Source organism: Flagellimonas sp. 389 (assembly GCF_018449435.1).
In the GTDB taxonomy this organism is placed as follows: Bacteria; Bacteroidota; Bacteroidia; order Flavobacteriales; family Flavobacteriaceae; genus Flagellimonas.
On record NZ_JAHCMU010000013.1, the window covers coordinates 1 to 57671 of the forward strand.

Genomic DNA, 57671 nt, shown 5'->3' on the forward strand with positions numbered 1-57671 from the left:
ACTATGTCGCCGCTCGCGCTGCAGTTGTCCGATCCGTCCGTTACAACGCTCACGTTGGGCAGCGGTACGTCGCCGATGCACTCCACAACGATGTCCGATGGGTCGCTCGCCGTAGGGTCCGTCGTGTCGTCGACTATGATATTTTGGGTCACGGTGATGCTGTTCCCGGCCTCGTCCGTAACGCTATAGGTCCTTGTAATCGTTCCCGGGTTGCTCCCCGTAAGTCCGCTGTCGCTCACGAAGGCAACCACTATGTCGCCGCTCGCGCTGCAGTTGTCCGATCCGTCCGTTACAACGCTCACGTTGGGCAGCGGTACGTCGCCGATACATTCAACGGTGATGTCCGATGGGTCGCTCGCCGTAGGGTCCTGTGTGTCATTAATTGTTATTGTCTGTTCGACATCGATGCTGTTTCCAGCAGCATCCGTTACACGGTAGGTACGTGTGATCACGTTTCCCACCGTGGAATCGCTTATGAAGGCGACAGTAGGACTTGCAGTACAGTTATCGGACTCGCCCGTAACAAGATCGGTGTCCGGGGTAGGGACGTCCGCAGCACACTCAACCGTTATCGCAGTTGGATTACTTGCCGTTGGGTCGGTCGTGTCATTAACCGTTATCGTCTGTTCAACATCGATGCTGTTGCCTGAAGTGTCGGTAACACGGTAGGTACGTGTTATGATCTCGGGGTTGCTGTTACCGTCGCTAACATCGCTTACGAAGGTGACTGTCGGGCTCGAAGTACAGTTGTCCGCCTCATCCATAACCAAATCAGTGTCCGGAGAAGGGACGTCCGCAGCACACTCAACCACAATCGCAGTTGGATTACTCGCCGTTGGGTCGGTCGTATCAGCTACGGTAATCGTTCTTGTAAAAATAGTGCTAGTATTTCCCGCTCCATCAGTAGCTTGGTATGAAATAACCCTTGTATAATCATTTGGGTTTCCTCCAGAAGTGGTAACATCATTCACAATAGTCACATTTGCTCCACAATTGTCTGAAGCGACTGGAAAAGGAAAAGGTTGTGTTCCACAGAATAGTTGGATTCCATCAGAAGATGGAGCAAAACCAAAATTCACTCCAGACCACTCTATACTACCCCCTATACCGCTAAATGGTGCTACAGAATTCGTTCCTTGAAATACATGATTAAAGGTTCCATTACCATTATCCTCTTCGACATAGGTAAACAAAGATTGATTACTTAGTTGTGTTTCGTCTATTTGGTAGTTTGCATTGGTTATTCTCGCTTCCCAATAATCTACAGTCGACCCAGTACTATTTTGTACTCCAAAACCCCAGGAAAACTGGGCTTCATTAAAAAATGTGGTAGATAAATCAGTACAGCTTGGTAATTCAGGAACATCATCGGCACATTGGTAAGAAACATCCAATGAGCCTACTGGTGTTGTCCATGTTGGCGCTATATTATCTATATCTATAGTAGTAACCGCAGTAACATTAATTACGGGGTCCCCTGTTGTTCCTCCGTATTCCACAACATAGCCTTGTGGCCGGTAGGCTCCACCACCGCCTTGATCTCTTAAATCGTTCCAAGAACCAGGTCCTCCTGTACCTCTAACTACAGATGGGTCTGTTATGTGTGCATAATCTTCATTTCCTGATTGGTTTGGTTCCCCACCATTCCAATATGCAAAGTTAAATGGTGGTGTTGTGCTACCTGATGCAGTACCACTCCAAAATGGGGTTCCAGCTTCTGGTCCGGTAACCCAACGCCAATCCCCTTCAGTAGCCGCATCGCTCGCCCCAATCCATCCAACGCCTTGGGCCTGAGACCCAGAAAAATCCGCTTCTTCTTGTGAGGTCAATGTAGCTAGGTATCCTTGTAGACCATAGTATGTTCGTAATGCAGCAGCATCCCTAGCATCGGTCCATCTTATGCCTACGTCTGACACATACTCATAATAATGTCCTGTTGCTGGTAAAAAATTGGTGTCTCCGACGGTTATTGAAAAACTTCTGCTTCCTGAAGGGTTAGTTCCGCTAGTGGAAAACTGTACTGCGCTTACGGCTGATTCAAAAGCTGTGAGCGTTGCTGGTCCGGTAAGCGTTAATTTGCCTTCAACGGTACTCCATGATGCAATAATACTGGGATGGGTACCGGTAAGTGTCAATAAATCTTCCCCATTAATGTATCCCGAAGAAATTTGCACCGAAACTTCGTCTGCAGTGGTATCATCCGAATCGGTAATACTAATTGTTTCCACAACAGAAATTGGTGTACCTGGACAAAAATCCTGATCTCCCGTAGCATTAATGACCGGAGGGTCATTACTTGCTCCAGGTGCTGTTCCCTGTACTAAAATATTGTCAATCTCGTAAAGCTCGTTGCCCCCAGTATTATACATAGTAATCCTAAATTCCAAAGTATTTCCGGGTAAACCTGAAACACTATATGAAGGCTGTATAGGTTCTGAAGGTGATGTGTCCCCTGAAGTATTTTCAATTTCAACATAGCTTCCTCCATCGATTCGATACTGAATTCTAAAAACATCCTGTCCTGAATCCAATGTTCCCCCAGAACCTGCATCCAAACTGAATGACACGTTTATAAAACCAGATATATTTATTGTACCTGTAGTCCAATAAGCAGTAGTATTGTCAGTATTTTGACCTCTTAAAACTTGAGATCCACCAGAAGTCTGAACGTTAACATCCGTATCGTTAGTCGACCATGAGGCTGTACTAGTTCCGGTACCATTCCCTGTTTGGGTTCCATTGGTATAACTTTCAAAGTCTTCTGACCATATTGTAGTTTGTCCTGAGGCCATCAACCATCCCAGGAACAAAATGAAAAAAAATACATTTTTCTTATTGAGGTTTTCCATGTATTGGGGCAAATTTGAAAATAGACGTATGTAATCGACGTCTTCTAAAACTCAATAAATGTATGTTGGATAGTTTGGGAGAACCAAAAAATGTTGTCTAAGACTGCGTTTGGTCTAGTGAAATTAGAGAATAATGCTGTATGTTTTCGGATTTATCCCAAAAAATGTTAAAAAAAAGACATTTTTATCGATAAGAGCTCTAAAACAGAATTCTCCGAAAGGGCAAGAAATATATCAACCCTTACGAGAAATTGTGAAATTGATTAAAATTGAACTTGAATCCTACTCGAAAATAATAAATTCTGACCTACGATTAAGCTGATGTTTTTCTTTGGAGCAAGGCGTTCCATTTGCGCACTCATTGACCAACTTTGTCTCACCATACCCTTCTCCTTCCAATCTGTCTGCAGAAATTCCTTTTGAAATCATGTAAGCCACGGTAGATTCCGCTCTTTTTTGTGACAACCAAAGGTTATAAGCATCATTCCCCCTGCTGTCCGTATGGGAGTTAACCTTTATTTTAAGGCTTGGATATTTTTCCATCGCCACGATAACTTTCTGAATCTCTATTTCTGCATCTGGGCGAATTGCATATTTATTTAAATCAAAATAAATAGTACTTAATTGCAATAACTTGGCCAAATCATCTCCAAAACCACCTGTTACAATATCACGCTCCAAGTAAAAATCAACAATCCTAGGTTTACCATAGGATTTATTCAAAAATTCTTCTGCTGGAACATAACCATCCCTAGAAGCTCTAACAAAGTTTCCTTTTGCACAATCCAATCCCAAAACATAGTTTCCTTTTGAATCGGTTATGGTCGATGATACTTCATTGTTTTCCTCATCTATAATCTTTACCGTAGCTCCGACGAGAATTTCATTAGATATTCGGTCTCTTACCGTACCGGTTACATCTTGCAAACAGTCAAGTACTAACGGTTCATTTTCTGTAAATTGATAAATATCATCCTCTCCAAGACCTCCTACTCTGTTGGATGAGAAATACCCTTCTTTACTTTGATCATCAATAATAAAGGCGAAATCGTCATACGGGCCATTTATAGATTTACCTACATTTACTACGGGTTCATCAAAATTTCCAAAGGTAATTTTGGTAGCAAAAACATCCAATCCCCCTAGTCCCTGGTGTCCATCTGACGAAAAGTATAGTATTCCATCTTTTGAGATGAATGGAAAAGTCTCCCGAGCTCTGGTATTTATATTCTTTCCTAAATTAACTATTGGGCCATAGGTACCATCACCAATAATCTCAGTCATAAAAATATCCGATTCACCCAATGCCCCTGGCATATCTGAAACAAAATATAATCTTTTTTCATCTGGACTCAATACTGGATGAGCTACTGAATATGAATCATTGTTAAACGGAAGTTCCAAAACATTTGTCCATTCGCCATCAATCAACTCGGCACTATAAATTTTTAAACGGATAACTCCATTCTGGTCTTTGTATTTTTTTCCATCCAAGAAATTATTTCTTGTAAAATACATTGTTGTGCCATCTTTGGAAATTACAGATGTAGACTCATGAAGCCTTGTATTTACATCCCCTTCTAACTTCACAACTGTATTGTTGGAAACACTGTCCGCATTCACTTTGTACAAATCCAAGAAATCCTTGGAATTCCATGTATGTCTATAGCGAGCTAAGTTTCCAGTATCTCTATCTGATGAAAAAATAAGTCCTTGTTCATAGAAAGATGCTGCAAAGTCAGAGTATTTACTATTATATTCAAATGGTTTGACACTGTATCTTCCTGAATTCTTTTCGATTGTAGCGAGATAATCGTCATCAAATACATCTCCATCTTCCGTATCTGATGTCATTTCTTTGAACTGCTGCATCATTTGTGAAGCATCTTCATATTTACCTACAGTCTTTAAACTTTGGGCATACCTGAAGTAATAATCCGGTTCCGTTTTTTTGGGATATGTTTCAATCAATTTTTTGTAGACGTTGGAGGCTTCTTCGTACTTCGCATTGAAATAATATGAATTTCCCAATCGCTTTAACAAATCAATTGAAACAAAACCTTTATCAAGTACTTTTTTATAAATGTCTATGGCCGGACTGAACGAATATTCGTTATACCGCTCATCTGCACGAGCTTTAATTCTTGCCTGCTGTTTATCGGGAGTCTGTTCCTCTTGGGCAAATAATGTATTTGCCGTATATCCTGAAAAAACAATAAGTAATAGAAGTATTCTTTTTAGCATATTATACTTGAATTAAAAGAATCTAGGCGATACAGTTTTTTGAAATGCCTTTAATAACTCCAGTCTCAAAAAAATCTCAAAAGAACCATCATTAAATTGAGTTCCTCCAAGCTCGGTAGTTTCACGGTCATAGGCCAATCCTATCATTACTTGGTCAGTGACCTGAAAACCGGCCAACGCACTTATAGCCGCATCAAATCTATACGCTGCTCCGAAGCTAAATTTCTCAGCATAAAGAAAATTTGCCGAAAGGTCTACTTGTAATGGTGCTCCTCCAACTGCTTTTGTCAATAGTGCAGGTTTAAATTTTAAATCAGAGTTCAAGTCAAAAACGTAACCTGTTATAAAATAAAAGTTGATTCGCTCCGTTGCAAGAAAGCTAACCGACTCTGGATCACTTTCCGCATTATCAAAATATTCCGTTTCTAAAACATTAGGTGCAGATACGCCCGCATAGAATTTATCGCTATGATAGTAAATCCCTAATCCGAAATTGGGAGAAAATTGATTGTCTATGTTATCTTGATTTACAACTTCTTGATCAAAATTTCGAAGGCCATTAAAGTCAAGATTAAGCATATTTCCTCCTGCTTTTAGTCCAAAGGACAATTTTGCATCTAAAGAAACATCTATAGTGTATGAAAGCACAGCATCCAAATAAGTCTCTTGAACTACCCCATCACCAATGTTATCATTGACAATGGAAACGCCATACCCCAATCTACTATTACGAATTGGTGAATGCAGGTTGAACGTAAAGGTTTCAGGTGCGCCATCCAAGCCCACCCATTGGGAACGATATAGGCCTGCAAAACTCAGTTGTCCTCTAGATCCAGCATAAGCAGGATTAACACTTAATGTGTTGAACATATACTGTGTATACTGAGCATCTTGTTGAGCTGTAAGACTCTGAAATGCAATTCCAATAAATACAAACGAAATTAAAAAATGCTTTTTAATCATCCTTCTTTACTATGTTATCTGCTTATATATATATACTCTGAATCTGTAAAACTTCCCTCATCCGTTTCGTAGTCAAATATATAAAAATATATACCTGCGGGGAGATAATCATTTACACTCAAGGTGGACCTTCCTCTTGAGCGACCGTCAAAAACGTTGTTTACATTATCATAATCATTTCCTTCGTAAACTGCTATGCCCCAACGATTAAATATTCTAAGTGTGCTTGATTTAATACTTCTTACGCCGCGTATAAACAGGAAATCATTCTTTAGATCACCGTTTGGTGTCAACATTTGGTTTATAACCACTTCTTCATCTCCTGGTGGTTCTGGATCTTCAATCGGGTCAAGGTAGTTGGGAGTCCCGTCACCGTCCGTATCGTCGTTCGTAGGGTCGCCATCGCCGTCAACGTCCTCGTCCGGCGTGTCTATGCCGTCACCGTCATCGTCGAAGTCGCGGTAGTTCACGTCCTCCGTACCGTCCGTGTCGGGAAGGTCGTTCGCAGGGTCGTCGATCTCGTCGTTAACGTCGTAGCCGTCGTTCACATCGCTCCCCTCGTAACCGTCGTCAAGCCCGTCATTATCGCTGTCTGTCCCTGTGTAGGTCTGATCAGGGATACCATCAAAGTTGAAGTCGTTACCCTCATTGTTGTCGGGGACCAGATCGTTGTCGCTGTCATCGTCAAGATAATCCGGCTCGTCCTCACCGTCCGTGTTCTCGGGCGTAAGACCGTCGATATAGGCACTATTCACACCCTGGTTGGCAGCGTACGTAGCTGCATCGTCATCGTTCGGCGGGATATAACCGTTGGTCGGCTGTGCCTCCACATTGTCCGGGATGCCGTCATCGTCGCTGTCGATGTCCAAGTGGTCGGGACGGCCATCACCGTCACTGTCCAATGGGTTCGTCAAGGGGTCGTTGTCGTTATCCAGGTTAGGGTCCTCAACACTGTCGAGTATCCCGTCGTTGTCGTCGTCAAGATCAACCACATCGGGAATACCATCACCATCGGTATCCGTTCCATCGCCGTTCGGGTCAAGATAATCCGGCGTTCCGTCTCCATCGGTATCGTCGTTCGTAGGGTCGCCATCGCCGTCAACATCCTCGTCCGGCGTATCGATACCATCGCCGTCATCGTCAAAGTCCCGGTAGTTCACGTCCTCCGTACCATCCGTGTCGGGAAGGTCGTTCGCAGGGTCGTCGATCTCGTCGTTCACATCGTAGCTATCATTCACATCGCTGCCCTCGTACCCATCGTCAAGGCCGTCGTTATCCGTGTCAATTCCCGTATAGGTCTGGTCAGGGATTCCGTCGAAGTTGAAGTCGTTCCCCTCATTGTTGTCCATCACCAAATCATTATCGCTATCGTCGTCTAGGTAGTCCGGCTCATCATCACCGTCCGTGTTCTCGGGCGTAAGACCGCCGATGTAGGCACTATTCACACCCTGGTTGGCAGCGTACGTAGCTGCATCGTCATCGTTCGGCGGGATATAACCGTTGGTCGGCTGTGCCTCCACATTGTCCGGGATGCCGTCATCGTCGCTGTCGATGTCCAAGTGGTCGGGACGGCCATCACCGTCACTGTCCAATGGGTTCGTCAAGGGGTCGTTGTCGTTATCCAGGTTAGGGTCCTCAACACTGTCGAGTATCCCGTCGTTGTCGTCGTCAAGATCAACCACATCGGGAACACCATCACCATCGGTATCCGTTCCATCGCCGTTCGGGTCAAGATAATCCGGCGTTCCGTCTCCATCGGTATCGTCGTTCGTAGGGTCGCCATCGCCGTCAACGTCCTCGTCCGGCGTATCGATACCATCGCCGTCATCGTCAAAGTCCCGGTAGTTCACGTCCTCCGTACCATCCGTGTCGGGAAGGTCGTTCGCAGGGTCGTCGATCTCGTCGTTAACGTCGTAGCCGTCGTTCACATTGCTCCCCTCGTAACCGTCGTCAAGCCCGTCATTATCGCTGTCTGTCCCTGTGTAGGTCTGATCAGGGATACCATCAAAGTTGAAGTCGTTACCCTCATTGTTGTCGGGGACCAGATCGTTGTCGCTGTCATCGTCCAGATAGTCCGGCTTGTCCTCACCGTCCGTATTCTCGGGATTTATTCCTTCATCACCGCTTCCTTCATAAGCGTTATCCAAACCATCTTTATCATCGTCTTTTCCGCTTGGAGGAATGTAACCAGCAGTAGACTGTCCTTCAACATTATCTGGAATACCATCATCATCGCTATCGATATCCCTGAAATTTGGTAAAGGGTCATTATCACTATTGATTGGAGTTATTCCTTCTCCACCACCTGGATGGGATTCGTAATGATCATCTAAACCGTTTTTATCCTTGTCCATTCCACAAGGTGCTTGAAAATGGTCAGGGTCTTGTGCTTCCACATTATCAATTATTCCATCATTATCAGAGTCTATATCACGGAAGTCCGGATAATGGTCACCATCAGTATCTATGGGAATTATCCCTTCTCCACCACCAGGGCAGCTCTCATAATGATCATCTAAACCATTTTTATCCTTATCCACTCCGCAAGGTGCTAGATAATCTGTGGTAGTTTGAGCTTCTACATTATCCAGAATTCCGTCATTATCAGAATCTATATCCAAATAATCTGGAACATGGTCATAATCAGTATCAATTGGAACCAATCCTCCACAACTGCCAGGGGTTTCTTCATAAGCATCATCCAGTCCATTACCATCCATGTCTTTTCCTGACTTGGCAATGTAACCATAAGTCGTTTGTGCTTCTACATTATCTAAAATTCCATCATTATCGGAGTCAATGTCCAAATAATCTGGAACCCCGTCCCCATCCGTGTCCGTTGGGTTGGTCCAATAACAATTATCCCCATCTTCATTTTTATCTTCTACAGTGTTGATAATTCCATCACCATCGATATCGATGTCCTTGTCATCTGGAACACCATCGCCATCTGTATCTTTCTTTTTAGATTCTTCGACATTAACATTGTCTGGAATCCCAGTAAACGAAGTGATTGTTATGTAAAGTGTAAGTCCAGTAACTAAAAAAAGACTGTATAAAACCTTTTTCTTAAGATTTAAGAAAGTAATTTTTTCCATAAATGAAAGTTTTGGTCAACTATTCACCATGGCCTGTAGTTCTCGTAAATGTATAAGAAAATGGGGCTTTTCTTACTTGTTCTATTGTGTTCGTGTTTTAAAAAACCTGCGAACGTCATTTGGTGGCATAATTAAAACAATTTCAAAGATTGAGCTATTTTAATCGACAAAAGGTTCATTCTTGGTTATTATTTACCACTTATAATGATACGTTCCTAATCCAAAAAAAGATTATTCAACAACAAAATTTAATTTTTAAACGGAAATGAAAATTACAACGCTTTTTCAATTTCACTACTTCTTTTTTACTCTTTTTATCTTACTGATATTAACAACTCCTTATGATGATGTAAATCCATTTATAAAGAGATAATTACACTATTTTTGCCCAAATTTTTGTAGATGGATTTTGTAAAGGAAATTTCAAGACGTAGGACTTTCGGCATTATTTCTCACCCAGATGCGGGTAAGACAACACTAACTGAAAAACTACTTTTGTTCGGTGGTGCGATTCAAGAAGCTGGAGCTGTAAAAAATAATAAAATAAAAAAATCAGCAACCAGTGATTTTATGGAGATAGAGCGCCAAAGGGGCATTTCCGTGGCCACATCTGTTTTGGCCTTTATTTATAATGATAAGAAAATCAATATATTAGATACTCCTGGGCATAAGGATTTTGCTGAAGATACTTTTCGGACCTTGACCGCTGTCGATAGTGTAATCGTAGTGATCGATGTTGCCAAAGGTGTTGAGGAACAGACCGAAAAATTGGTTGAGGTCTGTAGGATGCGAAACATTCCAATGATAGTTTTCATCAATAAGTTGGATAGGGAAGGAAAAGATGCCTTTGATTTATTGGACGAAGTAGAGCAAAAATTAGGGCTATCCGTAACTCCACTCAGCTTCCCTATCGGTATGGGATATGACTTTAAGGGCATCTACAATATCTATGAAAAAAACATCAACTTGTTCAGTGGCAATAGCAAGAAAAATATAGAAGAAACGATTGCTTTTACCGACATTGAAAGTACCGAACTTGAAAATATTATTGGCGAATCGGCAGCTCAGGAACTTAGAGACAATCTGCAATTAGTGGATGGCGTTTATCCTAAATTTGATAAGGATTCCTATTTAAAAGGAGAACAGCAACCTGTTTTTTTTGGATCTGCCCTCAATAATTTTGGTGTAAGGGAATTACTTGACTGCTTTGTGGAAATTGCGCCTGACCCCAGACCAAAAATGTCCGAAGAGCGCATGGTAAAGGCAGACGAGAAAGATTTTTCTGGTTTTGTTTTTAAAATCCATGCGAATATGGACCCCAAGCATCGTGATAGACTGGCGTTTGTAAAAATAGTATCTGGTACTTTTGAACGCAACAAACCTTATTTGCATGTGAGACATGGCAAAAAATTAAAGTTTTCCAGTCCAAATGCATTTTTCGCAGAGAAGAAAGAAATCGTAGATATTTCCTATCCTGGAGATATTGTTGGCCTGCACGATACGGGAAATTTTAAAATTGGTGACACGCTTACCAGTGGGGAACAATTGAACTACAAGGGCATTCCCAGTTTTTCCCCTGAGCATTTTAGATATATCAATAATGCGGACCCCATGAAAGCCAAGCAGTTGTACAAAGGAATCGACCAACTAATGGACGAAGGTGTGGCCCAGCTTTTTACTTTAGAGTTGAATGGCAGAAAAGTAATCGGTACTGTTGGTGCACTACAATACGAAGTTATTCAATACCGGTTGGAACATGAGTACGGTGCAAAATGCACTTATGAAAATTTTCCTGTACACAAAGCTTGTTGGGTAGAAGCTGAAGACCCTTCAAATGATGAGTTTAAAGAGTTTAAAAGGGTAAAACAGAAGTTTCTGGCCACGGATAAACAAGGCCAATTGGTATTTTTGGCAGACTCGCAATTTTCATTGCAGATGACACAACAAAAATATCCTACGGTGAAGCTTCATTTTACTTCGGAGTTCGCGTAATCGCTCCAATTAATACAGCATTCTTCGTGGTACTGCATAAATATAAGAACGCGCAAGAAACTCTTTTTTTTTGTAAATTACTGTTTAATAACCAATTAATTTACAAATTATGACAACTGAAGTAACTAACAAACCGCCTATATGGTTTTGGGTGGTCGCTGTCATTGCTCTACTCTGGAATTTGATGGGTGTAACCGCTTATATAGGTGATGCATTTACCACTGTTGAACAATTGGAGCAAATGACCCAAGAACAACGCGAACTATTTGAAATGAGACCAGCATGGGTAACCGCAGCGTTTGCAACAGCCGTTTTCGCAGGGGCAATTGGAAGTATTGCACTTTTGATTCGTAAAAAATGGGCAACGCCCTTATTTGTGATTTCCTTACTTGCGGCTATTGCACAGTTTATTTACAATTCTTTTCTAACGAACATGATAGAGGTCATGGGAACCCAGGCAATCGTATTTCCCGTTCTAATTCTGGGGTTTGGCATTTACCTAATCTTTTTTTCAAAAAAAGGACATACCAAGGGCTGGTTACGGTAAGTACAAAGTCACTCGAAAATAAGTTAGCATAATTTTACTTACTTAAAAGTGATAACCAAAATAAAAAACCCTGACAGTATTTGTCAGGGTTTTTGTTTATGCTTCTCCCGTAGGTCCAAAATTTAAAGGAATAGGAGGTTGCTCATAATCCTTTATGGTGCCATGGGCTTTCTCAAATCTAGTCACATTATCGTTTAATGCCTTCAAGAATTTCTTGGCATGCTGTGGCGTTAGTACAATTCTACTTTTAACCTTTGCCTTTGGGGCTCCGGGCATCATACTTATAAAATCCACTACAAATTCCGATACTGAATGGTTGATGATTGCAAGGTTGGAATATATTCCTTCTGCAGTTTTTTCATCCAATTCTATATTTATCTGTTTCTGGTTTTGATTTTTATCAGCCATTATTTTTCCTATAATTTTAAAAAAGAAAACCCTGACGTTGCCGTCAGGGTTTGTTTATTAGAATTTGAATTCTTCCTTTCGGGCCATGATTTCATCGTATTCCTCTTTGGAACCTACAATGATACTATCATAATCCCTCATACCTGTACCGGCAGGAATCTTATGTCCTACAATAACATTTTCCTTCAATCCTTCCAATGTATCCACTTTACCGCTTACCGCAGCTTCGTTCAACACTTTGGTGGTTTCTTGGAAAGATGCTGCCGAGATGAACGATTTCGTCTGCAATGAAGCTCTTGTAATACCTTGTAATATTGGAGTTGCAGTAGCGGCTACCGCATCTCTTGCACTTACCAAGGCTTTATCAGATCTTCTCAATACTGAATTTTCATCTCTCAAGGCACGGGCAGAAATAATCTGTCCTGCTTTAAGGTTTTCAGAATCTCCTGCATCCTCAACTACCTTCATTCCAAAGATTTCATCGTTCTCACGAATAAAGTCATCTTTGTGTACCAATTGATTTTCCAAGAAAGTCGTGTCACCTGAATCTTCAATACGTACTTTACGCATCATCTGTCTTACAACAACTTCAAAGTGCTTATCGTTGATTTTCACACCTTGTAAACGATATACTTCCTGTACTTCGTTCACCAAGTATTGTTGTACGGCCGATGGTCCTTTTATTGCCAAAATATCTTCCGGGGTAATGGAACCATCTGATAAAGGCATACCAGCACGAACGTAATCATTCTCCTGAACCAATATCTGATTGGAAAGTTTCACCAAGTATTTCTTGATTTCACCTAATTTGGATTCGATAATGATTTCACGGTTACCTCTTTTGATCTTACCAAACGAGACAACACCATCAATTTCTGAAACCACAGCTGGGTTAGATGGATTACGTGCTTCGAAAAGCTCTGTTACCCTTGGAAGACCTCCCGTAATATCACCCGCTTTTGCAGATTTACGTGGAATCTTGACCAAAATCTTACCTTCTTTGATTTTATCACCGTCATCTACCATAATGTGGGAACCAACCGGTAAGTTGTAAGAACGTATGGTTTCTCCTTTTCCATCCTTAATTAATAAAGTTGGAATAAGTTTCTTGTTTCTAGATTCAGAGATTACTTTCTCTTGGAAACCAGTTTGCTCATCAATCTCAACCTGATATGTAATTCCTTGTTCGATGTTTTCGTAGGCTATTTGACCCGTGAATTCAGAAACAATTACACCATTATATGGATCCCATTGACAAACAACAGTTCCTTTTTTGATTTTTTCACCGTTCTTAACGAACAATTGCGAACCATAAGGAATGTTATTCGTACTCAAAGTGATACCTGTCGTCGCATCAACAACTTTAATTTCTGAAGTTCTAGAGATAACAATATTGGCTTTTTCACCTTCACTGTTTTCTCCGACAACAGTCCTTAAATCCTCTATTTCCGCAACACCATCAAACTTGGCTTCTAACTTGCTATCTTCGGAAATGTTTCCTGCAATACCTCCAACGTGGAATGTACGCAACGTTAATTGTGTTCCTGGCTCCCCAATGGATTGTGCCGCAACAACACCAACGGCTTCACCTCGCTGAACCATTTTATTGGTAGCTAAGTTTCTTCCGTAACATTTTCCACAGATACCTTTTGGAGCTTCACAAGTTAATGCTGAACGTACTTCTATACTTTCTATAGGGGAAGCTTCAACCCTTTTTACATCAGCTTCGGAAATTTCCTGACCTGCCGACAATACCAATTCCTCCGTTAATGGATTGTATACATCATGAAGCGATACCCTTCCGAGGATTCTTTCACCTAGCGTTTCAACGATTTCTTCGTTCTTTTTCAAGGCTTTGACCTCAATCCCCCTTAACGTACCACAATCTTCAATATTAATGATTACGTCTTGAGATACATCCACCAAACGTCTTGTCAAGTATCCTGCATCGGCAGTTTTTAAAGCGGTATCCGCTAGTCCTTTACGAGCACCATGCGTTGAGATAAAGTATTCCAAAATCGATAGTCCTTCCTTAAAGTTGGAAAGAATCGGGTTTTCGATAATCTCACCACCACCAGCTGTAGATTTTTTAGGCTTGGCCATCAATCCACGCATACCGGTCAACTGACGAATCTGTTCTTTAGAACCCCTTGCACCTGAATCCAACATCATATATACAGAGTTGAATCCTTGCTGGTCTTCACGAATTCGCTTCATGGCCAATTCGGTCAACATGGCATTTGTAGAAGTCCATACATCAATAACCTGGTTATATCGTTCATTGTTGGTGATAAGCCCCATGTTATAGTTTGCCATGATTCCGTCAACTTGATCATTGGCATCATTGATCATGTCATGCTTCTCTGGTGGAATGATAATATCCCCTAAGCTGAAGGACAGACCTCCTTTAAAGGCGAAATCATAACCCATAGATTTTATCTTATCCAAAAACGCAGCAGTAGCAGGTACATCGGTTACGGCAAGAATATCACCAATAATATTTCTAAGCGATTTTTTGTTCAATACTTCATTGATATATCCTGCTTCTTCAGGAACTACACTATTGAACAATACTCTACCAACTGTTGTAGGAATGATTTGGCTTACAAGCTCACCCTCTTCATTGAAATCTTTGGCTCTTACTTTGATTCCTGCATTCAAATCAACTTTTCCTTCATTGAAAGCAATCTCTACTTCTTCAGCAGAATAGAACGTCAACCCTTCTCCTTGAATAGGAAGTTCTGGGGTTGATTTTCTCTCTTTCGTCATGTAGTAAAGACCCAAGACCATATCCTGTGAAGGAACGGTAATTGGCGAGCCATTTGCAGGGTTCAAAATATTTTGGGAAGCCAACATTAACAGTTGTGCTTCTAAAATAGCTTCTGGCCCCAATGGTAAGTGTACCGCCATTTGATCCCCATCGAAATCCGCATTAAATGCAGTACATGCCAATGGGTGCAAACGGATTGCCTTACCTTCTATAAGCTTTGGCTGGAATGCTTGAATACCCAATCTGTGCAATGTAGGAGCACGGTTCAATAATACTGGGTGTCCTTTAAGCACATTTTCAAGAATATCCCAAACTACGGGCTCTTTTTTGTCTATAATCTTTTTAGCGGATTTTACAGTTTTTACAATTCCTCTTTCAATCAGTTTTCTAATGACGAAAGGTTTGTAAAGTTCTGCAGCCATATCTTTTGGAAGCCCACATTCGTAAAGGTTCATCTCTGGACCAACGACGATGACGGAACGAGCGGAGTAGTCCACACGTTTACCCAAAAGGTTTTGGCGGAAACGACCTTGTTTACCCTTCAATGAATCGGAAAGGGATTTTAATGGTCTGTTTGATTCCGTTTTTACCGCTGAAGCTTTTCTTGTGTTATCGAAAAGAGAATCCACAGCTTCTTGAAGCATACGTTTCTCATTTCTCAAGATTACTTCAGGAGCTTTTATTTCCATCAATCGCTTTAGACGATTGTTACGGATAATTACCCTGCGGTATAAATCGTTCAAATCCGAAGTTGCGAAACGACCACCATCCAAAGGTACCAAAGGACGTAACTCTGGCGGAATCACAGGAACTACCTTCATGATCATCCACTCAGGATTGTTCTCTCTATTGCCTTGGGATTCACGCAACGCTTCAACAACTTGAAGTCTTTTTAAGGCTTCTGTTTTACGCTGCTTTGACGTTTCGGTATTGGCTTTATGTCGTAATTGATACGAAAGTTCTTCCAAATCAATTCTTGACAATAAATCAATCAAACATTCTGCACCCATTTTAGCCACAAACTTGTTAGGGTCCGTATCTTCCAAGTATTGATTTTCTACTGGAATGGATTCCAAAATATTCAGGTACTCTTCTTCGGTCAAGAAATCCATTTTATTGATTTCCTCACCTTCAGGGCCTTTGGCGATACCGGGCTGGATAACGACATATCTTTCGTAATAGATAATCATATCCAACTTTTTGGACGGTAGGCCCAACAGGTATCCTATTTTATTTGGAAGCGAACGGAAATACCAGATATGCGCAACAGGAACCACCAAATTGATGTGCCCTACACGGTCTCTACGTACTTTTTTCTCCGTTACCTCTACACCACAACGATCACAAACGATTCCTCGGTAACGGATACGCTTGTACTTTCCACAGGCACATTCGTAATCCTTTACAGGACCAAAAATACGCTCGCAGAACAACCCATCACGCTCAGGCTTGTGCGTTCTGTAGTTAATAGTTTCAGGTTTTAAAACTTCCCCACGGGATTCTGCCAAGATAGACTCGGGAGAAGCCAATCCGATGGAAATTTTATCAAACCTTTTTGGTGCGTTATTATCTTTTATTCTAGCCATAATAGTATGGTGATGATATAATTAAAAAAACTTTTTTCCAATAGTGTTAACTATGTCCTACTCTTCCAGTCTGATATCCAAGCCCAATCCTTTAAGCTCGTGCATCAATACATTGAAAGATTCTGGCAATCCAGGTTCTGGCATGGTCTCACCTTTTACGATTGATTCATAGGTTTTGGCCCTACCGACAACATCATCCGATTTCACAGTCAATATTTCCCGTAGCGTGGATGAAGCTCCGTAGGCTTCAAGTGCCCAAACCTCCATCTCACCAAAACGCTGACCACCAAACTGGGCTTTACCACCCAATGGCTGCTGCGTAATCAATGAGTATGGCCCAATTGATCTAGCGTGCATTTTATCATCTACCATGTGTCCTAATTTCAACATGTAGATAACACCAACTGTTGCTGGCTGATCAAAACGTTTTCCTGTTCCACCATCGTAAAGATATGTGTGTCCAAATCTTGGTACTCCAGCTTCGTCCGTAAATGCATTGATTTGATCCAAGGTAGCACCATCAAAAATTGGGGTTCCGTACTTTCTTCCCAATTTAAGACCTGCCCAACCAAGAACAGTTTCGTAAATCTGACCAATGTTCATACGAGATGGTACACCAAGTGGATTCAATACGATATCCACAGGAGTTCCATCTTCCAAGAACGGCATATCTTCTTGACGAACGATACGAGCAACAATACCTTTGTTACCGTGGCGCCCTGCCATTTTATCACCAACTTTTAACTTACGCTTTTTGGCGATGTATACCTTGGCCAATTTCATGATTCCCGCAGGGAGTTCATCCCCTACTGAAATCGTAAACTTATCTCTTCTAAGATTTCCTTGAATATCGTTCAATTTAATCTTGTAGTTGTGCAACAAATCCGCAACTTGAGTATTGGTTTTGTCATCTGTAGTCCAACTTCCACCAACCAAGTGGGCAAAGTCATCTACAGAATTCAACATCTTAATGGTGTATTTCTTTCCTTTTGGAAGTACTTCTTCACCAAGATCGTTCATTACTCCTTGCGAAGTTTTACCATTGATCAACGCAAAGAGTTTTTCTATCAAAACGTCTTTAAGTTGCTCAAACTTTACTTCGTAGTCCATCTCCAACCTAGAAATAGCTTCTTTATCTTCAGAACGTTTCCTCTTATCTTTTATAGAACGTGAGAATAATTTCTTATCGATAACAACACCTCTTAAGGATGGTGAAGCTTTAAGGGAAGCATCTTTTACGTCCCCCGCTTTGTCACCAAAGATGGCACGCAGCAACTTTTCTTCCGGTGTTGGATCAGATTCTCCTTTTGGTGTAATCTTACCAATAAGGATATCACCAGGTTTTACTTCTGCACCAATACGAATCATACCATATTCGTCCAAGTCCTTAGTGGCTTCTTCAGAAACATTTGGTATATCGTTCGTAAGTTCTTCAGCACCTAACTTGGTATCCCTAACTTCCAATGCATATTCATCGATATGAATGGAGGTAAAGATATCTTCACGTACCACTTTTTCCGAGATTACGATCGCATCCTCAAAGTTGTACCCTTTCCATGGCATAAACGCTACTTGAAGGTTTCTACCAAGAGCAAGTTCTCCCTTTTCGGTCGCATAACCTTCACAAAGTACTTCGCCCTTTTTAACTTTATCTCCTTTTTTAACAATAGGTTTCAGGTTAATGCTGGTACCTTGATTGGTCTTTCTAAATTTGACCAAATTGTATGTTTTTGAATCTTCTTCAAAACTTACCAATCGTTCTTCCTCTGACCTATTGTATTTAATTGTTATTTTCTGAGCATCGACATATTCTACAACACCATCACCTTCTGCATTGATCAATACCCTTGAATCTGTTGCAACCTGTCTTTCCAAACCTGTTCCAACAATAGGGGATTGCGGTTTTAACAATGGAACTGCCTGACGCATCATGTTTGATCCCATCAAAGCCCTGTTTGCATCATCATGCTCCAAGAACGGAATCAAAGAGGCAGAAATTGAAGCAATTTGGTTTGGGGCAACATCCGTGTAATTTACCTCACTTGGGTCAACCACTGGGAAATCACCTTCTTCACGAGCAATAACCTTGTCATCTTTAATCTTCCCGTTTTCATCCATTGGGATATTTGCTTGGGAAATTTTCATTCCTTCCTCTTCCTCTGCACTCAGATATCTAAAGTCGTTGGTGTCCACAACACCATTTTCAACCTTACGGTATGGTGTTTCCAAGAAGCCCATTGGATTTACTTTCGCAAAAACCGAAAGGGAAGAAATCAAACCAATATTCGGTCCTTCAGGAGTTTCAATGGGACATAACCTTCCGTAATGCGTGTAGTGAACATCACGCACCTCGAAACCTGCTCTTTCTCTTGAAAGTCCACCAGGTCCTAGTGCTGACAATCTTCTTTTATGCGTAATCTCTGCCAATGGATTTGTTTGATCCATGAACTGAGACAACTGGTTCGTTCCAAAAAACGAATTGATTACTGAAGACAATGTCTTTGCATTGATCAAATCAATAGGAGTAAATACCTCGTTATCACGAACGTTCATACGCTCACGAATGGTACGTGCCATACGTGCCAAACCAACACCAAATTGAGATGACAACTGCTCACCTACCGTTCTTACACGACGGTTAGAAAGGTGATCAATATCATCAATCTCTGCTTTTGAATTGATCAGCTCAATCAAATATTTAATGATAGTGATGATATCTTCCTTGGTCAAGACCTGCTTGTCCATTCCAATATCCAACTGCAATTTTTTGTTCATCCTATAACGTCCAACTTCACCCAAGTTGTAACGTTGATCAGAGAAAAACAATTTATCTATAATACCACGAGCAGTCTCTTCATCTGGCGGCTCGGCATTACGTAATTGTCTATAAATGTGCTCTACCGCTTCTTTTTCGGAGTTGGTAGGGTCCTTTTGCAATGTATTGTGGATAATGGCATAGTCCGATTGCGCATTATTCTCTTTGTGAAGCAAAATTGTTTTTACATCCGCTTCAATAATTTCTGTGATATGGTCTTTTTCAAGAATGGTGTCACGGTCAAGGATAATTTCATTTCTTTCAATAGAAACTACCTCTCCCGTATCTTCATCAACAAAATCCTCATGCCATGTGTTCAATACCCTTGCTGCCAACTTACGGCCCAAAACTTTTTTAAGTCCAGCGTTGGAAACCTTAACTTCTTCGGAAAGGTCAAATATCTCAAGAATATCTTTATCTCTTTCAAATCCGATAGCCCGGAAAAGTGTGGTTACAGGTAATTTTTTCTTTCTATCAATATAAGCATACATAACGCCATTGATATCAGTTGCAAATTCAATCCAAGAACCTTTGAAAGGTATTACCCTGGCAGAGTATAATTTTGTACCGTTTGCATGGAAGGATTGTCCAAAGAACACACCGGGTGACCTGTGCAATTGAGAAACCACAACTCGCTCAGCTCCATTGATAACAAATGTACCACTTGGAGTCATGTAAGGTATGGTACCTAGATAAACATCCTGAACAATAGTTTCAAAATCTTCGTGTTCTGGATCGGTACAATATAATTTTAAACGTGCTTTAAGAGGCACACTATACGTAAGACCACGTTCAATACATTCTTGAATGGAATATCTTGGTGGGTCTATGAAGTAATCAATGAACTCAAGAACAAATTGGTTTCTTGTGTCTGTGATTGGAAAATTCTCCATGAAGGTATTGTAAAGGCCTTCATTTCCTCTTTCGTCAGATTTTGTTTCAAGTTGAAAAAAGTCTTGAAAAGATTTAATCTGAATGTCCAAGAAATCCGGGTATTCCGGTATGTTCTTAGCGGATGCGAAATTTAATCTTTCAGTATTGTTTGTGAACATCAATGGACAAATTTTGATCGTGAATACTTTATGGGTCTGTGCATGGCTTTATACACTCCTTATTAAAATAGGCTAAGGCCCAACCATTATTATGGAAAGACCTTAACCAAATTTGTATGGTAGAAACTACTATTTAAGCTCAACTTCTGCTCCTGCTTCTTCCAATGATTTTTTGATACCTTCTGCCTCATCTTTGGCAACACCTTCTTTAACAGCTTTTGGTGCGCTGTCAACAATGTCCTTAGCATCTTTCAATCCAAGACCAGTCAATTCCTTAACTAGTTTTACAACTGCCAATTTAGATCCACCGGCTGCTGTAAGGATTACATCAAATTCTGATTTCTCCTCAGCGGCTTCAGCTTCACCACCACCGGCTCCACCAGCAGCAACAGCTACTGCAGCAGCAGCAGGCTCGATACCGTATTCTTCTTTTAATATGTCGGCCAACTCATTTACCTCTTTTACTGTAAGGTTTACCAACTGTTCTGCAAAATCTTTTAAATCTGCCATTTTTCTATCGTTTAATCAAATTTTTAAAAATATACTTAGTTTATTGTGCGCGAATTATTTTTCAGATAATGTTTTAAGGATTCCGGCTAGTTTACCACCACCTGATTTAAGACCAGAAATAACGTTTTTGGCCGGTGATTGCAACAATCCGATGATATCCCCTATTACCTCTTCTTTAGACTTGATGTTTACAAGTGAGTCAAGATTCTCATCACCAACATAAATGGCTTCCGCAATGAAAGCACCTTTTAATAATGGCTTATCTGATTTTTTTCTGAAATTTTTGATAAGTTTTGCCGGAGCATTACCAGTTTCGGACAACATCAAAGATGTATTTCCCTTTAAAACATCTGGCAATTCACCAAACTCCTTATCTGAAGCTTCCATTGCTTTTGCAAGCAAGGTGTTCTTAACAACTGCAAGTTTAATGTTAGCCTTAAAACATGCCCTTCTTAAATTTGAAGTGGCAACGGCATCCAATCCCGATATATCCGCTAAGTAAATATTAGCGCTATCAGCCAACTGTGCAGTCAAATCTTCTATTACGGTTGCTTTTTCTTCTCTTGTCATCGTTATAAATATTGAACTACCAGTTACGAAACTGCTTTTGGATCTAATTGAACACTAGGACTCATAGTGCTTGACAAATAGATACTTTTCATGTAAATACCTTTTGCCGCAGCTGGTTTCATTTTCACCAAAGTATCTAACAACTCTTTGGCATTACCAGCTATTTTGTCTGCCGAGAAAGATGTCTTTCCAATTGCAGCGTGCACAATTCCTGTTTTGTCCACTTTAAAATCAATTTTACCGGCCTTTACTTCGGATACTGCTTTTGCAACATCCATAGTAACCGTACCGGTTTTTGGATTGGGCATTAAACCTCTTGGTCCTAAAACTCTACCTAAGGGCCCTAATTTACCCATAACACTTGGCATAGTGATGATTACATCAACATCTGTCCAACCGCCTTTTATCTTATCCAAGTACTCATCTAACCCTACAAAGTCAGCACCAGCTTCCTTAGCTTCTGCTTCTTTATCTGGAGTCACCAATGCTAAAACTTTTACATCTTTACCTGTACCGTGGGGCAAGGTAACAACGCCACGCACCATTTGATTTGCTTTTCGTGGATCTACACCCAAACGAACCGCAAGGTCTACGGAAGCGTCAAATTTTACATTGGTTATTTCTTTTACCAAAGCTGATGCCTCATCCAAAGAATATAATTTATTCTTATCGATTTTGGAATGAGCTTCTTTTTGCTTTTTAGTCAATCTTGCCATTATAATTGTGCTTTAAGATTTTAAAAAGGTCTTTTACCAGCCACTTTAAGTCCCATAGATCTTGCCGTACCCGCAACCATACTCATTGCAGATTCAACGGTAAATGCATTCAAATCCACCATCTTATCTTCGGCGATTTGCTTTACCTGATCCCATGATACTGAACCGTTTTTAACCCTGTTAGGTTCGCCAGATCCTTTTTTAATCTTAGCTGCTTCCATCAATTGAACTGCCGCCGGTGGTGTTTTTACAACAAACTCGAAAGATTTGTCTTTGTAAACGGTGATAACAACTGGTAATACTTTACCTGGTTTGTCCTGCGTACGTGCATTAAATTGCTTACAGAACTCCATGATGTTAACACCAGCAGCACCTAAGGCGGGTCCAACCGGTGGCGACGGATTCGCAGCACCTCCCCTAACTTGTAATTTAACTACCTTATCTACTTCTTTTGCCATTGTTTTTAATTAAAATGAAAGTGTGTTAATTGGAAGCAACACAACTTTATATATGTAACAGCTCTATTTATTCTTCAGTTTTCAGATATCTGACGTCAGATTTCTGATTATACTTTTTCCACTTGCATGTAACTTAATTCCAATGGTGTTTTTCTACCGAAAATCTTCACCATTACCTCAAGCTTGCGTTTTTCTTCATTGATTTTTTCAACTGTTCCATTGAAACCGTTGAAAGGTCCATCAATAACCTTGATTGTTTCACCTAAAATGAAAGGAATCGCCACATTATCTGTATTAACAGCTAATTCATCAACTTTCCCTAACATTCTATTTACCTCTGTTTTTCTTAAAGGAACTGGGTCGCCCCCTTTGGTTTCTCCAAGAAATCCTATAACATTTGTAATGGAACGAATAATATGCACCATTTCTCCACCCAAATTGGCCTTGATCATTATATAGCCAGGAAAGTAAACGCGCTCTTTATTGATTTTCTTCCCGTTACGAATCTGTACTACTTTTTCAGTTGGCACAAGAACATCTTCCAAGTAATCACCAAAACCGTTACGTTCTACCTCACTTTCAATGTAGCCCTTGATTTTGTTCTCTTGACCACTTACCGCTCTTACTACGTACCACTTTTTTTCTAGAACCTCAGACATCATTATTATTTTTTCTTATTCATAAAAGAGGATAGACCTAAAAGTATAGCAACTGTCAAGGCAATGTACCATATCAACTGCAAAATACCCCAAACTCCTTTTTCAAGATAGCCTTGGTATGTAGAAACCTGAAATAAATTACCTGTTATTGCGTCAGAAAAATAAGAATCCACTCCCCATGTAGCCAATGCAAATACTATAGAGAAAACTGCTACGATTACCATTAAGTTGGATGCTTTTTCTCTATCCAACCATGTAACGTTGCTTTTTAACTCCTCAAATGATTCCTTAATGTAAGTGAACATATTATTTATTTTTCAATGCACGGGCAAAGAGATTTCCTTTACTTCGCCTGTGCTGAGCGCAGGCCTTTCGATAGGCACAAACTCCTCGCCCCAATAGACTTCATTATTTCAAATTGCAATGGCGGAGAAGCTTCCTGCGACTACACTCAGGATATATATAAACTTCTTTCCCTATTGCTTTCTTCTTTAATTCAGCACGGGCGGAGAGGCTCGAACTCCCGACACCTGGTTTTGGAGACCAGTGCTCTACCAACTGAGCTACGCCCGTAATTATGGCGTTTTACCATCCCATACTTGAGGGATGAGCTACACCCGTTTCTATTTACACTGAAAGGTATCCCGATAAATTCAGGACACCCTTTAGTGCAATACTTTATATAAAATGATTAATCTAAAATCTCAGTAACCTGACCAGCACCTACTGTTCTACCACCCTCACGGATAGCGAAACGCAGACCTACGCTCAAAGCGATTGGCTGAATCAAATCTACATTGATAGTCAAGTTATCACCTGGCATTACCATTTCAACACCATCAGGCAAACCAATGTTTCCTGTAACATCAGTAGTTCTAACATAGAACTGTGGACGATAGTTGTTATGGAATGGCGTGTGACGACCACCTTCTTCTTTCTTAAGGATATAGACCTCAGCTTTGAACTTAGCGTGTGGCTTAACAGAACCTGGCTTACAGATTACCATACCTCTTTTAATATCGGTCTTTTCAATACCTCTTAAAAGAATACCTACGTTATCACCAGCTTCACCTCTATCCAATATCTTACGGAACATCTCAACACCAGTAATGGTGGAAGCCAATTTCTCAGCACCCATACCGATGATATCAACAGCATCACCCGTGTTAGCAACACCAGTTTCGATACGTCCTGTAGCAACGGTTCCACGACCAGTAATCGTAAACACATCTTCAACAGGCATTAAGAAATCCTTGTCAACATCTCTCTTAGGAAGCTCGATCCAGTCATCTACAGCTGCCATCAATTCCATTACAGTATCAACCCATTTTTGCTCTCCGTTCAAAGCTCCAAGTGCAGAACCGGAAATTACAGGTCCATTATCACCATCGTACTCGTAGAAAGAAAGTAATTCCCTTACTTCCATTTCAACTAGTTCCAATAGCTCTTCATCGTCAACCATGTCAACTTTGTTCAAGAATACAACGATTCTTGGAATACCAACCTGACGTCCTAATAGGATGTGTTCACGTGTTTGTGGCATTGGCCCATCAGTTGCAGCAACAACCAAAATTGCACCGTCCATTTGAGCAGCACCAGTAACCATGTTCTTCACGTAATCCGCGTGACCTGGACAGTCAACGTGTGCGTAGTGACGGTTTTCAGTTTGGTACTCTACGTGTGATGTGTTAATTGTAATACCTCTTTCCTTTTCTTCAGGAGCATTATCAATAGAATCAAAGCTTCTTAGCTCTGACAACCCTGCATTTGCCAATACGGTAGTAATAGCAGCAGTCAATGTTGTTTTACCATGATCCACGTGTCCAATAGTACCAATATTTAAGTGCGGTTTGGAACGATCAAAAGTTTCCTTTGCCATTTTAAATAATTTTAATCTTAGTTTATATTAGTGTACAAATCGTTTTGAGCCAATGACGAGATTTGAACTCGTGACCTCTTCCTTACCAAGGAAACGCTCTACCCCTGAGCTACACCGGCGTAAAGTGTTGAATCAACTACTTTAAATAGTCCTCCCATAAATTTTGGAAGAGATTCTTGCTTTCGCAAGGATGACTTTAGAGCGGGAGACCGGGTTCGAACCGGCGACATTCAGCTTGGAAGGCTGACGCTCTACCAACTGAGCTACTCCCGCATTTTTTTGGTTTTATCCAAAAACAATCCAATATTTCAAAAAAACTTCTAAATCCTCAATTTTCATTGAAGACTCTTTAGTGGGGAGAGCAGGATTCGAACCTGCGAAGACATAGTCAGCAGATTTACAGTCTGCCCTCGTTGGCCGCTTGAGTATCTCCCCGCCTTATTTTCAATAACTTACGAGCCGATGGAGGGACTCGAACCCACGACCTGCTGATTACAAATCAGCTGCTCTAGCCAGCTGAGCTACATCGGCATTTTACCACCTTTTTAACACAAAAAAAGCCCGCTATTTCTAACGGACTGCAAATGTATATATTTATTTATTTAATCAAAATAATTTTGCAAAAATTTTAATCAAGCTTTTGCCCTTTGTTTCTCTTTCTTTTTCACCAGCTTTCTTTCTAGGGAGTTGCATGCGGAATCAACGGCTTCCTCAAAAGATTTACATTGTTTTTTCACGATCAGCTTATCTCTGGGTACTAATAATTTTATTTCTACGATCTTATTTTCCTTTGCACTTGTATTTTCAACTTTTAAATAAACATCTGAACTAATGACCCTGTCATAAAACGTTTCTAGCTTATCCATTCTTTTTTGAACAAAATCGATGAGCTTTCCATCTGCAACAAAATTAACTGATTGCGCATTAACTTTCATAAAATGTAGTTTTTAGTACTGCCTTTGGCAGCTAGGTTAAACAATGTGGGAAATCCGCTATTTCCCATTTCGGGGGTGTGCTCTTTGGTGAACCTTTTTAAGTTCGGCAATACTGTTATGCGTATACACTTGAGTAGAAGCCAAACTAGAATGCCCCAATAGCTCTTTGACCGAATTTAAATCGGCGCCTCTATTGAGCATGTGTGTAGCGAAAGTGTGCCGTAATATATGTGGACTCTTTTTCACCTTCGTCGACACCAAACTAAAATACTTATTTATGGTGCGATAAACAAGTGTTTCATAAATTTTAAGACCGCTTTTTGTTAAAAAAAGATAAGCTACGTCCTTAATGATTTTCAGTCCTTGCCTCAGTTCTAAATAATCTTGAAGTATTGATTCTGTAGATGGCAACAAGGGGAGAATACGCTCTTTGTTACGTTTTCCCAGCACTTTTATGGTTCCTTTTACATTATTCACATCAACTAGTTTCAGGTTGACCAATTCTGTCCTGCGAATACCGGTAGTATACAAAAGTTCTATAATCAATTTATCACGAAGTCCCTCAAAATCATTTTCAAATGGTATCTCCGATAGTATTTTTTCCATCTCATTTTCTGAAAACGGAACTTCAATTTTTTTCTTTGTCTTGAGCGCTTTATGCTTTGCGAGCGGTGAATCATTGATTTCCCCTATTTTTTGCAAAAACTTGAAGTAAGCTCGCAACGAAGAAATTTTTCTATTGATGCTTCTGGTATTGATTCCTTTATCAACAAGAAAAACGATCCAAGTTCTTATTATGGTATAGTCAACCTCATCTATAGATTCCAGTTCGTACTCCGCCGCACAAAATTCAGCAAAGGTTTTTACATCGTTTTCATAAGCACCTATGGTATGTTGGGAATAGTTTTTCTCCAATCCTAAATATGATACAAAAGCAGTTAAGTGCATATTTCAAAGGTATCTAAATTAAAATATGTGTGGGCAAAAAAAATCCCGCTCTAAAGAATTAGAACGGGATTACTATATTGTGAGAGAGAACTTTATATTTCTTCTTGATCTCTTAAGCCTTGAATATATTCAGCTTTCTGTATTTCAGCTCTGCGCTTTACTGAAGGTTTGGTAAACTGCTGCCTTTTCCTCAACTGGCGCATGGTGCCGGTCTTATCAAACTTGCGCTTGAAACGTTTTAAAGCTCTATCGATGTTTTCTCCTTCTTTTACTGGTATTATTAACATGGGCTACAACCTCCTTTCTTTAAAATTATTTCCCGTAACAAACGGGGCTGCAAATATACAAATGTAATCTATCCAAAAAAGTATTATCGCAAAATATTTTCAACCACTATGGATTTCTTAGATACTAGGCGATCGATATTCTTTTTTATCAATAATTATCTTGGCAATAATTTCTCGCAATATCTCTGAGGTACCTCCTCCTATTGGTCCCAACCGGCTATCTCGCAGCATTCTTGCCATTGGGTAATCTTCTATATATCCATAACCACCCAAAAATTGAAGGCAATTGTAGATGACTTCATCGGCCATTTTGGTAGACTTGAGTTTTGATATGGTCGCTTCACGCACTACATATTCTCCTCTTTCCATTTTTGCCGTGACCGCATAATTGTACTGTTTGCACAAATCCATGTCAGCATGTAAATCCACTAGGCGGTGACGCAATGCTTGGTATTGATCTATGGATTTTCCAAATGCCTCTCTTTCCGACATATATTGAATGGCATAATCCAGGGCAAATTCTGCTCTAGCATGGGCATTGATTCCCATGATCAAACGTTCCAATGCAAAAGCTTCCATAATAAAGGTAAACCCCTTGCCTTCTTCTCCCATAAGGTTTGAAGCTGGCACTTCTACATTATCAAAAGCCAACTCTGCGGTATCCGATGCCCTCCATCCTAGTTTATTCAATTTATTTGCGGAAACGCCTTTGCTATTCCTATCCACGATGAATATGCTTATGCCCTTATTGCCAGCTACTGGGTCGGTCTTAGCCGCCAGGATGATATAATCGCCATAAACACCATTCGTGATAAAAGTTTTTGAACCATTTATAATGTATGTGTCACCTTGGCGAACTGCCGTGGTTCGCATACCTGCAACATCACTTCCACCAAAGGGTTCAGTGACTCCCAAACAACCTATTTTCTCACCATTTACACTGGGAATTAGATATGCTTTCTTTTGAGCTTCATTACCATTTTTGTTTAAATGGGTCATGGCCAAGTACACATGTGCCCAGATAGCTGCAGCGAAGCCACCAGAATTGATTTTCTGCAACTCTTCCAATAATATCACGGTATAGAAGAGGTCAAGTCCCAGACCCTCAGAAGATTCAGGGGTAGCAAGACCAAAATAACCCATGTCTGCAAACTTTTTCCAGATGAAACGGTCAATGGTTCCTGTTTCTTCCCACTTCTCAATATGTGGAACTACTTCTTTTTGCAAAAATTCTTTTAGGCTTTCCCTAAATAATTGATGTTCTTCAGTGAAGTACATACTGTTCATAGCTTTTTTTTAAAGTGACAAATATAGAACTATTCTCTCTAGTTTTTCTGGTGGAAAACCCTCAACATTGATTAGTTCGTCGAAGGTATTAATTCTTCCGTTCATGGTTCGATATTCCACTATGCTGTTAGCTACCTGATAGGGAATATAGACCAAGCTTGATATTTGTTTTGAGGTGGCTGTATTGATGTTAATTTTTTGAATTACCGGAGGATTCAATACTTTATAATGATTCAAAAGTCGATGTACCACTTCGCTATCCAAACCATACACATCGAACAACTGTTCATCGATTAAAAAACCTCCTAATCTATCCCTAAATTTTACGATTCGCGCAGAAAGCTTATCCCCTATTCCATTGATTTTCCTCAAATCTTCGGCAGTAGCACTATTGATGTCCAAAACCTTGGATACGTTGGTTGTTTTAGGAGTATCGTTTTTTCTGGAAGAATATTCAATCCTTTTTTGTTTCCAATTAGGGAACTTGAATAACGGCGACAATACAGTCAACATGGAATCGGATACTTTAGTAATTTGTTGAAATTGCTCAGCAGAATTCATAAACTGATTTGACTTCCTAAAAGCATGCAGCCTATCTATTTCTTCGGTTGACATTCCCAACGTATAGCCTTTGTAATCGGTAATATAGTTTGGATTGAAGGAATAAATGGTCTTGGCTTCTTTTTGAAGCGAAATCTTTTTGAGACTGTCCAATTTGAATTCCATCGCATTATCCACGAGCACATTGGATTTCCTTTGCGATGGATTTGCCTTTACATAGAAATAAACGCCTTGAAGGATAATTATTAGAGTGAGCAAAAAGAAAACCCCACTTCGTTCTTGCTTATTGAACTTGAAATGGGACTTAAACTTTTTCAATACTTTGCTATTCTATTTTTCTGAAGGTTGTTGTTTTTTGAAAAGCTTGTTGGTCTTCAGTTTCTGAAAATAATCGTTCAAGTCTTTCTTAACCTCACCGGACATTATGTAAAGCCCTATAATGTTAGGAAAAGACATAGCCAGTATCATCATATCGGAAAAATCCAATACGGCCCCAAGACTAACGGAAGCACCAACGACTACGAAAATCAAAAAGACCATTTTATAAACAAGCTCGGTCCTTCTGCTCTTTCCGAACAAATAGGTCCACGCTCTCATTCCATAATATGACCAAGAGATCATGGTGGAAAATGCAAATAAGAATACTGCCAATGCCAAAACATAGGGAAACCAAGATATTTGACTTCCAAAAGCATCAGATGTCAATTGCGCACCTGCCATACCTTCGACCTCGTGCATTCCTGTAAAAATAAGAACCAAAGCCGTCAGTGTACATACTACTACAGTATCTATGAATGGCTCCAAAAGGGCCACAAAACCTTCGGATGGCGGATGGTTGGTCTTAGCGGTGCTATGCGCAATCGCTGCAGAACCTACCCCGGCTTCGTTAGAGAATGCAGCTCGTTGAAAACCAATGACCAATACTCCAATAATACCACCTTTAAGTGCAGAAGGACTGAAGGCACCTTCAATAATAGCACCGAATGCGGGACCAATATTTTGAATGTTCATGATAATCACTGCTAAGGCGGCAACAATATAAATAGACGCCATTATAGGCACAACCCTACCTGTTACTTTGGCAATACTGTTTATACCACCAATAATAACAACACCTACCAAAATTGCGGTCACTACTCCAAACCAGAAGCCATTTCCTGCCAATACAGGAAATTGCCCGGCAAGTTGTTCAAAGGATTGGTTGGCCTGGAACATGTTTCCACCGCCAAAGGAAGCACCAACGGCAAGTACGGCGAACAAGCCCGCCAATACTTTACCAAACCCTTTCATATTTCTTTTTTCAAGCCCATAACGTAAATAGTTCATAGGACCTCCAAATACTCTACCATCAGGTAAAATATCCCGGTATTTAACACCGAGCGTACATTCCACAAACTTTGATGACATTCCCAAAAGACCGCAAACGATCATCCAAAAAGTTGCGCCTGCACCACCCAAAGAAACCGCTACGGCAACCCCGGCAATATTACCTAGACCAACGGTACCGGATACCGCCGTTGCCAACGCCTGAAAATGCGTTACTTGTCCTGGTGCATCAGGGTCATCGTACTTGCCTTTTGCCAAGTCGAGAGAATGCTTGAACCCGCGAATATTGATAAAGCCCATCCGTATGGTAAAGAACGTAGCTCCTAAAACCAGCCAAATAACAATAAATGGTATTCCTTTGGTGACGGGGTCCCCATTTGGATGTGTAATTACTCTTGGCTCGTCATAAGTAACCTCTGCAAGAAAATGGGCGCCTTGTTCTATGACATGTTCCTGATTGTTGGAGTTATAAATAACACCACTTTCTTCAGTAAGGTGTTTCAGTGTTCCGTTTGCAATCGATACGACCGTCTCATCTGCTCCGCTATCTTTAGAAATGACCGCAATTTCATCTCCTTTTTTGACTTTGGAACCTTCAGATTTCAGCCACTTTTTTAAGATGTACTTGTTTTCTACATCAGGTGACCAGTTTGGAATTGCAATACGCTCCTTATCGGCATATGCAACCGGGTCATAAATGCCTATTGCCGCAAACGGATCCCAAAACAGAACAGAACCAAGGGCGCTTACCGCAGGCGTCATAAAACCATTGAAAACCTCGGTAATGGATTCGGTTTCTACTTTAAAGACTTTGGTTACAGTATCGCCGTTTGTATCGGTGACCTTTACTGTGTAAGGGATACCTTCTACCAAACCGGTAGCTTTTTCAGCGCTTAACGAAGTACTTTGATTACTCCACTTAAAAGTATAGGGAGCTTTACCACCATCTACCTTCAAGGATATTGCACCATCATTTATACCGTTGGAAGGGTTTAAGGTTTTACCCGTTACCGTAAGCTCTTGCGAAATTCCTGAAACAACTATTAGAAATGTAAAAACCGAAAAGAAAACTTTCATTTATGAGAAGTTAGTTAAATAAAAAAAGAATGTAAGGGCAGCAATATCCTAAAAAAATTTAACGCAATCAAATTAAAAGAACTTTTACTACCCTATTTGAAACATTTCATTCAGTTTTCGAATTTGCTCTGGTCTACCCAAAACAATGACTTTACCCTTGGGCTGTAATTCCAAATCTGCTTCTGGGTTAATGATGTAGTTGCCGTTGGGTTCAATGTATCCTATTATGGTACAACCTGTTTGTCTCCTCAAATCCAAATCACGTATAGATTTGCAATCCACCAATTGGGTAAAATCCTCTATCTCCACCTCTTCCAAATTTGTGGTATGCTCACCCTCCATGGAGAGTTTGTCCATAAATGTGATCAAATCTGGCATCACCACCAATGAGGCCATGTGGTCCCCTCCTATTTTATCTGGCATAATTACCTTGTCGGCACCGGCAAGCTCCAATTTGGACTGTGTAGTCACTTGGGAAGCCCTGCTTATAATAAATAGCTTCTTGTTCAATTGTCGCGCAGAAAGTACAATGAAAAGATTCTCTGCATCATCTGGCAATGCCGTTATGAGATAACGTGCTTTTTCAATACCTGCCTTTATGAGGACATCGTCCTCGTTTGCATCCCCTTCCACAAAAAGCACTTCTTCTTCATGATGCTCAATAACTTCTTTGTCCTTTTCGATAATAACAAATGGTCTTTTATATTCTTTCAATCTTTCGGCAGCTTGCATACCATTTCTTCCATATCCGCAGACTACAATATGATCGGATAAATTGTCTATTCGTTTTTTCACCTTTTTCTTTTTTAAAACCTTAAGCGAATTCCGTTCCAATAAATATTCTGTGATGACCGATAGTGCAAAACCAAAAATGAATACACTGGTCACTATTAAAAATACGGTAAAAATCTTGGCACTTGGATCTAGAGGGCGTACCTCTGAAAACCCTACTGTAGTGACCGTAATAATGGTCATGTAAATAGCTTCTATCCAAGTGAAGTCGGAAAGCGATTTGTACCCAACAATACCAAATGTCAGTACGAGCAACATTAAAAAGAGGGCCAACGCTATTTTGGAACGCAATAGTCTTCGTATCATACTCAAAGGTCAAATACCGAGGTTCTTTTGGTGTAAACCAAATCTTTGATCCGTAACCAAAATGCTATAAATAGGTACAGTGCAAAACCGAAACCCAGCGTTGCAAACGTCAAGTATATAAATGTAGTTCGCACTACCCTTGCCCGTATACCAAGGCGCTCAGCTATACGTCGACAAACTTCAAAACCTCTTTTTTGAAAGTAGTAGAGCGTATCGTAGAATAAACTCATGCCTAAATTTATGTATTTCTGTTCAATAAATTTACGCCCAACGCACATTGCAAGCATTTATTTTTTGAACAATACTCGGTGTACAACTGAATCTTGGATTGGCTTTCCAATGCACTTTTGGTTTTTGAGCCTAGATTCTGAAAGCCTTTGATGATGGTATTTTGTTCACTTTTAACTTTTGAAATAAGTTCATATAAGTCGTCATTACAATCTTTTCCGAGGTATTTTGCATAGCAAAATTTAAGCGGAACGATGGTATTGATGATCAACAAATCGATAAAATTTTTGGACAACCTCTTTTTACTTTTTTTGGAAATCTTGCCAAAGGTAAAATGAGTTTCCCAATAAACACTTGCAGTACTTTGAAAAATAGCATAGATGTCTTGAAGCTCATTTAACTCCATTATTACTGCAAATAGATTTTGCTGTTGCGCATATAGATTAGTCAATTGCGATAATCGGATTGTAGGAAAATTAATGGGGCGAAGACCAAAAAAGTTGGGCTTTTCCAAAACTGGTGAAAGCTCATACTTATGTGCCAGATAGCGGTATTCCTTTTTAAGTCGAAGATAGTAGGCATCAGTATTATTGGTATGCTGCAACAACCCCAAATGTCCAAACAACAAGCTTTCCAACTGTTCTGGATTTGAACTTGTCTTTCGAATTATTGAAAAATCCAGTTTTGAAGCTCTTTCCAAAAACAAATCTCCATTTACTTTAGTTCCAAAATTCTTCATCAATAAGATAAAAAGTACTCCTTCCCAATCATTATTTGTCTTATGGAGCAGATTATTTATCAAACTTGACTTCTGTTCCAAGCGCTCAAAATAAAGTCGGTCCAGCCAGTTGTTGACCAAAAAAGTATCGATTTCCGCAAAATTATGCTCACAGTTTATAAAGTTGGATTTGGAATTATCGAGTAGACTTCGATACCTATCTAAAAGTTGCGATGGAACATATTTTTTCAATTCCAACGTTGGAATTTTGGAACCATCTTTCCTAAAAACAGCAATATCATCGTCCCAAACTACATGAAGTATTACATTATGGTAGTTCGAATCGGTCTCATGATGATGTGCATACCAATCTGAAGATTTAATATGCATTTCCACATTACCGGCCCATAATTGTCCATCAATACAGACTTTAGCATTAAAGAAATCAGGTCCCGAAAACTGATTTAGCATACCAGAATCCTTGATTTCTAAAATTTCGTTATCGGTGGTCAACAATTGTTTACTTTGGAGTTTATTGTTCCTCCAGATATAATAAAGTAGGTCTTCTCTCATTGATTTGGGCATTAGGTTTTACTTGAGAGTGGGGTTTGAACAACCAGTAAAACCGAAATATCTATTTTTGGAATTCACAAAGGCTAAAAAGCAGTATTTGAATCACATACATCAAATATGCAAATTATAACTAATCATCTAAAATTTTATTTTTTTGAGGTATCTGTTATAAATTAATATGCCCAAAGAAAGCTTTTTTTTCGTAGTTTAGTTCTTCCCATACTAACATTTTAGCATTTCGATTACAACCTCTTCATATAGAAATGCACCTAATGTTCAGCTTCAAAAAATGATGCTACAAACAATTATGTAGTCTCAGCTTATAACCAAATAGCCAATAAAGCCGAACAATGAATTTCCCAATCGTTCATTACGTTAAAAGAATATTCTTTATACTCTTTTTACAGTTTTTTGTCTCATGCAGCCCATCGGAAATAGTTGCACAGTCAGAATTAAAAGAAGTCTATTTTCCAAAAAGCGTAAACACCACCTCTAGAACCATATTTTTTCAAAACAAACAGATGTTCAAGTTGAGTGATATAGGTGTGTACGCCAGTAACGAATTCCAGGGAGCACGCTTAAATGGATTTGAAAAATTAAACGATAGTACCGTTACCGTTTCCATTGACCCCGAAAATACCCCAATCAACAATAGTGCATATTATTCTTTCTTGATTTGGTCAAAAGAAAAGCGAGAAATCTATCTAAAGTTTGAATATCCGTCCGAATACAAACATCGATACATTCCAAAAATAAAAACCGTAGAAGGAGGTTGGCAGCAATTGAACAAAAATAACGTTGTAGAGGACGGTAACGGTGCCATAGTAAAACTTAATATCGACAGAACTCCTATTTTAATATCCGCACAGGAATTGGCGACTTCAAAAGATACGGAAAACTGGATCGATAATTTGATAGCTGGAAAGGAAGACTATGCAAGGCTAGAAACAGCAGGGAAATCCAAGTTTCGTAGAAACATTCCTGTTTTGGACATCTACAAAGGGACAAAGGAGGAAAAACCAATAGTTGTCCTCATGACGCGACAGCATCCGCCAGAAGTAACGGGCTTTTTCGCATATCAATTCTTTATGGAGACCGTATTGAATGAATCGGAACTCTCGAACAAATTCTTGGAAAACTATAGGGTATTGGCATTCCCTATTGTAAACCCTGATGGAGTCGACATGGGTAATTGGAGGCATAATGGTGGTGGTATCGACCTCAACAGGGACTGGTCCGTTTACAACCAACCAGAAACCAGAAATGTGGCGGCCTTTATTACTAAAGCAGCAAAAGAAAGTAACGGAAAGATTATGTTGGGATTGGATTTCCACTCCACATACAAGGATGTTTTCTACACGAATAAAACAAGGGCCAAAACCACTATGCCAAATTTTGTAGCGGACTGGTTCAGTGCTTTGGAAAAAAACATACCCAAATACATCGTAAACGAAAAACGAAGTGACAGTAGAACACCTAATTCCAAAGGTTGGTTTTTATATGGTCACGATGCTGTTGGGATTACGTATGAAATAGGGGATTCCACTCCTAAGGAAGAAATAGAACTCGTTGGAACAGTCTCTGCCAAAGAAATGATGCGACTTTTAGTAGAGCGTATCGAATAACGGATCTTCAATCAATTACAATATATATCCACTGAACAACAAACCCATGACTCCAACATCTAACCAAAACCTACATAATAATTATGTTAATCAAAAAATTGTCCTTTCTACTATTAATATTGGTATCGAGCATTATCAGTGCACAGAAAACGGTCACCGGCACCATAACCGATGACTTTGATACGTTACCCGGAGCAACAATCCTAATAAAAGGAACGACCACCGGCGTTGTTTCCGATTTTGACGGTAAATATTCCATAGAAGTACCAAATAATGATGCGGTATTGGTATTCAGTTTCTTGGGATATGTTGATCAAGAAGTAACCGTGGGCGACAAAGTTCTTATAAATGTTACATTAAAGGAAGATGCACAGGTCCTGGATGAAGTTGTCGTTAACGCACTGGGTATCGAAGTTGACAAAAAAACACTTGGTGCAACAGTTTCCCGTGTCAAAGCAGATAATTTAGCGACATCTGGAGAGGTTAATATCATCAATGCTTTACAGGCAAAAGCATCTGGGGTTAGAATCGCGCGCTCCAACGGGGATCCTGGAGCTGGGGCGATTATCCAAATCCGCGGGGCGAATACCATATCCGGTAGCACGCAACCCTTGATCATTTTGGATGGTGTACCTATAAGTAACGACAACCTTTCGGGCAACAGTGACCCAGATGGTGGAACCTCGCAACAATCACGCCTTAATGATATCAATGAAGACGATGTTGAATCTATCGATATTTTAAAAGGTGCTTCCGCGGCCGCAATCTGGGGTTCGGAAGCGGCAAACGGCGTAATCGTAATCACCACCAAAAGAGGTAGGGACACAGGCAAGTTGAACGTGGAATATGAGACAACCATATATGTGGACAAAATAAACAACTTTCATCCTGTTCAGACCAGATATGGGCAGGGCAACAATGGTGTTTATGGCAATAGTCTTGAGAGCAGTCAGGCATGGGGCGATAGAATATCGTCTCGTCCAGGTACTGCTAACATATTTTTTCCAAAAAGCGAAGAAGGTTTTTTTACAGATCAAAATGGTAGGGAATGGCTATTGATTCAAGCCAAAAACTCTAGGCAAACCTTTACGGAAAGTAACTTTGACAAGGTTTTTCAAGAAGGTTTTTCGCAAAAGCACTACTTGAGCATCAACAATGCGAACGAACATGGAAGGTATCGTTTTAGTGTTGGGGCATTAAACCAAGAGGGTGTTATCCGAGAAAGTAACTACAGAAGAATCAACGTTGGTTTCAGTGGAAAGTACGTGTTCAATGATAAGCTAAGTGTCCGTTCTCGGTTCAGGTATACCAATACAAAGTCGTTAAGGATTCAACAAAATTCCAATACGGCAGGTCTACTGCTCGGGCTATTGCGGGGTGCTCCCGATTTTGATATTTCAGGTTATACCGGAACCTATACCACAGCGGATGGTGACCAAAGAATTAATAGACATCGTTCCTATAGAAATCCCATAGGAGCCTTAACAAATCCTGGATATAACAACCCACTATGGACCCTATACAGACAACAAAGTCCCAACCAGGTTGATAGGGTAATTGCTTCGGCCGATTTTGATTACCGATACAATTCTTGGTTAAGATTCAAGATAAGGGGAAGTTATGACACCTACTTTGATGAGCGAAGGTATTTCTTTCCTGTTCATACGGCAGGTAGAGGAACTGGAAGATTCAATTTGGACAACATCAACAACAAGATTGCCAATTTCGATTTCATCGCTAGAACCAAAACATTAAAACTCAACAAAAACTTTAGAGGCAATCTTTTATTGGGTTATAATTTCAATGATAGGCTGAGAAAATCTGTATATAATGAAGGAGCAAACTTTCTTGCCGATACAGATACACAAGTTTTTTCAAACTCCACCGAAATAGAAACTACAAGACACTTTATTACACAAAGACGTAAGTACCGCCTTTATTACACGGCAAGTATCAATTATAAAAAGCAACTGTATCTCAATACGGCTGGTGCCATGGAGCGGGCCTCAACCATTAATGGTGCTTTCTTCTACCCTTCTGCCGATACGTCTTGGTTGTTTTCAGAATTGGGTTTCTTAAAGGATAATTTAACGCTCAGTCATGGAAAATTAAGAATGGGAGTTGGTCAAGTGGGCGTTGAACCGAGGGCACATAGAGCCCAGACGACCTATGAGACACCAACTTATTCAGATTATTCGGATCCGCTACAATTAGAAAATTTTGGAGGGGGCTTTCGGTTCAACAATAATCTTGGGAATCCGAATCTAAAACCAGAGATAAAAACGGAATATGAGGTAGGAATGGACCTAAAATTCTTTGACAACAGGCTCTCCATGAGCGGAACATATTATTACAATACCGTAAAAGATATTTTAATTTCCTTGCCAACCTCACCAAGTATAGGTTCTGACGATGTTTACGCCAATGGGGCAAGTTTGGAAAACAGGGGGCTGGAATTGGACCTTGAATACGACTTCATCAAGAACAACAAAGGACTGATAGCGACTATTTATGGAAATTTCAATAATAACAGAAATGAGGTACTATCTATTTTGGGAACCAATACGATACCGCTTACAAACAACTCTATCAGCTCTAGGGCAATTGTCGGATACCCTATGGGAACCCTATGGGGGTCAAAAGCATTGAGAAACCCTGATGGATCTTTTGATTTGGACGAAAACGGTTTTCCACAGCTAGACCCTGAACAGGGCGTATTGGGAGACCCGAACCCCGAGTGGAGAGGGGGGCTTGGACTACGTGTAAGGTACCGAAGCTTTTTCTTTAATACCCTTTTAGAACATTCACAAGGTGGCGTATTTGCAGAACGTACCCGCTTTATCATGAGAAATTTTGGCACGCATAGAGATGTTGGGAATACCGTTGTCCCTACACAGGAACTTGTAGACCGTGCAGGTGATGTGTATCCTGCAGGGATTCCCGTGAGAGGAAATATACGAGATTTTGGAGGTGGCCCTGTATTACTGAACGAATCTTATTACACCACGGTTGGCGGTGGATTTGGCTCTTCCGTAATTAACGAGTTTGCCATTAACCAAGATGCCACTTGGACCCGGCTGAGCGAAGTGACACTCGGATACACCTTAAACTCGGAGCGATTTAGGGAGAAGACAAAACTGGCGTCCATTGCATTTACCTTAACGGGACGGAATCTAGCCCTTTGGACAGATATTCTGGGTGTAGACCCACAAACCAACCAAACTGGGGTGGATAACGGGTTTGGGGTGGACTACTTTACCAACCCAGCATCAAAAACCTATTCACTTACATTGGAAATCAAATATTAGTATCATGAAAGCAAAAATCCATATAGCACTACTCTGTACTTTTCTAATAATATCGTGTAGCGAATCTTTTGAGGAGCTAAACCGAAACCCAAATGCCATTACCACGGATGAAGTACTTCCACCGGAATTATTGATAAAAGGAACCATGTTGGCGGACATCTCTTTAAATATGAGCCACCTGCAACGCATATCGGGCATGTGGTCAGGGCAATACAGAGGTGAAATCGCCTTGTACCTAGGGCTCTACAATTACGATATTTCATCCGAAGAATCTAACAGTGCATGGGGGTATCTGTATAATGGTATCTTAAAGCAAAATAGAGAAATCGCACGATACTATGACCTTAACGGTATTGACAGCGAAGGTATTTTGATAACTGCAATCACTCGGGTAATAGAAGCACATGCCTTGGGTACGGCAACTACAATATGGGGTGATATCCCATATTCTGAAATTGATGTCGCTGGTATTGAAGACCCAAAATTTGATTCACAAACCGAAATTTACGAGTCGCTTCAAACGATTTTGGATGAAGCGATAATCTTATTGGAAAGTCCGGATACGGATACTGGTCTAAGCGAAGATATTTTCTTTGAAGGTGATAAAGAAAGATGGTTGCAAACTGCATATACCTTGAAGGCAAGATACTATTTACAAACAAAGCAATACCAGAACGCCTATGATGCCGCTTTAAAAGGTATTTCCGAACATGAAGGAAGCATGCGCTTTACCCCTTTGGAAACCAGAATACTCGGTACCGAAAATTTGTTATATCGATTTATGGTCGGTAGCCGAAGAGGATATATGAGCGCAGATGATACCTTTTGCAGAAATCTTTTGAGCACCAACGAAGGAAACAGAAACAATGCAAAGACCGATGAAAAAGCAAGGCGAAACCATTTAAATGCCGGTGCATCCACTGGAACGGGCAGGGCAAACATCATCAATGGAGAACTTACTCCCATGAATTTGGTAACCTACCAAGAAAATTTATTGATTCTAGCCGAATGCGCTGCCAGAACATTATCTTTTAACCAGGGACTTATTCAATTGAATCTTGTTAGGGAGTTTTTACAGTCCGAAAATTCATTTGAACTGCGGTTCTCTTCGGATGATGATGACAAAACATACGAGCCCTATACAGAAGAGGACTTTGAAATCGGCGGAATGGAAAATGAGGATGGAATCGATAAGACAAGGGCATTGCTCCGTGAAATCATAGAAGAACGCTACGTAACAGGGTTTGGTACGTTTATTCCCTGGAACGATTTACGACGCTTGCGCACAGAAACTGATATTGTTGTCCCTGTACCATTCAATAGGTCTGAAATTGTTTCCCATCCGCAACGTTTTATCATTTCGCAGAACGAGTTGAATTCCAATCCCAGCGCACCTACAGGTCTATCAATTTTTGACCCGATACCCATTTTTGAATAGTGGCGACAAAATCCAATTCAAGAAAAAACAATACATTGAGTTCGTTTTGAATAACTAAAACATGAAGAACCCATTTAAGATTTTCTGCGAGTTTGGTACGGTGATTTATTTTCTATCGCTTTTTATGCAATCCTGCGCCGAACAAAAACAAATAAAAGCTGATATCCTCATAGAAAATGGAATAGTTTACAATGGAACTTCCAGCAAGCCATCAAAAAACAGTATTGCCGTAAAAGGTGATAAAATCGTTTACCTAGGCAATAAAGAGGATGTCGAAATTATAGCCTCAAAAGTTATAGATGCCTCTGGATTCATAGTTTCTCCCGGTTTTATTGATCCGCACACCCATGCGGATAGGGATTTAAACAAACCCGAAACATCCCATAACAAACCTTTCCTCTATCAAGGTGTTACGACGGTGGCGGTTGGTAATGATGGTAGCAGTTTTTTCCCGCTTACTAAATACAAAGCCCTTTACAGCTCTCAAGGAATTGGCACGAACGTCGTTCCTTTGGTGGGCCATGGAACGGTCAGGGAGCAGGTCATGGGGAAAAGCGATAAACAGGCAACTCCTAAAGAAATTGAGGAAATGCAAAACTTGGTTCAGCAAGAAATGAAAGCTGGGGCATTTGGAATCTCCACTGGTCTTTTTTACGCACCTGGCAGTTATTCCAATACCGACGAAGTGATTGCTTTGGCACAAACTGCCGCAGCGTATGAAGGAATTTATGATACGCATTTAAGAGATGAAAGTTCCTATACCGTTGGCCTGCTATCTTCCATTGAAGAAGCCATTCAGGTTGGAAGGGAAGCAAAACTTCCCATACATATTTCGCACATCAAATGTTTAGGTGTCGATGTTTGGAATGAGAGCAGAACAATCGTCAACATGATTGAAAAAGCACAAAAGGAAGGAGTGGAAATTACGGCAAACCAATACCCCTACGATGCATCAGCTACAGGACTTTTAGCTGCAGTCATACCGCGTTGGGCCGAAAGTGGTGGGAAGGATTCTTTATTTATTCGTTATGAAGACCAAAAATTGAAAGAGAAAATCTTGATTGGAATCAAAAAAAATATAAAACGAAGGGGTGGCGCTGAAAAATTATTGATCGTAAAATCCGATGATGAAAAGTATGTGGGAAAGAATGTATTGGAAATATACAATATGCTGAACCTGGTACCAGAAGTTGCAATAATGGAAATCTTGAAGTCCGGATACGTTCGCGTAGCATCCTTCAACATGACCAAAGAAGACATTCTTACTTTCATGAAACAAGATTGGGTAGTTACTGGTTCGGATGGCAATACGGGTCATCCCAGAAAATATGGTTCTTTCCCTAGAAAATTCCACACCTACGTAAGCCAAGAAAAGGTATTGGATACTGCTGGGTTCATCAACAGAAGTACGGCCAAAACCGCTGAAATCTTTAGAATTGAAAAAAGAGGAAGATTGGAAGAAGGATACTTTGCGGATATCATAATTTTTGACCCCAAGACTTTTAAGGACAAAGCGAATTACACCGATGCGTTCCAGTTGTCAGAGGGGTTGATATATAGCTTCGTGAATGGAAAACCAGCGATTGAAAATGGAACGTACACGAATAAACTAAACGGAAAAGTATTGGAAAAACAGCTTCCCAAACAAGATTGAAAGATTCTAGTACGTCCCTTAAAAAAACATCTTTATTTCTTCGATTTTTAGACCCTAAACACGGTCATTCACAATTTCTGTATCCATTATGGTAATGTAATCCCCAAAGATTAAATGTTGGATCTATTTGGATGAGGTTTCGTTTTCCAGAATTTTAGCATCGGGGAAACCTGCGAACGTGAATTTTCCATCTCCCTCGGTATTGAACAAAGAAGTATCTAGCTGTGGCATCCTTTCCGTTTTTGGGACAGTTCCAAAAAATTCCGTCAACTCAAAGTGGGCATTCGTCAAACGAATGAGGGTATCCGTTCATTTTGTTTCTTAACTATCACCAAGAAATCTCAATTTGTGTAAAACTAAAATTACATCAAAGATGAAATTGAAGAACATTTGTCTATTCCTATGTCTTTGCTCGATTGCTCTTTCCTGTGGCAAGGACGATTCGCCCAATGTCATTCCAGATGATAATCCGCCCAATGGGACTCCTAAGGAAGAGAACAAAGCCCCGGTCATAGCGGAGCAGTCCTTTACCGTTGCCGAGGATATCACCGATGCCCAGAACATTGGAACGGTAACCGCGACCGACCCGAATGGGGACAATCTTACGTTTTCCATAGAAATGGACGATGACGGGCTTTTTGACATCACCAGTGACGGTGTCCTTAGCCTAACTGCAGGAAAATCCCTAGATTTTGAGACCAAAACGGAACATACCCTTTTTGTGAGCGCTGAGGATGGGGAGTTGGAGACAAATGCGAAAGTTACGGTCAAAGTCCAAAATGTGAGCGACACTTTGGCAGAAGATCTCAACAGTTTTGTGACCACCTGGAAGACCACCGAAGATGGGGAAAGCATAACGATAGGCTTATCAGAAAGTCTTGAATACAATTTTACGATCGATTGGGGGGATGGCACTATTGAGAATATTACCAATAATGAAAATATAGAACATTCGTATGAAACGGCCGGGGACCACGTTGTGGCGATCCTGGGAGATTTTCCCGGTATAATAATGTCTGGGCTCGCAAGTGCGCCCAAACTTATAAGTTTGGACCAATGGGGCAATATTGAATGGAAAACCTTGAAATCGGCATTTGCGAGCTGCGGGAACATGATCTATAAAGCAACCGATGTGCCCGACCTGTCACAGGTCTCTTTTCTTTCAGGTATGTTCCGGAATGCCGAAAAATTTAACGGGGATATCGGCAATTGGGAGGTAATCACTATTGAGGATATGAGCGGTATGTTCCAAGGTGCATCCATGTTCAACCAGAATATTGGTGAGTGGAACACGGAAAACGTCACCAATATGACCAGCATGTTCAAGGATGCTTCTTCCTTTGATCAGTATATTGGCGATTGGGATACATCAAATGTCACCTTCATGGCCAGAATGTTCGAAGGTGCATCTTTGTTCAACCAGGATATTAGTGTATGGAACACGGCAAACGTCACCTTCATGTCATTTATGTTCTCTGGAGCCTCTGCCTTCAATCAAGATATAGGGGGTTGGAACATTGGCAACATAACCAATATGGTGAGCATGTTCGATAACAGTGGAATGTCCAAAGAGAACATGAACAACACGTTGTTCAATTGGGCCAATTTTGTACAGCAAAATAACGGACCATCCGATATTGTCTGTGGTATGGAGAATATGACTATCTGTGGGCCTGCACCTATTTTAGCAGCAACTATTCTAACTGATATTAATAATGGATTCGGTTGGGTACTGCCCGGGTTGACCACTAAAGACTCATGCCTGTAGGCATTTATGATACAAGCTTTCATATAAAGCCGCTCTTAAAAATGTCTCTTAAGAGCGGCTTTTAATTAATGTGAGTATATGTAGTAACACCTGTTTTCAGTAATTTACAAACCTTTGTCAGGTCGAAACTTTCAACTTTGCTCAAAATAGGCTAAAGTCGAGACCTCCTTGAAATATTAGGTTTTTGAAGACCTTTCGACTACGCTCAAGACAGGCCTTTCGACTGCGTTCGAGAAGACATTTGTTCATCTTATTGCCTTTTATATATCGAACTCACCTTAAGCAGTATACCCTGTGGCAACTAGGGTTCCACTACTTCACCATCCCAATTCATAAAACCACCTTCCAGATTATAGGCATTTTCGATGCCAACACTGTTCATGATAGCACACGCCTGACCACTTCTGTTCCCAGAGCGACAGTACACATAGTAGTTTTTGGACTTGTCCAGTTTTTCGATTTCGTTCAAAAAATCCTGTCCTAGGTAAATATCTATATTGGTGGAATTTGGAATATAACCTTCTTCCACTTCCTCTGGGGTTCGTACATCCAGGATAAAGGCGTTATCGTCTTTTTCCAACTGACTTGCCCATTCTTCTTGTGATAAATCTGCCATCGCAACTAATTTTAATATTCTGTAAAAATAAAAATCCGAAGCATCACTTCGGATTTAAAGACTATTTATTTTTTCAATTTAAACCTTAATGGTACAACCTATTGCCTTAGTGGTTTCAACTGCTATTTTTTTACCAGAAAGCATCGCATCAATGGCATTTTCAACAAATTTTTCCTCAACTTTTGAAGCATCTTGATAGTTATCATCAATGGCACCTATATATTTTACGATATTTCCTTTGGAAGTTTTTTCGAGCAAGTATACATGTGGCGTTCGCGTTGCGCCATACTGTGGATAGATTTTCTGTCCTTCATCCAACAAATAAGGAAAGGTAAATCCTTTTTCTGAAGCTCTCTTTTTCATTGCTTCAAAATTATCGCCTGGTTTGGTTTCAGGATTGTTTGGGTTTATGGCTATCACGGGAACCCCCTTAGCTTTGTATTTTGCATCAAGTTCAATAATTCTATCCTCATAAGCTACTGCATAGGGACACGTGTTACAGGTGAAAATCACCAGAAATCCTTTTGCATCCTTATAATCGGATAAAGAGACCGTATTTCCATCTATATTCTTCAATGAAAAATCGGTAGCCATATCCCCAATGGCGTATCCTTTTTCTAAAGTAGCAGATTTGTCCGTAAATGCACCTAATGAAAGCAAGAGTACAAATAGACCTACAATTTTAATTGTTTTCATGATAGTTTTAGTTTATGAATTTATTCAGTTCTTCGTTCAATTCTTCGTAAGTAAAGCCACGCTCATAAAAACCTCGCTTTTCTTTATTGTAAATCAAAGTTGCTGGTATACCTCCACCCCACTCTTCCGCTATTTTGGGAATCCAATCGTTTTGTTTTGGATCATCCAAAATGACAACTTTCGATTTTAAACCATTTTTTTCAACATAAGGCTCCAATCTCGACTTCCACATGGTGGGCATATCCAAACTTACCAAAACGACTTCTACATTTTTGTCTTTCATTTCTTCATTTACCTGTTCAAAATAGGGAAGCTCCTCAATACAAGGTTTGCACCAAGTTGCCCAAAAATTTATGACATATGTTTTATCATCTTCTTTGTTCAATAAAGGTTCAAGACCTTCATAGTTGTATATGGGAAACTTTACTTCTTGGTCTTCGGAGTTATCTGCGGTCTCAGTAGTTTCTTCATTGACGTTTGCAGTTTCCGATTCTTGTTTCTTTTCTTTTGACCCACACCCCATCAACAGAACCAATGATAGTGAGACAATTAAGAACGAGCGTAGCATGTTGTATAGTTTGCAACTAAAGTAATCATTGCACAAACTTTCACTTTTGTTTTTAACAAAAATTTATTGCTCTTTACTTCCGATTATGTTGTTATACTAAGTCCAAGGGTTCAAACGTACCAGAGATGATAGCTTCAGTATCTGTCCGCAGCCATTGTTTTAATAGCGAAGTATATATTTGTCTAAAATCAATTTCATATTTAATATCCCCGTTTCCATCCAAATCCAAAAGTGATGATGGGGCATTGTACATCCCCGGGGTTTTGAGGTTTTCACCCATTAAAAAGACTGCATTGGCCGCACCATGATCGGTACCATTAGCGGCATTTTGTTTGACCCGTCTTCCAAACTCCGAGAACGTAAGGATAATGGTATCCTTGAATGTTCCTGCATTTTTCAAATCGTTTACAAACGCTGCTATGGCATTGGAATAAGTGCCCAGCAATCGTTTTTGAGCATTTACCTGATTTGCATGCGTATCGAATCCACCAAGGGAAGTATAATAAATCTGTGTTTTGAGCCCGGAATTTATAAACTCAGAAACTGTTTTTAGCTGTTTTCCAAAAGCATTTTTGGGATATTCCCTTGAGCTTTTGTATACTTTGGTCTTTTCAAAAATATAGGACGCGGAAGACTTGGCATCTATGGCGGTCTTGTAAAGATATCCAAGATTGTGTTCGCTCAAATGTTTGTCCCTGGAGTTTTCAAGAACCTTTGTAAAATAAGGTTCTCTGGTGGTATTGTAGAGCAATCTTGCATTTTTTGTGGCAATACCATTTATTTTTTCGCCTTTCATCATTGTTGAAAGCATATCGTCCACTTCTATTGCACCAACGGGGTCTTTGGCAACACCATCAAGGTAACGCCCAACCCATCCTGTCTTTAAGATTTCGTTTGAAGCGGATGCGGTCTGCCAAATATCCGTAGACCTAAAATGTGATCTTACTGGGTTAGGATACCCCACATTGTTCATAATGGTAACATACCCGTCATCAAAAAGGTTTTTAAAGTTGGACAACGCTGAATGAAAACCGACTTCACCATCTACCAAAAGTAAGTCCTGTTTTTTCTGTGCAATTGAAACTCTATTTTTATAGTATACATCATTGGTATAGGGCACAATGGTATTTAGACCGTCGTTACCTCCGGATAATTGAATAATGACCAGTTTCTTGTTCCCTAAACTAACGGGCCATAGTTCGTTATGGGCCTTTAAAAAGTTTGGAACAAAGAGCACACTGCTCGCTAAACCACTTCTCTTTATAAACGTTCTTCTCTTCATGTTGTGTAATTTAACACAGTTGAAATTCTGGTATTGACATTAACTGTATACAATATTCGGCTTTGCTCTCTTTTTCAAGGCTATCCATAAAAGGTTTGGCCTCTTCCTGTAAATTGCCCCCCAAGACAACCGTTTTTAGTTCAGCTTGCGATGTTTTTTTATGTTCATTTTCAAAAGAGTCCCAATCGCTTTCCACATCGAGTTTTCTGCCCACATTTTTCTTCTTATTGAATTCGGTAAGGCTATCTTCAAATTCTCCTTTTACATCAAACGAAATAATACCATTGTTCAATAGAACGGATGGTAGCTTAAGGCGGACCATCATGGTATTGGAATCTATCCATTTTCTGCCACCCGGCCACCCGGCCACATTGGGCGGATTCAATAGTTCTTGCCCCAAAAGCTTTTGCACATAGACCAGTTCTTTATTTTTCTTGAATTTATAGGGAACAATTCGCATCATACCGACCAACATATCCGTGGGTGATTTTATTTTGTTCCCTATAATACTTTTATCATAAAACCACTTGGAGGTAAATACATGGCGCATTACTTCAGCAATATCATATTTTGTTCGGAAGATGTCTGCCATTTCTTTGACATAATCTTCATTTACTTCTTGACTCACAAAATAGGTATATATTTTTTTTGAAATAAAATAGGCACATTGGGGCTGTTCCAAAATAATGTCTACAATACCTTCTCCATCAAAACTCCCGGTTTTGCCCATAAAGGTTTTGCTTTCAAAATCATGAATCTTTTCCCTAAAGGCAAAGTCACCTTTAAAATTATGCCGCCACCCAGTAAAGGCCCTTGCAGCTTCTTTGATATCTTTTTCGGAATACTGTCCCTCGCCCAAGGTAAACAGTTCCATTAGTTCCCGTGCAAAATTCTCATTGGGTTTCTTTTTTCGGTTCTGTTGGTTGTTAAGATAATTGAGCATAGCGGCCTCTTTGGCAACTTCAATCACAAAATCACGAAAATTCCCCAAAGCATGTTGCCGAAGGGTATTATTAAAGGATTGGAAGTAAACGATGTTTCGGTCGCGAACCACAAAATGGTTTGCCCAGAACAGAGTCATCCGTTCCCGTAATTGTTCGTTTGTAGAACCCATTCGGTAAATCCATTTCTTATTGAAATCCAACAACTTTTTTCTGCTAAGTTTCTGCAACTGCATTCTAGTATCTTTGGATACTTTGCCCGGATTATTCTTAAGAAGTGTTTTAATCTCATCAATGGGCACGTTCAATGGCGTGATCTTGGTAGAGGATTGAAAGAGGTCGTCGACTACTTGTTTTTTTGTTTTTGAGGCTGCTTTTTCTGCTTGTGCCAGTGTTGTTCCAAAACCGGCTCTCTTATATAAATGAAATATTTTTTCGAGTTCCATAAATGAAATAATTCAGTATACCTCCTAATTGTGAGACACTTAAAATAACAGATAGTTTAACCTTTTGCCTAAAAAAAGTGTTATTTGTTGTTCTTTTAACAAAACTTTATTGCTGGTATGTTAGGAAATTCAAGTCTGTTTCATATACATTTGTATATACAAATATTGTTTAGACATGAATGTCGAAGAGGTAATTAAAAGGGCAAAAAAACTAAGCTTGGAAACAAAGACCATTATCCATATTGAATTGGTCAGCAACAAAATGAAGGAAGTTATAGCTGCTGCCTTAAAACCTTTTGAAGTTTCTCTACCACAGTTTAACGTACTTCGAATTTTGAGAGGCCAAAAAGGTCAACCTGCCAATCTCTCGACATTAAATGAGCGAATGGTGACGAAAATGAGCAACACCACTCGATTAGTGGATAAATTGATCAACAAAGGATATGTAAGTAGATGTGTATGTGAGTCCAATAGACGAAAAGTGGAAATTTACATTACCGAAAGTGGTATAGAAGCACTGCTCGAAATGGACAAAGCTGTATATGAAGCTGAACAAAAAATTGTAAAAAACCTTTCTGAAAAGGAACTGGATAAATTAAATCAATTATTAGATAAATTTTAAAATGAACAACATCTTAGAGAACAGAACTTGGCGCTATGCCACTAAGAAATTTGACAATACCAAAAAAGTATCTGAAGAGGATTTGGAATTGTTATTAGAGGCAACACGTTTGAGCGCATCATCGTACGGACTGCAACCCTACCACATATTTGTGATTTCTGATCAGGAAACAAAAGAAAAGCTAAAGCCAGTTTCTTGGGGGCAATCCCAACTAACAGATGCCTCACATGTAATCGTATTTGCAAATGCTACAGATTTTGGAGAAGAGCTGGTAGATGAATATTTGCAAAATGTCAGTACGACCAGAAATATTCCAGCAGAAGGTTTAAAAGCCTATGGGGATTTCATGAAATCTAAATTATTGGAACTATCTGCAGAGACCAAATCTGTATGGACGGCAAGACAAGCATATATTGCTTTAGGCAACGTGATGCAGGCTGCAGCAGAATTAAAAATCGATACCTGCCCAATGGAAGGTATTGAGAACGATGCATACAACAAGATTCTTGGCCTTACCGAAAAAAATCTGAATACGGCAGTGGTATTGACAATCGGTTACCGGTCCAATGAGGATGAAACACAAAACTATGCAAAGGTTAGAAAATCGAAAGAAGAATTATTTACACACATATAACAATTAAGAACTAAAACAGAAATTTAAACACAATCATGAAAAAAACAATTTTAAGTTTAGCATTGACAGCAGTTTTTGGAGTAACTGCAACTGCCAATCCAATTGATGGCGAGAAAAAAGAAGTAAAAACCAGCGAAAGCACCGTAACTTGGAAAGCTTACAAAGTAACCGGTTCTCATACCGGAACTATTGATTTAAAATCCGGAGCTCTCGAATTTGATGGTGACAAGCTTACCGGTGGTGAATTTGTTGTGGATATGACCACGATAAATACGACCGATCTAGAAGGAGATTACAAGCAAAAACTGGATGGTCACCTACATTCCGATGATTTTTTCTCAACGGCTTCCAATCCAACCTCAAAATTGGTATTTACAACTGTTGAAGCTTCAGGGAAGAATGCATACAAAGTAACTGGTGACTTGACCATAAAAGGAATTACCAAATCAGTAACTTTTGATGTTTCCATTTATGGAAGTAAGGCTACCGCTACGTTAAAAGTGGACAGAACAAACTATGATGTAAAATATGGTTCCGGAAGTTTCTTCGATAATTTAGGGGACAAAACCATTTATGATGAATTTGATTTAGTGGTCGATTTGCAGATGTAATCACCATTGGTTTAGTGTTTGAAAATCCCGTCTTGCAGCAATGTAGGCGGGATTTTTAATTTGAGGCTAGTTACTTATCCTAAAAAAATCGTATCTCTCTGACTCCATGGTATTTCCTTAGTTTATTTTAGTGAAATATGTATCTTCACAACACCTATTAATGCTAGAATATTTTCCGCCCCAAAAATATCCTACTAAAAATTTTACCATGAAACGAATAGCAAAAAATTGTTTGCCATACTTTGTTGTGGCATTCACACTTCTACTGGGGTCTTGTAGTGAAGAAGACAGTGAAAAAATTATCCCAGAAATCAAACTGAACAAATCGGTTATCGGTATCTCCATTGGAGAAACAGATACCTTGACCATTATTTCCAACATCGATAAAAGTAATGCCGTATGGACCAGTAACAAAAATGGGATTGCTTCGGTGGATTCAAACGGAATGGTTACGGGTGTTTCCATTGGAACTGCCGTAGTGACCTCAAAAGTTAGGGATTCCAAAGCAGTTTGTACTGTAGTAATTTCAGAAAAGAAACTTGAGCTCGAACTGAACAAACAAAGTCTTACCCTATTTTCTTTTCCAACCTACAAAGAAACACTTCAGGTCATTTCGGATATCGGCGAGAACACCATTGTTTGGGAAAGTAGTGATGAGAATGTCGCCACTGTCGATGAGAATGGTGAAATCATTCCCATATCAGTTGGGGAAACTATTATTAGTGCTACCGTGAACGATGTCAGTGCAATATGTATCGTAACCGTAATCGAAGGGCCAGTTACGCTGCTAGAACTAGATCAACCTGAATTGGAGATGGATAAATTCGATACTGCAAAATTGAATGTATCATCACTAGAGAGCCAATCAGAAGAAATGGGCCCTCAAATATGGGAAAGCAGTAATGAGGATTTAGTAACCGTTGATCATCAAGGCAACCTTACATCTTATGGACTGGATGGTTCTGCAATAATTACTTTGACAATAGATAATCTGTCCGTAGAATGTTTGGTAACCATAGGGCCAAAAGTCTATGTTGTTGGTGATGATGGCGATGTTATATCCTTATGGAAAAACGGAATAGGAGAAAATCTTACGGTTGATAACAGTGACTCAAATGGTAATTCTATTTACGTTGACAATAACGACACGTATGTTGCCGGTTATACCAACAACGGTATGGAACGAATCGCCACAGTTTGGAAAAACGGAACTGTTTTACACAGTTTTACCGATGGCACCAAAGATGCTAAGGCAAAAGCAGTCTTTGTGGACGGAACAGACGTGTACACCACTGGTTATGAAGATAATGACCAAGGTAAAAAAATTGCCAAGGTTTGGAGAAATGCGGATATCCTTTATCAATTGACCGATGGCAGCAATGATGCATTGGCATATTCCTCTTTTATGGATTCTGGCGATTTGTACACCGTTGGCTACGAAAAAAACGTAGAAGATGTTCTGGTAAGCAAAGTCTGGCGAAACGGTGTAGAACTCTATATTTTGACCAATGGTGATTTTGACTCCATAGTATACTCGGTATCGGCCATAGGAAACGAAGTATACGCAACAGGATACGAAAGAAATCAGGACAATACGCTCGTTGCCAAAGTGTGGAGAAATGATGAGGAACACTATGTCCTTTCCAATGACCAGTTCAGTGCAAATGCCTACACACTTTTTGCAAATGGAAACGACATCTATGTTGCAGGTTATGCCAATAATGACCAAGGGGAAAGAGTTGCCAAGATTTGGTTGAACGGTGCATCCTTATATGATCTGACCATTTCCAGCGGGAATGGTCGTGCCTATTCCGTGTATACTTCAGAAGGGAATGTTTATGCAGCTGGCTATGAAGAAAACAGCGAAGGGGTCGAAATTGCCAAAGTTTGGAAAAATGGGGAAGAACTTTATGAACTTAGTGATGGCAGTAAAAATACAACGGCATATTCAGTCCATGTTGAATGACATAACGTGTATACGTTGCAAACATTTTTAGAAGGGATTTTGATTTTATTGATTTTTAAAAAACAAATTTGCAAGTTTCAATTTCCTTTCTATCTTTGACCTAATGAATATAAGAACAACAAATACATGGTGGTGGATTAATTTACGTCGAATGTCGTGAACCTGTCCCCATTGTAATCATATAGAGGCTTGTCATCACGACAGGCCTTTTTTAGTTTTAATGCTTTTTACCTTCGTTTCCACGAAGGTGGAAATCCTTAGATCAGATTCTTTTAAATAAAATGAGTTTTTATATCTACATAATTTCAAATAAAAAACTGGGAACTATTTATATAGGATATACCAATGATTTGAAAAAACGTATGTATAGACACAAAAGAGGTATGGGAAGTAAGTTTGCCAGAAGGTATAATTTAAAAACTTTGGTTTACTATGAAAAATTCACATTCCCAATGACTGCTATTAGAAGAGAAAAACAACTCAAAAAATGGAATAGAAATTGGAAAATCAACTTGATCAATGACTTTAATCCTAATTGGGAAGATTTAACTTATTTCTTTGAATAACTAAAATAGATTTCCGTCTACACGGAAATAGAAATAAAAAAATGAACTATAAACTTCAAACACACTACAAAAAAATACTTGCCGATACGATCACTCCGGTAAGTGTATACCTAAAGATTAGGGATAAATTCCCAAATAGTATTCTTTTGGAAAGTAGTGACTACCACGCCAACGATAATAGTTTCTCCTACATCTGTTGCAACCCCATAGCTTCAATCAAGGTTGAGCACGAAATGGTTACACAAATATTTCCGGACGGTAACAAAGAAGAATTCCCTATTTCATCAGATACCGATGTGACTGAAATCATCCACGAATTTGGTCAAAAATTTTCAGCTTCGAACAATGGCTTCAAGTTTATAAACAATGGATTGTTTGGTTATATGTCTTATGATGCCGTCCGTTATTTTGAAGATGTTGCCATTGCTAAAAAAGAAGATTCCATCAGTATTCCGGATATTTACTATGCCGTATACAAAAACATTATAGCCATTAATCACTTTAAAAATGAAGCCTATCTTTTTGCGCACTGTTTTGAAAGTGAAAGTAACGTAGATGAAATAGCACAGTTGTTCAATGTGAGGAACTTTGCCTCCTACAATTTCATCAAAGAAGGAGAACCAAAATCCAATCTAAAAGACGAAGAGTTTAAAGAGCACGTGGCACTGGCAAAAAAACACTGCAAACGTGGAGATGTATTTCAATTGGTCTTATCGCGAAGGTTTTCCCAAGATTTTAAGGGAGACGAATTCAATGTATATAGGGCATTGCGCTCCGTAAATCCCTCCCCTTACCTATTTTATTTTGATTACGGGGATTTTAAAATATTTGGAAGTTCACCAGAGGCCCAATTGATTGTCAAAGATGGAAAAGCGGAGATACATCCCATTGCTGGCACTTATAAAAGAACAGGAAATGATGAGCAAGATGCCGAGCTCGCCAAAAAATTGGCACAGGACGACAAGGAAAACAGTGAGCACGTAATGCTGGTAGATTTGGCCAGAAACGACCTTAGTAGAAATGGAAATACGGTAAACGTGGAAACCTATCGCGAAGTACAGTATTTCTCACATGTAATTCATTTAGTATCTAAAGTTACCGGACGAAAAAAAGAAGACAGTACGACCATGAAGGTTGTGGCCGATACTTTTCCCGCAGGAACTTTAAGTGGCGCACCCAAACACATGGCCATGCAATTGATTGAGAAATACGAGAAGACAAGTCGGGCTTACTACGGAGGCGCTATCGGTTTTATGGATTTTGAGGGCAACTTTAATCATGCCATTATGATCCGGACGTTTCTTAGTAAAAACCATCAATTGCATTACCAAGCCGGAGCCGGTCTAGTAGCTGCATCAGACCCAGAAATGGAATTACAGGAAACCTACAATAAACTAGGTGCTTTGACCAAAGCACTCGAAATTGCAGAAACTATCTAGGCATGGGAAGAAAAATATTAATGATAGATAATTACGATAGTTTCACCTACAATCTGGTTCATTATTTAGAAGATTTGGATTGTGACGTAACCGTAAAACGTAACGACCAATTGACGTTGGACGAAGTAGACAATTTTGAAGAAATCATTTTGTCACCAGGACCTGGAATTCCGGATGAGGCAGGATTGCTCAAGGGCATCATTAAAAAATATGCGCCTACAAAGCGAATTTTTGGAGTCTGTCTAGGGCAACAGGCCATAGGCGAAGTCTTTGGAGGGAAATTGGTAAATCTTGAACAGGTATATCACGGAATCGCAACAAAAATCAATATCACTAAAAAAGATATCATTTTTGAAGGTATGCCAGACCAGATTGAGGTAGGCCGTTATCATTCTTGGGTTGTTCACCCTGATTTACCCGATAGTTTGGAAGCTACTTCATTCGATGAAAATGGACAGGTAATGTCGCTACGGCATAAAAGCTATGACGTAACAGCAGTACAATTCCACCCTGAGTCTGTTTTAACCCCTGAAGGAAAACAAATGCTTAAAAATTGGCTTGGAAATAAGTAATCAGTAGTTAGCAGTTAGCAGTTAGCAGTTAGCAGTTAGCAGTTAGCAGTTAGCAGTTAGCAGTTAGTATAGCTTAAAGAATATAAAAACAATGAAATATAAAAAAGTATCAAGAAGCAAAGTTTCGAAATCCATATCTCAATACTCATATCTCAAATCTCATATCTAGTCAGACATGAAAGAAACACTAAATAGACTTATAAATCACGAAATTCTCTCTAAAGGCGATGCCAAGCAGATTTTGGTCAACATTGCCAAAGGGGATTACAACACTTCGCAAATTGCCGCTTTTCTCACGGTGTATATGATGCGAAGTATTACCATAGAGGAATTGGAAGGTTTTAGGGATGCACTTTTAGAATTGTGCTTGGCCATAGATTTATCGGAATACAATCCTATAGATCTTTGTGGTACAGGGGGCGATGGAAAAGATACTTTCAATATTTCCACATTGGCGTCATTTGTTACGGCGGGAGCTGGTATAAAGGTGACCAAGCATGGTAATTATGGGGTTTCGTCAAAATGTGGAAGCAGTAATGTTATGGAATTCCTTGGTATCAAGTTCAGCAATGAAGCAGATTTTCTGAAAAGATCAATCGATGAAGCGGGAATCTGCGTATTGCATGCTCCATTGTTCCATCCAGCAATGAAAAATGTGGCGCCCATTCGTAGGGAACTTGCCGTAAAAACATTTTTTAACATGCTTGGCCCTATGGTAAACCCAGCATTTCCTAAAAATCAAATGGTCGGGGTCTTTAACTTGGAACTAGCAAGAATGTACGGATACCTATATCAAAACACGGATAAAAATTTTACCGTACTCCATGCCTTGGATGGTTATGATGAAATTTCGTTAACCGGTGCTACAAAAACAATTTCCAACGAATCGGAGGCCATGTTGACACCTACAGATTTTGGAGTTACATCTATTTTAAAAGAAGAAATAACTGGTGGCGAAGACGTTTCCGAATCGGCCCAGATATTTTTAAATATATTGAACGGAAGGGGAACAGAAGCCCAGAACAATGTAGTCTGTGCCAATGCTGGAGTTGCTATTTCGACGGTTGAAGGCATAACCCCAAAAGAAGGTTTTGAAAAAGCAAAGGAATCTTTATTGGGTAGAAAAGGATTGGAAGCATTGATGAAATTGCAAGAGATTAGCAGTAGGAGTTAGGAGTTAGGAGTTAGGAGTTAGGAGTTAAAAAAAAAGAAACAAAAGAAATTGAACTGGAACTTGTACCTGTATTTGAATTTAGCGTTAGAAATCAGAGGTCAGAGGTCAGAGGTCAGAGGTCAGAGGTCAGAAAGTAAAAGCGAAAGATTTAAAAATCAAAAAAAACCTAACCCTTTACCGAAGACGAATAATCAAAACCTAACAACCGAGAACTGATAACTGACAACTGACAACTGACAACTTATAACTGACAACTTATAACTGACAAAAAAATGAACATTCTAGATAAAATAATAGCCGATAAGCGCAAAGAGGTAGATTTAAAAAAATCCTTGATTCCCGTTTCCCAATTGGAAAAATCGGTGCTTGTAGAACAAAAAACCATTGCTTTAGCCAGTAAGTTGAGAAATAGTAATTCAGGAATCATTGCTGAACACAAAAGGCGTTCACCTTCAAAACTGGTAATCAATCAAAACCTGAATGTTCAAGATGTGGCTACGGGATATGAAAATGGCGGTGTGTGCGGAATGTCCGTATTGACGGATGGCAAATATTTTGGTGGCTCCTTGGATGATTTAGTGCTCGCAAGAGCTGCAGTTACCATGCCATTATTGCGCAAAGAATTTATTATAGATGAATACCAAATTTTGGAAGCCAAAGCCTATGGAGCCGATGTAATTTTATTGATTGCTGCAGTACTTTCCAGAGCAGAAATCAAAAGTCTCTCCGAAGCCGCTAAAAAATTAGATTTAGATGTGCTTTTGGAAGTACATAACGAAGAAGAACTTCACAAATCCATAATGCCAAGTTTGGACATGCTCGGGGTAAACAACCGAAACCTAAAAACCTTCGAAGTTAGCTTGGAGACCAGTAAAAATCTTTCAAAATTGATACCAGATGAATTTGTAAAAGTATCGGAAAGCGGTATTAGCTCAATCGAGTCTATTCAAGAATTAAAACAATATGGTTATCAAGGCTTTTTAATTGGTGAGAATTTTATGAAGACGGACAATCCTGGACAACATGCAACTGAATTTATAAAAATATTGGAATCATGAAGTTCAAAGTTTGTGGCATGAAATACAACCCAGAAGAAGTTGCAAAGTTGCAACCGGATTATTTGGGCTTTATATTCTGGTCACCTTCTTCGCGTTTTTATGATAGTGGCGGCATAGCTGATATACCAAAAAATATAAAAAGAATTGGAGTTTTTGTAGATGCTTCGATTGAAGAAGTACTTCAAAAAGTAAAAACCTATAAACTGGATGGAGTGCAATTACACGGCAATGAGTCCCCAGAGTTCTGTAAATTGCTTCGTCATGCTCAACTCGATTCAGCATCTCACCCCAATGAAATTCAAAAACAATTTAGGAATAACAAGTTAGAAATAATCAAAGTGTTTTCCATCAAAAATGATTTCGATTTCTCGATTTTATCAGAGTATGAGGAAACCTGTGATTATTTTCTTTTCGATACCAAGGGAAAACTGCCCGGAGGCAACGGGTATGCGTTTAACTGGAATATTCTAACAGCATATCCATCCACCAAACCTTACTTTTTAAGCGGAGGTATTGGATTGGATCAAGTGGAT

At 39.7% G+C, this 57671-nt stretch carries 43 protein-coding genes, 5 tRNA genes and 2 pseudogenes (1 of these 50 running past the window's edge); 17 read left to right on the forward strand and 33 right to left on the reverse strand.

Translation table 11 applies throughout. The features are described from left to right. From KIM67_RS12070 to KIM67_RS12085, 4 genes and pseudogenes are all read right to left on the reverse strand, one after another. Positions 1 to 2849: pseudogene (locus tag KIM67_RS12070) on the reverse strand (hypothetical protein); the annotation flags it as partial. 282 nt (positions 2850 to 3131) lie between these two features. Further along, entirely contained in the window at positions 3132 to 5093 is a 1962-nt protein-coding gene (locus KIM67_RS12075) for an OmpA family protein (protein ID WP_213831702.1), read from the reverse strand. A gap of 12 nt (positions 5094 to 5105) precedes the next feature. Further along, on the reverse strand, positions 5106 to 6056 hold the full coding sequence (locus KIM67_RS12080; RefSeq protein ID WP_213831704.1) for a type IX secretion system membrane protein PorP/SprF: 951 nt from the start codon (positions 6054 to 6056) through the stop codon (positions 5106 to 5108). 14 nt (positions 6057 to 6070) lie between these two features. Continuing rightward, positions 6071 to 9154 carry a gliding motility-associated C-terminal domain-containing protein gene (locus KIM67_RS12085; RefSeq protein WP_213831705.1) on the reverse strand — a complete coding sequence of 1028 codons (3084 nt, stop codon included), beginning with the start codon at positions 9152 to 9154 and terminating at the stop codon, positions 6071 to 6073. Positions 9155 to 9556: 402 nt separating this feature from the next. Here KIM67_RS12085 and KIM67_RS12090 point away from each other — a divergent pair, with 402 nt between their 5' ends. Continuing rightward, the gene (locus KIM67_RS12090) at positions 9557 to 11146 is read left to right on the forward strand and encodes a peptide chain release factor 3 (protein ID WP_213831707.1); all 1590 of its coding nucleotides are present in this window, start codon (positions 9557 to 9559) and stop codon (positions 11144 to 11146) included. A 109-nt stretch (positions 11147 to 11255) separates the two neighbouring features. After that, on the forward strand, positions 11256 to 11693 hold the full coding sequence (locus KIM67_RS12095) for a hypothetical protein (protein ID WP_213831709.1): 438 nt from the start codon (positions 11256 to 11258) through the stop codon (positions 11691 to 11693). A 96-nt stretch (positions 11694 to 11789) separates the two neighbouring features. Here the strand turns inward: KIM67_RS12095 and KIM67_RS12100 are convergent, their stop codons facing one another. The 24 genes and pseudogenes from KIM67_RS12100 to KIM67_RS12210 form a co-directional block, all read right to left on the reverse strand. Further along, entirely contained in the window at positions 11790 to 12101 is a 312-nt protein-coding gene (locus KIM67_RS12100; RefSeq protein WP_112378858.1) for a DUF3467 domain-containing protein, read from the reverse strand. 57 nt (positions 12102 to 12158) lie between these two features. Continuing rightward, on the reverse strand, positions 12159 to 16457 hold the full coding sequence (gene rpoC / locus KIM67_RS12105) for a DNA-directed RNA polymerase subunit beta' (protein ID WP_213831710.1): 4299 nt from the start codon (positions 16455 to 16457) through the stop codon (positions 12159 to 12161). A 57-nt stretch (positions 16458 to 16514) separates the two neighbouring features. Continuing rightward, the gene (gene rpoB, locus KIM67_RS12110) at positions 16515 to 20324 is read right to left on the reverse strand and encodes a DNA-directed RNA polymerase subunit beta (RefSeq protein ID WP_213831712.1); all 3810 of its coding nucleotides are present in this window, start codon (positions 20322 to 20324) and stop codon (positions 16515 to 16517) included. A 129-nt stretch (positions 20325 to 20453) separates the two neighbouring features. Next, complete coding sequence (gene rplL, locus KIM67_RS12115) at positions 20454 to 20834, reverse strand: 50S ribosomal protein L7/L12 (protein WP_109665069.1); 381 nt, start codon at positions 20832 to 20834, stop codon at positions 20454 to 20456. 54 nt (positions 20835 to 20888) lie between these two features. Further along, on the reverse strand, positions 20889 to 21404 hold the full coding sequence (gene rplJ / locus KIM67_RS12120) for a 50S ribosomal protein L10 (protein WP_163416054.1): 516 nt from the start codon (positions 21402 to 21404) through the stop codon (positions 20889 to 20891). 23 nt (positions 21405 to 21427) lie between these two features. Continuing rightward, entirely contained in the window at positions 21428 to 22120 is a 693-nt protein-coding gene (gene rplA, locus KIM67_RS12125; protein WP_163416056.1) for a 50S ribosomal protein L1, read from the reverse strand. Between the two features lie 20 nt (positions 22121 to 22140). Next, positions 22141 to 22578 (reverse strand): 50S ribosomal protein L11, encoded by a 438-nt coding sequence (gene rplK, locus KIM67_RS12130; RefSeq protein WP_097047425.1) that lies wholly within the window; start codon positions 22576 to 22578, stop codon positions 22141 to 22143. Positions 22579 to 22685: 107 nt separating this feature from the next. After that, positions 22686 to 23237, reverse strand: a complete 552-nt coding sequence (gene nusG, locus KIM67_RS12135; protein WP_213831911.1) for a transcription termination/antitermination protein NusG — start codon at positions 23235 to 23237, stop codon at positions 22686 to 22688. Between the two features lie 146 nt (positions 23238 to 23383). Then, positions 23384 to 23542 (reverse strand): annotated as a pseudogene (secE, locus tag KIM67_RS18635) (preprotein translocase subunit SecE); the annotation flags it as partial. Positions 23543 to 23737: 195 nt separating this feature from the next. Then, positions 23738 to 23810: transfer RNA gene (locus KIM67_RS12145), tRNA-Trp, on the reverse strand. A 118-nt stretch (positions 23811 to 23928) separates the two neighbouring features. Next, complete coding sequence (gene tuf / locus KIM67_RS12150; RefSeq protein ID WP_213831719.1) at positions 23929 to 25116, reverse strand: elongation factor Tu; 1188 nt, start codon at positions 25114 to 25116, stop codon at positions 23929 to 23931. A gap of 47 nt (positions 25117 to 25163) precedes the next feature. After that, positions 25164 to 25235, reverse strand: a tRNA-Thr gene (locus KIM67_RS12155). An 81-nt stretch (positions 25236 to 25316) separates the two neighbouring features. After that, a tRNA-Gly gene (locus KIM67_RS12160) sits at positions 25317 to 25389 on the reverse strand. Between the two features lie 80 nt (positions 25390 to 25469). After that, positions 25470 to 25551, reverse strand: a tRNA-Tyr gene (locus KIM67_RS12165). A gap of 22 nt (positions 25552 to 25573) precedes the next feature. Next, a tRNA-Thr gene (locus tag KIM67_RS12170) sits at positions 25574 to 25647 on the reverse strand. Between the two features lie 101 nt (positions 25648 to 25748). After that, positions 25749 to 26051, reverse strand: coding sequence for a ribosome hibernation-promoting factor, HPF/YfiA family (gene hpf / locus KIM67_RS12175; RefSeq protein WP_213831720.1), 303 nt, complete (start codon positions 26049 to 26051; stop codon positions 25749 to 25751). A 57-nt stretch (positions 26052 to 26108) separates the two neighbouring features. Then, the gene (locus tag KIM67_RS12180) at positions 26109 to 26999 is read right to left on the reverse strand and encodes a tyrosine-type recombinase/integrase (RefSeq protein ID WP_213831721.1); all 891 of its coding nucleotides are present in this window, start codon (positions 26997 to 26999) and stop codon (positions 26109 to 26111) included. A 92-nt stretch (positions 27000 to 27091) separates the two neighbouring features. Further along, positions 27092 to 27286, reverse strand: a complete 195-nt coding sequence (gene rpsU, locus KIM67_RS12185) for a 30S ribosomal protein S21 (RefSeq protein WP_055393644.1) — start codon at positions 27284 to 27286, stop codon at positions 27092 to 27094. A 117-nt stretch (positions 27287 to 27403) separates the two neighbouring features. After that, positions 27404 to 28573: an acyl-CoA dehydrogenase family protein gene (locus KIM67_RS12190; RefSeq protein WP_213831722.1), complete on the reverse strand. Its 1170-nt coding sequence runs from the start codon at positions 28571 to 28573 to the stop codon at positions 27404 to 27406. 9 nt (positions 28574 to 28582) lie between these two features. Continuing rightward, entirely contained in the window at positions 28583 to 29452 is an 870-nt protein-coding gene (locus tag KIM67_RS12195) for a helix-hairpin-helix domain-containing protein (protein ID WP_213831723.1), read from the reverse strand. A gap of 12 nt (positions 29453 to 29464) precedes the next feature. Continuing rightward, entirely contained in the window at positions 29465 to 31537 is a 2073-nt protein-coding gene (locus KIM67_RS12200) for an amino acid carrier protein (protein ID WP_213831725.1), read from the reverse strand. 87 nt (positions 31538 to 31624) lie between these two features. Further along, entirely contained in the window at positions 31625 to 32632 is a 1008-nt protein-coding gene (locus tag KIM67_RS12205; RefSeq protein ID WP_213831913.1) for a potassium channel protein, read from the reverse strand. A 5-nt stretch (positions 32633 to 32637) separates the two neighbouring features. Further along, a complete protein-coding gene (locus KIM67_RS18640; protein WP_250149253.1) occupies positions 32638 to 32865 on the reverse strand; it encodes a PspC domain-containing protein in 228 nt (75 codons plus the stop codon). A gap of 8 nt (positions 32866 to 32873) precedes the next feature. Continuing rightward, on the reverse strand, positions 32874 to 34154 hold the full coding sequence (locus tag KIM67_RS12210; RefSeq protein WP_213831726.1) for a DUF2851 family protein: 1281 nt from the start codon (positions 34152 to 34154) through the stop codon (positions 32874 to 32876). A 350-nt stretch (positions 34155 to 34504) separates the two neighbouring features. Between KIM67_RS12210 and KIM67_RS12215 the strand changes: the two genes are divergently transcribed. The 5 genes from KIM67_RS12215 (at position 34505) to KIM67_RS12235 (ending at position 43947) form a co-directional block, all read left to right on the forward strand. Beyond that, entirely contained in the window at positions 34505 to 35779 is a 1275-nt protein-coding gene (locus KIM67_RS12215) for a M14 family metallopeptidase (RefSeq protein WP_213831728.1), read from the forward strand. Positions 35780 to 35862: 83 nt separating this feature from the next. Further along, positions 35863 to 39087 (forward strand): SusC/RagA family TonB-linked outer membrane protein, encoded by a 3225-nt coding sequence (locus tag KIM67_RS12220; protein WP_213831731.1) that lies wholly within the window; start codon positions 35863 to 35865, stop codon positions 39085 to 39087. Between the two features lie 4 nt (positions 39088 to 39091). Continuing rightward, positions 39092 to 40525, forward strand: coding sequence for a SusD/RagB family nutrient-binding outer membrane lipoprotein (locus KIM67_RS12225; RefSeq protein WP_213831733.1), 1434 nt, complete (start codon positions 39092 to 39094; stop codon positions 40523 to 40525). Positions 40526 to 40586: 61 nt separating this feature from the next. Beyond that, entirely contained in the window at positions 40587 to 42179 is a 1593-nt protein-coding gene (locus tag KIM67_RS12230; RefSeq protein ID WP_213831735.1) for an amidohydrolase family protein, read from the forward strand. Positions 42180 to 42552: 373 nt separating this feature from the next. After that, on the forward strand, positions 42553 to 43947 hold the full coding sequence (locus tag KIM67_RS12235) for a BspA family leucine-rich repeat surface protein (protein ID WP_213831737.1): 1395 nt from the start codon (positions 42553 to 42555) through the stop codon (positions 43945 to 43947). 301 nt (positions 43948 to 44248) lie between these two features. On the opposite strand, the gene KIM67_RS12240 is transcribed toward KIM67_RS12235, so the two are convergent. The 5 genes from KIM67_RS12240 to KIM67_RS12260 form a co-directional block, all read right to left on the reverse strand. Continuing rightward, positions 44249 to 44563: a rhodanese-like domain-containing protein gene (locus KIM67_RS12240; RefSeq protein ID WP_163416080.1), complete on the reverse strand. Its 315-nt coding sequence runs from the start codon at positions 44561 to 44563 to the stop codon at positions 44249 to 44251. Positions 44564 to 44641: 78 nt separating this feature from the next. Further along, positions 44642 to 45259, reverse strand: coding sequence for a thioredoxin family protein (locus KIM67_RS12245; protein WP_163416082.1), 618 nt, complete (start codon positions 45257 to 45259; stop codon positions 44642 to 44644). A gap of 7 nt (positions 45260 to 45266) precedes the next feature. Beyond that, the gene (locus KIM67_RS12250) at positions 45267 to 45827 is read right to left on the reverse strand and encodes a TlpA disulfide reductase family protein (protein ID WP_213831738.1); all 561 of its coding nucleotides are present in this window, start codon (positions 45825 to 45827) and stop codon (positions 45267 to 45269) included. A 91-nt stretch (positions 45828 to 45918) separates the two neighbouring features. Next, complete coding sequence (locus tag KIM67_RS12255; protein WP_213831741.1) at positions 45919 to 47109, reverse strand: DUF1501 domain-containing protein; 1191 nt, start codon at positions 47107 to 47109, stop codon at positions 45919 to 45921. A 10-nt stretch (positions 47110 to 47119) separates the two neighbouring features. After that, positions 47120 to 48496 (reverse strand): DUF1800 family protein, encoded by a 1377-nt coding sequence (locus tag KIM67_RS12260; protein WP_213831742.1) that lies wholly within the window; start codon positions 48494 to 48496, stop codon positions 47120 to 47122. Between the two features lie 175 nt (positions 48497 to 48671). On the opposite strand from KIM67_RS12260, the gene KIM67_RS12265 reads away from it, so the two are divergent. From KIM67_RS12265 to KIM67_RS12310, 10 genes are all read left to right on the forward strand, one after another. Further along, entirely contained in the window at positions 48672 to 49118 is a 447-nt protein-coding gene (locus tag KIM67_RS12265) for a MarR family winged helix-turn-helix transcriptional regulator (RefSeq protein ID WP_213831745.1), read from the forward strand. A 1-nt stretch (position 49119) separates the two neighbouring features. Next, positions 49120 to 49752, forward strand: a complete 633-nt coding sequence (locus tag KIM67_RS12270) for an NAD(P)H-dependent oxidoreductase (RefSeq protein WP_213831746.1) — start codon at positions 49120 to 49122, stop codon at positions 49750 to 49752. Positions 49753 to 49787: 35 nt separating this feature from the next. Next, a complete protein-coding gene (locus KIM67_RS12275) occupies positions 49788 to 50363 on the forward strand; it encodes a YceI family protein (RefSeq protein ID WP_213831747.1) in 576 nt (191 codons plus the stop codon). A gap of 208 nt (positions 50364 to 50571) precedes the next feature. Then, positions 50572 to 52329 carry an Ig-like domain-containing protein gene (locus tag KIM67_RS12280; protein ID WP_213831749.1) on the forward strand — a complete coding sequence of 586 codons (1758 nt, stop codon included), beginning with the start codon at positions 50572 to 50574 and terminating at the stop codon, positions 52327 to 52329. A gap of 281 nt (positions 52330 to 52610) precedes the next feature. After that, positions 52611 to 52895: a GIY-YIG nuclease family protein gene (locus KIM67_RS12285; protein WP_213831751.1), complete on the forward strand. Its 285-nt coding sequence runs from the start codon at positions 52611 to 52613 to the stop codon at positions 52893 to 52895. A gap of 41 nt (positions 52896 to 52936) precedes the next feature. Beyond that, positions 52937 to 54334: an anthranilate synthase component I family protein gene (locus KIM67_RS12290; protein ID WP_213831757.1), complete on the forward strand. Its 1398-nt coding sequence runs from the start codon at positions 52937 to 52939 to the stop codon at positions 54332 to 54334. Positions 54335 to 54336: 2 nt separating this feature from the next. After that, positions 54337 to 54906, forward strand: a complete 570-nt coding sequence (locus KIM67_RS12295) for an aminodeoxychorismate/anthranilate synthase component II (protein WP_213831759.1) — start codon at positions 54337 to 54339, stop codon at positions 54904 to 54906. 175 nt (positions 54907 to 55081) lie between these two features. Then, the gene (gene trpD / locus KIM67_RS12300; protein WP_213831760.1) at positions 55082 to 56080 is read left to right on the forward strand and encodes an anthranilate phosphoribosyltransferase; all 999 of its coding nucleotides are present in this window, start codon (positions 55082 to 55084) and stop codon (positions 56078 to 56080) included. A gap of 272 nt (positions 56081 to 56352) precedes the next feature. Beyond that, on the forward strand, positions 56353 to 57138 hold the full coding sequence (gene trpC, locus KIM67_RS12305; protein WP_213831762.1) for an indole-3-glycerol phosphate synthase TrpC: 786 nt from the start codon (positions 56353 to 56355) through the stop codon (positions 57136 to 57138). After that, on the forward strand, positions 57135 to 57671 hold the 5' portion of the coding sequence (locus tag KIM67_RS12310; protein ID WP_213831764.1) for a phosphoribosylanthranilate isomerase. 162 nt of this gene lie beyond the right edge of the window; only the first 537 of its 699 coding nucleotides appear in the window; it begins with the start codon at positions 57135 to 57137; the stop codon falls past the right edge of the window. Before trpC ends, KIM67_RS12310 begins: the two co-directional genes overlap by 4 nt.

Coding starts and splice junctions, on each gene's coding strand:
- KIM67_RS12075 (WP_213831702.1), bottom strand. CDS start 5,093: ATGCTAAAAAGAATACTTCTATTACTTATTGTTTTTTCAGGATATACG.
- KIM67_RS12080 (WP_213831704.1), bottom strand. CDS start 6,056: ATGATTAAAAAGCATTTTTTAATTTCGTTTGTATTTATTGGAATTGCA.
- KIM67_RS12085 (WP_213831705.1), bottom strand. CDS start 9,154: ATGGAAAAAATTACTTTCTTAAATCTTAAGAAAAAGGTTTTATACAGT.
- KIM67_RS12090 (WP_213831707.1), top strand. CDS start 9,557: ATGGATTTTGTAAAGGAAATTTCAAGACGTAGGACTTTCGGCATTATT.
- KIM67_RS12095 (WP_213831709.1), top strand. CDS start 11,256: ATGACAACTGAAGTAACTAACAAACCGCCTATATGGTTTTGGGTGGTC.
- KIM67_RS12100 (WP_112378858.1), bottom strand. CDS start 12,101: ATGGCTGATAAAAATCAAAACCAGAAACAGATAAATATAGAATTGGAT.
- rpoC (WP_213831710.1), bottom strand. CDS start 16,457: ATGGCTAGAATAAAAGATAATAACGCACCAAAAAGGTTTGATAAAATT.
- rpoB (WP_213831712.1), bottom strand. CDS start 20,324: ATGTTCACAAACAATACTGAAAGATTAAATTTCGCATCCGCTAAGAAC.
- rplL (WP_109665069.1), bottom strand. CDS start 20,834: ATGGCAGATTTAAAAGATTTTGCAGAACAGTTGGTAAACCTTACAGTA.
- rplJ (WP_163416054.1), bottom strand. CDS start 21,404: ATGACAAGAGAAGAAAAAGCAACCGTAATAGAAGATTTGACTGCACAG.
- rplA (WP_163416056.1), bottom strand. CDS start 22,120: ATGGCAAGATTGACTAAAAAGCAAAAAGAAGCTCATTCCAAAATCGAT.
- rplK (WP_097047425.1), bottom strand. CDS start 22,578: ATGGCAAAAGAAGTAGATAAGGTAGTTAAATTACAAGTTAGGGGAGGT.
- nusG (WP_213831911.1), bottom strand. CDS start 23,237: ATGTCTGAGGTTCTAGAAAAAAAGTGGTACGTAGTAAGAGCGGTAAGT.
- tuf (WP_213831719.1), bottom strand. CDS start 25,116: ATGGCAAAGGAAACTTTTGATCGTTCCAAACCGCACTTAAATATTGGT.
- hpf (WP_213831720.1), bottom strand. CDS start 26,051: ATGAAAGTTAATGCGCAATCAGTTAATTTTGTTGCAGATGGAAAGCTC.
- KIM67_RS12180 (WP_213831721.1), bottom strand. CDS start 26,999: ATGCACTTAACTGCTTTTGTATCATATTTAGGATTGGAGAAAAACTAT.
- rpsU (WP_055393644.1), bottom strand. CDS start 27,286: ATGTTAATAATACCAGTAAAAGAAGGAGAAAACATCGATAGAGCTTTA.
- KIM67_RS12190 (WP_213831722.1), bottom strand. CDS start 28,573: ATGAACAGTATGTACTTCACTGAAGAACATCAATTATTTAGGGAAAGC.
- KIM67_RS12200 (WP_213831725.1), bottom strand. CDS start 31,537: ATGAAAGTTTTCTTTTCGGTTTTTACATTTCTAATAGTTGTTTCAGGA.
- KIM67_RS18640 (WP_250149253.1), bottom strand. CDS start 32,865: ATGAGTTTATTCTACGATACGCTCTACTACTTTCAAAAAAGAGGTTTT.
- KIM67_RS12210 (WP_213831726.1), bottom strand. CDS start 34,154: ATGAGAGAAGACCTACTTTATTATATCTGGAGGAACAATAAACTCCAA.
- KIM67_RS12215 (WP_213831728.1), top strand. CDS start 34,505: ATGAATTTCCCAATCGTTCATTACGTTAAAAGAATATTCTTTATACTC.
- KIM67_RS12220 (WP_213831731.1), top strand. CDS start 35,863: ATGTTAATCAAAAAATTGTCCTTTCTACTATTAATATTGGTATCGAGC.
- KIM67_RS12225 (WP_213831733.1), top strand. CDS start 39,092: ATGAAAGCAAAAATCCATATAGCACTACTCTGTACTTTTCTAATAATA.
- KIM67_RS12230 (WP_213831735.1), top strand. CDS start 40,587: ATGAAGAACCCATTTAAGATTTTCTGCGAGTTTGGTACGGTGATTTAT.
- KIM67_RS12235 (WP_213831737.1), top strand. CDS start 42,553: ATGAAATTGAAGAACATTTGTCTATTCCTATGTCTTTGCTCGATTGCT.
- KIM67_RS12240 (WP_163416080.1), bottom strand. CDS start 44,563: ATGGCAGATTTATCACAAGAAGAATGGGCAAGTCAGTTGGAAAAAGAC.
- KIM67_RS12245 (WP_163416082.1), bottom strand. CDS start 45,259: ATGAAAACAATTAAAATTGTAGGTCTATTTGTACTCTTGCTTTCATTA.
- KIM67_RS12250 (WP_213831738.1), bottom strand. CDS start 45,827: ATGCTACGCTCGTTCTTAATTGTCTCACTATCATTGGTTCTGTTGATG.
- KIM67_RS12255 (WP_213831741.1), bottom strand. CDS start 47,109: ATGAAGAGAAGAACGTTTATAAAGAGAAGTGGTTTAGCGAGCAGTGTG.
- KIM67_RS12260 (WP_213831742.1), bottom strand. CDS start 48,496: ATGGAACTCGAAAAAATATTTCATTTATATAAGAGAGCCGGTTTTGGA.
- KIM67_RS12265 (WP_213831745.1), top strand. CDS start 48,672: ATGAATGTCGAAGAGGTAATTAAAAGGGCAAAAAAACTAAGCTTGGAA.
- KIM67_RS12270 (WP_213831746.1), top strand. CDS start 49,120: ATGAACAACATCTTAGAGAACAGAACTTGGCGCTATGCCACTAAGAAA.
- KIM67_RS12275 (WP_213831747.1), top strand. CDS start 49,788: ATGAAAAAAACAATTTTAAGTTTAGCATTGACAGCAGTTTTTGGAGTA.
- KIM67_RS12280 (WP_213831749.1), top strand. CDS start 50,572: ATGAAACGAATAGCAAAAAATTGTTTGCCATACTTTGTTGTGGCATTC.
- KIM67_RS12285 (WP_213831751.1), top strand. CDS start 52,611: ATGAGTTTTTATATCTACATAATTTCAAATAAAAAACTGGGAACTATT.
- KIM67_RS12290 (WP_213831757.1), top strand. CDS start 52,937: ATGAACTATAAACTTCAAACACACTACAAAAAAATACTTGCCGATACG.
- KIM67_RS12295 (WP_213831759.1), top strand. CDS start 54,337: ATGGGAAGAAAAATATTAATGATAGATAATTACGATAGTTTCACCTAC.
- trpD (WP_213831760.1), top strand. CDS start 55,082: ATGAAAGAAACACTAAATAGACTTATAAATCACGAAATTCTCTCTAAA.
- trpC (WP_213831762.1), top strand. CDS start 56,353: ATGAACATTCTAGATAAAATAATAGCCGATAAGCGCAAAGAGGTAGAT.